The 57,671-nt window shown below is 53.3% G+C and carries 49 protein-coding genes and 2 pseudogenes (2 of these 51 only partly in view); 18 read left to right on the top strand and 33 right to left on the bottom strand.

Translation table 11 applies throughout. From position 1 onward, the window contains the following. On the top strand, window positions 1-364 hold the 3' portion of the coding sequence (gene yegD / locus O1Q74_RS08290; RefSeq protein WP_271877859.1) for a molecular chaperone. It extends 989 nt beyond the left edge of the window; 364 of the gene's 1,353 nt are visible here — the last part of the coding sequence; its start codon lies beyond the left edge, outside the window; it ends in the stop codon at window positions 362-364. Window positions 365-502: 138 nt separating this feature from the next. Here the strand turns inward: yegD and O1Q74_RS08285 are convergent, their stop codons facing one another. From O1Q74_RS08285 to pabC, 14 genes are all read right to left on the bottom strand, one after another. After that, complete coding sequence (locus O1Q74_RS08285; protein ID WP_271877858.1) at window positions 503-1,042, bottom strand: glycine zipper 2TM domain-containing protein; 540 nt, start codon at window positions 1,040-1,042, stop codon at window positions 503-505. A 467-nt stretch (window positions 1,043-1,509) separates the two neighbouring features. Continuing rightward, the gene (locus tag O1Q74_RS08280; RefSeq protein ID WP_271877857.1) at window positions 1,510-2,814 is read right to left on the bottom strand and encodes an NAD(P)/FAD-dependent oxidoreductase; all 1,305 of its coding nucleotides are present in this window, start codon (window positions 2,812-2,814) and stop codon (window positions 1,510-1,512) included. A gap of 368 nt (window positions 2,815-3,182) precedes the next feature. Continuing rightward, window positions 3,183-3,725, bottom strand: coding sequence for an alpha/beta hydrolase YcfP (gene ycfP, locus O1Q74_RS08275; RefSeq protein ID WP_015840698.1), 543 nt, complete (start codon window positions 3,723-3,725; stop codon window positions 3,183-3,185). Between the two features lie 28 nt (window positions 3,726-3,753). Then, complete coding sequence (gene nagZ / locus O1Q74_RS08270) at window positions 3,754-4,782, bottom strand: beta-N-acetylhexosaminidase (protein ID WP_271877856.1); 1,029 nt, start codon at window positions 4,780-4,782, stop codon at window positions 3,754-3,756. Window positions 4,783-4,845: 63 nt separating this feature from the next. Beyond that, on the bottom strand, window positions 4,846-5,727 hold the full coding sequence (thiK, locus tag O1Q74_RS08265; RefSeq protein WP_271877855.1) for a thiamine kinase: 882 nt from the start codon (window positions 5,725-5,727) through the stop codon (window positions 4,846-4,848). After that, complete coding sequence (gene lpoB, locus O1Q74_RS08260) at window positions 5,708-6,289, bottom strand: penicillin-binding protein activator LpoB (RefSeq protein ID WP_271877854.1); 582 nt, start codon at window positions 6,287-6,289, stop codon at window positions 5,708-5,710. The genes thiK and lpoB overlap by 20 nt, the downstream gene beginning before the upstream one ends. Window positions 6,290-6,310: 21 nt before the next feature. Continuing rightward, window positions 6,311-6,691: a YcfL family protein gene (locus tag O1Q74_RS08255; protein WP_271877853.1), complete on the bottom strand. Its 381-nt coding sequence runs from the start codon at window positions 6,689-6,691 to the stop codon at window positions 6,311-6,313. A 53-nt stretch (window positions 6,692-6,744) separates the two neighbouring features. Then, complete coding sequence (hinT, locus tag O1Q74_RS08250) at window positions 6,745-7,095, bottom strand: purine nucleoside phosphoramidase (RefSeq protein ID WP_271877852.1); 351 nt, start codon at window positions 7,093-7,095, stop codon at window positions 6,745-6,747. Between the two features lie 243 nt (window positions 7,096-7,338). Continuing rightward, window positions 7,339-8,772 (bottom strand): PTS glucose transporter subunit IIBC, encoded by a 1,434-nt coding sequence (gene ptsG, locus O1Q74_RS08245; protein ID WP_271877851.1) that lies wholly within the window; start codon window positions 8,770-8,772, stop codon window positions 7,339-7,341. A gap of 315 nt (window positions 8,773-9,087) precedes the next feature. Beyond that, on the bottom strand, window positions 9,088-9,885 hold the full coding sequence (locus O1Q74_RS08240) for a metal-dependent hydrolase (protein WP_271877850.1): 798 nt from the start codon (window positions 9,883-9,885) through the stop codon (window positions 9,088-9,090). A 19-nt stretch (window positions 9,886-9,904) separates the two neighbouring features. Beyond that, the gene (gene holB / locus O1Q74_RS08235; RefSeq protein ID WP_271877849.1) at window positions 9,905-10,915 is read right to left on the bottom strand and encodes a DNA polymerase III subunit delta'; all 1,011 of its coding nucleotides are present in this window, start codon (window positions 10,913-10,915) and stop codon (window positions 9,905-9,907) included. Beyond that, a complete protein-coding gene (gene tmk, locus O1Q74_RS08230; RefSeq protein WP_271877848.1) occupies window positions 10,915-11,574 on the bottom strand; it encodes a dTMP kinase in 660 nt (219 codons plus the stop codon). Before tmk ends, holB begins: the two co-directional genes overlap by 1 nt. Then, window positions 11,564-12,583 (bottom strand): endolytic transglycosylase MltG, encoded by a 1,020-nt coding sequence (gene mltG, locus O1Q74_RS08225; protein WP_271877847.1) that lies wholly within the window; start codon window positions 12,581-12,583, stop codon window positions 11,564-11,566. Before mltG ends, tmk begins: the two co-directional genes overlap by 11 nt. A gap of 14 nt (window positions 12,584-12,597) precedes the next feature. After that, window positions 12,598-13,395, bottom strand: a complete 798-nt coding sequence (gene pabC / locus O1Q74_RS08220; RefSeq protein WP_271877846.1) for an aminodeoxychorismate lyase — start codon at window positions 13,393-13,395, stop codon at window positions 12,598-12,600. An 88-nt stretch (window positions 13,396-13,483) separates the two neighbouring features. Here pabC and O1Q74_RS08215 point away from each other — a divergent pair. Beyond that, window positions 13,484-13,789 (top strand): annotated as a pseudogene (locus O1Q74_RS08215) (transposase); the annotation flags it as partial. A gap of 102 nt (window positions 13,790-13,891) precedes the next feature. On the opposite strand, the pseudogene O1Q74_RS08210 reads toward O1Q74_RS08215, so the two are convergent. Together O1Q74_RS08210 and O1Q74_RS08205 are read right to left on the bottom strand one after the other, a co-directional pair. Continuing rightward, window positions 13,892-14,538, bottom strand: a pseudogene (locus O1Q74_RS08210) (MFS transporter). A gap of 50 nt (window positions 14,539-14,588) precedes the next feature. Next, window positions 14,589-15,521 carry a helix-turn-helix domain-containing protein gene (locus O1Q74_RS08205; protein WP_271877845.1) on the bottom strand — a complete coding sequence of 311 codons (933 nt, stop codon included), beginning with the start codon at window positions 15,519-15,521 and terminating at the stop codon, window positions 14,589-14,591. Between the two features lie 122 nt (window positions 15,522-15,643). Here O1Q74_RS08205 and O1Q74_RS08200 point away from each other — a divergent pair, with 122 nt between their 5' ends. Continuing rightward, on the top strand, window positions 15,644-16,630 hold the full coding sequence (locus O1Q74_RS08200) for a class I SAM-dependent methyltransferase (protein WP_271877844.1): 987 nt from the start codon (window positions 15,644-15,646) through the stop codon (window positions 16,628-16,630). 164 nt (window positions 16,631-16,794) lie between these two features. Here O1Q74_RS08200 and O1Q74_RS08195 read toward each other — a convergent pair whose 3' ends face one another. The 4 genes from O1Q74_RS08195 to O1Q74_RS08180 form a co-directional block, all read right to left on the bottom strand. Further along, the gene (locus O1Q74_RS08195; protein WP_271877843.1) at window positions 16,795-18,462 is read right to left on the bottom strand and encodes a methyl-accepting chemotaxis protein; all 1,668 of its coding nucleotides are present in this window, start codon (window positions 18,460-18,462) and stop codon (window positions 16,795-16,797) included. Window positions 18,463-19,315: 853 nt separating this feature from the next. Next, entirely contained in the window at window positions 19,316-20,722 is a 1,407-nt protein-coding gene (gene ygjG / locus O1Q74_RS08190; RefSeq protein WP_271877842.1) for a putrescine aminotransferase, read from the bottom strand. A 327-nt stretch (window positions 20,723-21,049) separates the two neighbouring features. After that, the gene (patD, locus tag O1Q74_RS08185; RefSeq protein WP_271877841.1) at window positions 21,050-22,474 is read right to left on the bottom strand and encodes an aminobutyraldehyde dehydrogenase; all 1,425 of its coding nucleotides are present in this window, start codon (window positions 22,472-22,474) and stop codon (window positions 21,050-21,052) included. 120 nt (window positions 22,475-22,594) lie between these two features. Then, window positions 22,595-22,756, bottom strand: coding sequence for a hypothetical protein (locus O1Q74_RS08180; RefSeq protein WP_271877840.1), 162 nt, complete (start codon window positions 22,754-22,756; stop codon window positions 22,595-22,597). A gap of 383 nt (window positions 22,757-23,139) precedes the next feature. Between O1Q74_RS08180 and O1Q74_RS08175 the strand changes: the two genes are divergently transcribed. From O1Q74_RS08175 to O1Q74_RS08140, 8 genes are all read left to right on the top strand, one after another. Next, a complete protein-coding gene (locus O1Q74_RS08175; protein ID WP_271877839.1) occupies window positions 23,140-23,646 on the top strand; it encodes an RNA polymerase sigma factor in 507 nt (168 codons plus the stop codon). A 117-nt stretch (window positions 23,647-23,763) separates the two neighbouring features. Beyond that, window positions 23,764-24,717, top strand: coding sequence for a FecR family protein (locus O1Q74_RS08170; protein WP_271877838.1), 954 nt, complete (start codon window positions 23,764-23,766; stop codon window positions 24,715-24,717). Window positions 24,718-24,988: 271 nt separating this feature from the next. Then, complete coding sequence (locus O1Q74_RS08165) at window positions 24,989-27,685, top strand: TonB-dependent receptor (RefSeq protein WP_271877837.1); 2,697 nt, start codon at window positions 24,989-24,991, stop codon at window positions 27,683-27,685. Between the two features lie 120 nt (window positions 27,686-27,805). Beyond that, a complete protein-coding gene (locus O1Q74_RS08160; RefSeq protein WP_271877836.1) occupies window positions 27,806-28,393 on the top strand; it encodes a heme acquisition protein HasA in 588 nt (195 codons plus the stop codon). Between the two features lie 262 nt (window positions 28,394-28,655). After that, window positions 28,656-30,515, top strand: a complete 1,860-nt coding sequence (locus O1Q74_RS08155; protein WP_271877835.1) for a type I secretion system permease/ATPase — start codon at window positions 28,656-28,658, stop codon at window positions 30,513-30,515. 64 nt (window positions 30,516-30,579) lie between these two features. Next, on the top strand, window positions 30,580-31,938 hold the full coding sequence (locus O1Q74_RS08150) for an HlyD family type I secretion periplasmic adaptor subunit (RefSeq protein WP_271877834.1): 1,359 nt from the start codon (window positions 30,580-30,582) through the stop codon (window positions 31,936-31,938). A gap of 2 nt (window positions 31,939-31,940) precedes the next feature. Beyond that, entirely contained in the window at window positions 31,941-33,296 is a 1,356-nt protein-coding gene (locus tag O1Q74_RS08145; protein ID WP_271877833.1) for a TolC family outer membrane protein, read from the top strand. 731 nt (window positions 33,297-34,027) lie between these two features. After that, the gene (locus O1Q74_RS08140; protein WP_271877832.1) at window positions 34,028-35,368 is read left to right on the top strand and encodes an anaerobic C4-dicarboxylate transporter; all 1,341 of its coding nucleotides are present in this window, start codon (window positions 34,028-34,030) and stop codon (window positions 35,366-35,368) included. A gap of 81 nt (window positions 35,369-35,449) precedes the next feature. Here the strand turns inward: O1Q74_RS08140 and O1Q74_RS08135 are convergent, their stop codons facing one another. From O1Q74_RS08135 to O1Q74_RS08125, 3 genes are all read right to left on the bottom strand, one after another. Continuing rightward, a complete protein-coding gene (locus O1Q74_RS08135) occupies window positions 35,450-36,166 on the bottom strand; it encodes an aspartate/glutamate racemase family protein (protein WP_271877831.1) in 717 nt (238 codons plus the stop codon). Beyond that, window positions 36,163-37,176 carry a D-cysteine desulfhydrase gene (locus tag O1Q74_RS08130; protein ID WP_271877830.1) on the bottom strand — a complete coding sequence of 338 codons (1,014 nt, stop codon included), beginning with the start codon at window positions 37,174-37,176 and terminating at the stop codon, window positions 36,163-36,165. Before O1Q74_RS08130 ends, O1Q74_RS08135 begins: the two co-directional genes overlap by 4 nt. A 155-nt stretch (window positions 37,177-37,331) precedes the next feature. Further along, a complete protein-coding gene (locus O1Q74_RS08125) occupies window positions 37,332-38,354 on the bottom strand; it encodes a malate/lactate/ureidoglycolate dehydrogenase (protein ID WP_271877829.1) in 1,023 nt (340 codons plus the stop codon). Between the two features lie 318 nt (window positions 38,355-38,672). Between O1Q74_RS08125 and O1Q74_RS08120 the strand changes: the two genes are divergently transcribed. The 4 genes from O1Q74_RS08120 (at window position 38,673) to O1Q74_RS08105 (ending at window position 42,671) form a co-directional block, all read left to right on the top strand. Further along, window positions 38,673-39,695, top strand: coding sequence for an ABC transporter substrate-binding protein (locus tag O1Q74_RS08120; RefSeq protein ID WP_271877828.1), 1,023 nt, complete (start codon window positions 38,673-38,675; stop codon window positions 39,693-39,695). 62 nt (window positions 39,696-39,757) lie between these two features. Beyond that, a complete protein-coding gene (locus O1Q74_RS08115; RefSeq protein ID WP_271877827.1) occupies window positions 39,758-40,624 on the top strand; it encodes an ABC transporter ATP-binding protein in 867 nt (288 codons plus the stop codon). Next, window positions 40,584-41,450, top strand: coding sequence for an ABC transporter permease (locus O1Q74_RS08110; RefSeq protein ID WP_271877826.1), 867 nt, complete (start codon window positions 40,584-40,586; stop codon window positions 41,448-41,450). The genes O1Q74_RS08115 and O1Q74_RS08110 overlap by 41 nt, the downstream gene beginning before the upstream one ends. Before the next feature lie 117 nt (window positions 41,451-41,567). Then, window positions 41,568-42,671, top strand: coding sequence for an iron-containing alcohol dehydrogenase family protein (locus O1Q74_RS08105; protein ID WP_271877825.1), 1,104 nt, complete (start codon window positions 41,568-41,570; stop codon window positions 42,669-42,671). A 75-nt stretch (window positions 42,672-42,746) separates the two neighbouring features. Here the strand turns inward: O1Q74_RS08105 and gltP are convergent, their stop codons facing one another. Then, a complete protein-coding gene (gltP, locus tag O1Q74_RS08100) occupies window positions 42,747-44,063 on the bottom strand; it encodes a glutamate/aspartate:proton symporter GltP (protein ID WP_271877824.1) in 1,317 nt (438 codons plus the stop codon). A 367-nt stretch (window positions 44,064-44,430) separates the two neighbouring features. Between gltP and O1Q74_RS08095 the strand changes: the two genes are divergently transcribed. Next, window positions 44,431-44,571, top strand: a complete 141-nt coding sequence (locus O1Q74_RS08095; protein ID WP_271877823.1) for a hypothetical protein — start codon at window positions 44,431-44,433, stop codon at window positions 44,569-44,571. Here the strand turns inward: O1Q74_RS08095 and cbl are convergent. Further along, the gene (cbl, locus tag O1Q74_RS08090; RefSeq protein ID WP_015839666.1) at window positions 44,559-45,512 is read right to left on the bottom strand and encodes an HTH-type transcriptional regulator Cbl; all 954 of its coding nucleotides are present in this window, start codon (window positions 45,510-45,512) and stop codon (window positions 44,559-44,561) included. The genes O1Q74_RS08095 and cbl overlap by 13 nt on opposite strands. A gap of 361 nt (window positions 45,513-45,873) precedes the next feature. Here cbl and O1Q74_RS08085 point away from each other — a divergent pair, with 361 nt between their 5' ends. Beyond that, window positions 45,874-46,707 (top strand): AraC family transcriptional regulator, encoded by an 834-nt coding sequence (locus tag O1Q74_RS08085; protein WP_271878823.1) that lies wholly within the window; start codon window positions 45,874-45,876, stop codon window positions 46,705-46,707. A 99-nt stretch (window positions 46,708-46,806) separates the two neighbouring features. After that, window positions 46,807-47,796, top strand: a complete 990-nt coding sequence (locus O1Q74_RS08080; protein WP_271877822.1) for a DMT family transporter — start codon at window positions 46,807-46,809, stop codon at window positions 47,794-47,796. Between the two features lie 54 nt (window positions 47,797-47,850). Here the strand turns inward: O1Q74_RS08080 and O1Q74_RS08075 are convergent, their stop codons facing one another. From O1Q74_RS08075 to O1Q74_RS08040, 8 genes are all read right to left on the bottom strand, one after another. Continuing rightward, window positions 47,851-48,348: a TlpA family protein disulfide reductase gene (locus O1Q74_RS08075; RefSeq protein WP_271877821.1), complete on the bottom strand. Its 498-nt coding sequence runs from the start codon at window positions 48,346-48,348 to the stop codon at window positions 47,851-47,853. Then, the gene (locus O1Q74_RS08070) at window positions 48,335-49,051 is read right to left on the bottom strand and encodes an ABC transporter ATP-binding protein (protein WP_271877820.1); all 717 of its coding nucleotides are present in this window, start codon (window positions 49,049-49,051) and stop codon (window positions 48,335-48,337) included. The genes O1Q74_RS08075 and O1Q74_RS08070 overlap by 14 nt, the downstream gene beginning before the upstream one ends. A 4-nt stretch (window positions 49,052-49,055) precedes the next feature. Continuing rightward, window positions 49,056-50,195, bottom strand: coding sequence for an ABC transporter permease (locus O1Q74_RS08065; RefSeq protein WP_334311399.1), 1,140 nt, complete (start codon window positions 50,193-50,195; stop codon window positions 49,056-49,058). After that, window positions 50,185-51,474 (bottom strand): ABC transporter permease, encoded by a 1,290-nt coding sequence (locus O1Q74_RS08060; protein ID WP_271877819.1) that lies wholly within the window; start codon window positions 51,472-51,474, stop codon window positions 50,185-50,187. The genes O1Q74_RS08065 and O1Q74_RS08060 overlap by 11 nt, the downstream gene beginning before the upstream one ends. A 2-nt stretch (window positions 51,475-51,476) precedes the next feature. Further along, on the bottom strand, window positions 51,477-52,874 hold the full coding sequence (locus O1Q74_RS08055) for a Fe-S-containing protein (RefSeq protein ID WP_271877818.1): 1,398 nt from the start codon (window positions 52,872-52,874) through the stop codon (window positions 51,477-51,479). Between the two features lie 272 nt (window positions 52,875-53,146). After that, complete coding sequence (locus O1Q74_RS08050; RefSeq protein ID WP_180743736.1) at window positions 53,147-53,674, bottom strand: iron transporter; 528 nt, start codon at window positions 53,672-53,674, stop codon at window positions 53,147-53,149. A gap of 120 nt (window positions 53,675-53,794) precedes the next feature. After that, window positions 53,795-55,699, bottom strand: coding sequence for an FTR1 family iron permease (locus tag O1Q74_RS08045; RefSeq protein ID WP_271877817.1), 1,905 nt, complete (start codon window positions 55,697-55,699; stop codon window positions 53,795-53,797). A gap of 561 nt (window positions 55,700-56,260) precedes the next feature. Next, a protein-coding gene (locus tag O1Q74_RS08040; protein WP_271877816.1) for a methyl-accepting chemotaxis protein crosses the window boundary here: on the bottom strand, window positions 56,261-57,671 show its 3' portion. 269 nt of this gene lie beyond the right edge of the window; the window shows 1,411 of its 1,680 coding nt (coding positions 270-1,680); its start codon lies beyond the right edge, outside the window; its stop codon occupies window positions 56,261-56,263.

Raw genomic sequence — 57,671 nt, 5'->3', positions numbered from 1 at the left:
GCGCCTGAGCTACCGTCTGATCCAACTGGCGGAAGAGAGCAAAATTGCGCTGTCCAATCAGTCGGAAACGGCAGCCGATTTACACTTTATTGAATCGGGTCTGGCGACACGCATTCATGCGGATGAGCTCAACGCCGCAATCGATAATCCTCTGAGCCGCATTCAGCAGCAGGTAACGCTGGCGTTAGAAACCAGTCAGACCCGTCCAGAAGTGATCTACCTGACCGGCGGTAGCGCACGTTCTCCCCTGCTGCGTCAGGCTATTCAACAACTGCTTCCGGATATTCCTATCGCCAGCGGCAACGACTTTGGTTCCGTTACCGCCGGTCTGGCGCGCTGGGCAGAGATCATTTTTCGCGGCTAAGCCAGAGACGACTCGGACTCCGTTCTTCCTCTACGACCGTACCAGAACATATAATGAAAAAAACCGCGAGCACCTTCTTCAGGTGGCTCGCGGTTTTTAGAGGTGGTGCCAGCGCAAAAACGTGGACGTCAGGGTAAATTAGCTCTGCTGATTTAGAATCAACTGGCCGTTTCTGTCCACTGGAATTTGTGTGCCCGGGTCGCGATCCATGCGGATTTTACCCTGCTGGTCGCCGATTTTATAGGTGACATCATAGCCTAAAATTTTTTGTGATTTGTCGTACACCGTTTGGCAACGCTGTTGCTGTGACGTATACGTATCGTTTTCTTGCATGCCGCTTTGTACACGGTTACCGGCATAACCACCAGCCAACGCGCCCGCTACCGTCGCGACATCTTTACCGCGCCCGCCACCGAATTGGTGTCCCAGAACGCCACCAGCCACCGCACCCAGAACCGAGCCGGCAATCTGGTGTTCATCCTGTACCGGACGGCGATGCGTAACCGTCACATTGCGACACTCCTGACGAGGTGTTTTTACCGTTTCTTTGATTGGTGTTGCCGTTAGCACCTGTGCAAACTGAGGTTTAGAGGAGAACACATCCATACTCGCCACCGCCGCCACACCCAATGCCGCAGCCACACCAATACCTACACCCGCTAACATTGATTTGTTCACAGGATACCTCCCGAATCTATTCTCACGCATTCCCCATCTGCAATTCCGCCGTAAGATTTGCTTTACGCCGACTCGCGTTTAACGCGATAAATCCGATGGTTCCTTCTGAATATCAGCATTCAGAATTTTCGGCGTGCGTGCTACGCCATCTGTAAACAGTGGAAAGTCTGCACAATGTTTCACACTCTCGCAATAAGACTAATTAACCAAAAGTGTCAGTTTCGTAACACAAAAGCGCCATTTGGGAATTGTCTTAACTGGAATTGGTAATAGGACGATATTTTATACTGTTATAGCAGTGGCATCGTTGAGGAGTCGCAAATAGCATTACGCCCAGGATGCAGCAAGTATGGGCAGATTCGTGAAAGGGGAAGGGATAGCGCAAGGATAACAAGCCGATGATAAAAAAGAATACGGGCATGAAATCGCGTTCACGCCCGTATCAGAAAGCGGTCAGCAGCGGTGGATTAATGCAGTTTCAGACGCGGGCGAATCACCCGGTTGATCCCACCGACCAGCATCATCAGACCGGTTTTGACATAGCCATGTAGCGCAACCTGATGCATGCGATACAGGGAGATATAAACGAAACGTGCAATCCGCCCTTCGACCATCACGGAGCCACGCATCAGGTTCCCCATCAGGCTGCCAACCGTACTGAATTTAGACAGCGAGACCAGCGAACCGTGATCTTTATAAACGTAAGATTTCAGCGCTTGTCCGTTCAGCAACGCGATGATGTTGCTGTGGCAACGTGACGCCATCTGGTGGGCCGCTTGCGCGCGTGGTGGCACGAAACCGCCGCCTTCCTGCGGGCAGGAGGCACAGTCACCAATGGCGAAAATGTTGGGATCGCGCGTCGTTTGTAGCGTCGGTTCAACTACTAACTGGTTAATCCGGTTCGTTTCCAGTCCGGCAATCTCTTTCATCGCATCAGGAGCCTTGATGCCCGCCGCCCAAACCATCAGGTCGGCTTCGATAAACTCACCGTCCTTCGTATTCAGACCGCCGCTTTCTGCGCTGGTCACCATGGTTTTCGTCAGCACCCGGACACCGATGTTGGTCAGTTCCTGATGTGCTGCCGCGGAAATACGCGCCGGCAGCGCGGGTAAAATACGTTCGCCCGCTTCTACCAGCGTAACATTCAACGTTTGGTTATCCAGCCCGTCAAAGCCGTAGCTGTGTAACTGTTTCACCGCGTTATGCAGTTCCGCAGACAGTTCAACGCCCGTCGCGCCACCGCCCACAATCGCGATATTTACTCGCTCTTTTTCGTCCTGATTCGCCGTGAATTTCAGGAACAAATTCAGCATTTCGTTATGGAAACGGCGGGCCTGTTTCGGGTTATCCAGGAAGATGCAGTGATCTTTCACGCCCGGTGTGCCAAAGTCATTTGAGGCACTGCCTAACGCCACCACCAAAATGTCATACGGGATACGACGTGCCGCCACCAGCACCTCGCCTTGCTCGTCACACACTTCAGCCAGTTGGATCTGCTGCTGCTCGCGGTCGATATCCGTCAGCATGCCCAGTTGGAACTGGAAATAGTGATTACGGGCGTGCGCCAGATAGCTCAACGCATCCATATCGTCGTCCAGCGAACCCGTCGCCACTTCATGCAGCAACGGTTTCCACAGGTGGCTGTGGTTACGATCCACCAGCGTGATTTCCGCTTTTTTCTTGCGTCCTAACTTGTGGCCCAAACTCGTAGCAAGTTCAAGTCCGCCAGCTCCCCCGCCGACAATGACAATTTTTTTGGTTGGTGATGTCAAAATGACCCCCTAAAAATGTGAACCAATAGTTAATAAAGAGTAAAAAATAATATCCTTATATAACATAGGGTTCGCGTAAGTTAAGCCTGATATCTGCAGCAAGAATAGCACGCTAGGTTATTTGGTCATACCAAAATTGATATATATCAATTTACTTTGTCACCCAGGTTTTTATCAGGAAAATTCCATCTTTATTTCAGTGAATTAGCGGAAGTCGGTGTGAAGAAAAAATGCTGAATCGTGCGCAAATGCGTCGCTATACGCACTAAGGAAAGTAAATAAATCGCGTTATTCCTCCTGACAGCCCTCAAACGAAGGCATCAGAAGGAACGACCCACGGCGATTAACACATCATCGCGCAGACAGGCTTAACCCAGCGTTTTGAAGGCTTTGATCCGCTGCAAATGGGGGGAGATACTTTTGAATTTATGCGTCTGAATATCGTCCCAAACGATCTCGTAATACGCTCCCAGCATCTGCGCACTACGCTGGCTATCAAGCATTTCATCATGACGGGAGAGCATCACCATGCAGCGATCGCGGTTCTTTTCACGAAAATTCGCCACGCACTTGGTGGCGATATCCACATACTCTTCCGGACGATCGATTTTCCCGCCCATGTTTTCCTGCGGGAAAAGGTTAGGATTGACGATGACCTGTCGTATGTCACACAGGAAACCAACCCGTTCAGCCCAGAAACCGCCCAACCCCACGCCGCAGATCAGCGGACGATCGTCGTCAGAATGCTGAATCATCTTGTCCACCTGCTTTAACAGATGTTGCATGTCATGACGTGGATGCAGCGTGCTGTAGCTAATCAGCCTGACATCTTCATCAATAAACTGAAGTTGCAGAACCTTTTCATGGTTGCCGGGGCTGGTCGAGTCAAAACCGTGTAAATAGATAATCATCTTTCATCCTCACCACAGACTGGGTTGCCTATTTCTCGCCATTCTTATGCGCCTGCCAGCGCTCGCTGAGTAATGTGAGCGCCTGATTAGCCTGCTTCCAGCGTGGCGAATCCAGCAGTTCCCGACGAGAAAACGAACCCTGATGATATAAGCGCGTCAGTTGCTCTGCTTTGACCGGGGACAGGTTATCCAGCACGCTGACCGCGCCTTCCCGATGATTGCAGACCAGAATCATGTCACATCCTGCCTGCAAGGCGGCCTGCGCCCGCTCGGGGTAACTCCCCATCACCGCCGCGCCTTCCATCGAAAGGTCGTCAGAGAAAATGATGCCATCAAAACCCAGTTCGTCATGCAGCACCGTTTTGAGCCAATAGGGCGACCCACTGGCTGGGCGCGGATCGGCCTCCGTGTAAATCACATGAGCAGGCATGATGGCATCCAACTGCTGGCGCTGGATCAGTTCTTTAAAAATCAGCATGTCATGTGCGCGAATCTCCGCGAGCGGACGCGGATCGCGCGGCGTTTCTTTATGTGAATCGGCGCTGACCGCACCGTGGCCGGGGAAGTGCTTACCCGTGACCTTCATGCCTGCGCTGTGCATACCGCGAATAAAGCTCTGCGCTACCGCCAGCGCGATCTCCGGCTGTTCGTGAAACGAACGTTCGCCAATCGCCGCGCTCTGGTGGCCGATATCCAGCACCGGTGCAAAGCTAATGTCGATATCCATCGAGATCATTTCTGCCGCCATTAGCCAGCCGCCCTCTTCCGCCAGACGTTGGGCTTCTGTCGCGCTATTTAATGCCGCAAACGCCTGCGCGGCAGGCAGACGGGTAAAGCCATCACGAAAACGCTGAACGCGACCGCCTTCCTGATCGACAGAGACCACAAGACGCTCACGCGATGCCGCGCGGATTTGGCGCACAAGTTCACGCAGTTGCGCGGCATCATGAAAATTACGGGTAAACAGGATAACGCCGCCAACCAGCGGATGTTCCAGCACTTCACGATCTTCCGCATCCAGCTCATAGCTGGCGACATCTAACATTACCGGACCCACAAAAACCTCATTCTTTAACATGTACGACTGAGTAAAATAACGACGATGACAAAAGCCACACCGTCATCGGTGGCCTGATTGTAACCGATGATAGAGTGCGGGAATGTCCGCTAAAAATTCGGGGTTCTTCGTTTGCTGCCAGCGTATTTCAAACCATATCAATACCAGATAATCGACCCAGGGAAACCACTGCATCATCTGTTGCTGAAGGCGGTTCACGGAAAACCCTCGCCGATGCCGCTGGTAGCTCTGTAGAAAATGCGTTTGCGCCCCACTTTCCATCTGATTAGCTCGCACAATAAACGCCAGTTCAAAGGCAATATCGCCATCTGAGGCATATTCCCAGTCAATCAGCATCGTTCCTTGTGGCGTAATCAGCAGGTTTTCCGCATGCACATCCAGATGGAGAGGAGCCAGCGCCAGAGGGGTGGGTAATGCCGCATGCTGAAAATAATGGTGGGCGCGCAACAGCGCGGGCGTACGGCGGTGGGGATCCATCAACTGCCAGTGTTGCGCGAATAGCACTTTGAGATCGAGGGGATGGCCGCTACGCGGCAGGCAATGAAGTTGAGACAGTGTCCGCGCCACTTCACCATTAGCCAACAGCATCAGAAACTCATCAGATGTGGCGATGCGCCCCGGCACCCACTCGACAATGAGCCAACCGTTGCGCCACAGCAGCGGCCGTGGCGCAAGCCCTCTCGCGGACATCTGCCGCAACAGGGCGAACTCTCGCTGGCGATCGACGCCCATCTTCCGCTCGGTTGGCGACTGCCTGCGCGCAAGCCATTCGATGCCCGGCCCACGGATACGCCAGCTTTTATTACTCAACCCGCCAACCAGCTCAAAGCGAATATCCGCTATCTCCACGGCGGGAAAATGCTTCTGGATCGCCGCAGTCAGCTGTTGCTGAATACCCGCCTGCTTAATGCTGAACGGCGCCATTACCGGACCACACAATTTCACCGGTCTGCACCAGCATCAGTTGCATGTCGATCTGCGGCGATTTCACATCACCACTGACGTCGCTGTACAGCACATACTGCGCGCTGACATAACGTGCCAGGCCAATCGCCTTGCTGCGCGATCCTAAGCTGTCGTCAACCGACAGACCCAGCGTTTGTTTCGCAGAGGCCAACTGCTCGCGCGGTACCAGCGTAAACGCCTTACCTGACGATAACGCGCTGTACAGCGCGCCTGTCGCTTTCGCGATCGGTAAGGAACCGTTGGTGGTGTTTTTTACACTATCCACCAGCAGTATGCTGCCCGGCGTGACGCCATCGGCTTTCAGCATCTGCGCCACCAGCGGATTAATGCTGGCTTCCCAGTTTAGCGTCTGGATTTTCGGCGGTTGCGGTACAGACTCCCCCGGCGGTAGCGTTGGCGTGGTCGGCACTTGAGGCTCAACGGGCTCAATAGTCGCTGGCGGTTCAGTCGGTTCCGGTGGACGGCTGGGGCACCCTGTTAGTACCAATGCCGCCAGTATCACCCCTAGGTACTTTTTCATATTCTCTCTCTCAGCACATCATTACAAAAACAGATGAAGACGGACCTGACGCGCAGTGGGACTGCTACGCGTTGAAAACACCGTCATTTCCGTCTGTGGCGGGATTTCAATGGACTGCACGTCTTCAAACGGCAGCACGTCCAGTCCGCTGTCATCATACCAATAGAAACGGTAATGCACGGTCACCGTGTGTGAAGCATCATTGCTGACGACAGAAGAAGCACGCAGTCGACCATTTTCTGAATCCAGCGACGGATTCCCCGCCGTAATGCCCGCCGACAGCACGGGGGCATCCAATACCAGCGTTTGCCGTTCATTGATGGTCAACACCTTTGGCGTGCTACAGCCTGCCAGCAGCCCGACCATCAGACACGCGGACAGAAAAAGCATCGGGTTACGCATGATGTTCTCGCATGAGGGCTTTTCACATGATTGCCCAACCATAATCATCAAATCTAGTTCGCCAGCAAAGGCCCGAGTGCGCGACCACCAAGCAGATGCATGTGGATGTGATACACCTCCTGTCCGCCGTGTCGGTTGCAGTTAATGATCAGACGATAGCCATCCTCTGCGATACCCTCCTGCTGCGCAATCTTCGCCGCGACCGTCACCATACGTCCCAGTGCAGCTTCATGCTCAGGTGCCGTATCGTTAACGGTCGGGATCAAAACATTCGGGATAATCAGGATATGGGTTGGCGTGCGCGGCGCGATGTCGCGAAAAGCGGTGACCAGTTCATCCTGATAGACGATATCCGCAGGAATTTCCCGGCGAATAATTTTACTAAAGATGGTTTCTTCAGCCATGATCGATTTCCTTGTTAAAGCTGGCGTTAAACGACGTCGTGTAGGCAGTATGAGTGACATATTCCATTTCTTTCAACCTTCTTCGTCTATTTCTGGTGCAGGTGGTCAAAATACGACACCCAGAAAAAACCCGCTTTAGTACCTAAAGGCTCCCACGGCTTGACGCGTCTTTTATTGAACACCGATTGTTACCGACAATAAAAAAGGAGCTTTCGCCCCTTTTTGCCCCTCCCCTATAACACATCAGTGGTTACGGATGTAGTCGTCCATATCGGTTTTCAGGTTATCGGACTTGGTACCGAAAATGGCCTGAACACCGGAACCAGCTACCACGACACCCGCTGCACCCAGTTTTTTCAGGCCAGCCTGATCCACTTTAGCCACATCGCCCACGCTAACGCGCAAACGAGTGATGCAGGCATCCAGGTTAGTGATGTTGTCTTTACCACCAAATGCAGTCACCAGAGCGGCAGCCATTTCAGTGCTGTCCTGCGAGTTTTGCTCAGATGAGCTATCTTCACGGCCTGGTGTTTTCAGGTTCAGCTTGGCAATCAGAACGCGGAAGATGGTGTAGTAAATTAACGCATAGCACAAACCCACAATTGGGAACAGCCACAGCTTGCTGCCATTGCCGCTCAGCACCACGAAATCGATCAGACCGTGGGAGAAGCTTGTACCATCACGCATACCCAACAGGATACAGATTGGGAACGCCAGACCTGCCAGAATCGCATGGATGACATACAGGATCGGCGCAACAAACATGAATGAGAACTCAATTGGCTCAGTGATCCCCGTCAGGAACGAGGTCAGTGCCGCAGAGATCATAATACCGCCCACTTTCGCGCGGTTCTCTGGTTTAGCCGAATGCCAGATAGCAATAGCCGCGGCTGGCAGACCATACATTTTAAACAGGAAACCACCGGACAATTTACCTGCTTCCGGATCACCCGCAATATAACGAGGGATATCACCACGGAAAACCTGACCTGCCGCGTTGGTGAACTCACCGACTTGCATTTGGAAAGGTACGTTCCAGATATGGTGCAGACCAAACGGCACCAGAGAACGTTCAACGACCCCATAGATACCAAATGCTAACATCGGGTTCTCATTCGCCGCCCAATGTGAAAACGTCTGGATAGCGCTACCGACAGGTGGCCAGATGAAAGACAGTACCGCACCAGTAACGATCGCCGTCAGGCCGGAAATAATCGGCACGAAGCGTTTACCGGCAAAGAAGCCCAGATATTCAGGCAGTTGGATGCGGTAGAAACGGTTAAACATATACGCGGCAATCGCACCGGCAATGATCCCGCCCAGAACACCGGTATCCGCCAGGTGCTTTGCCGTAATCTCGGCGGCCGGCAGATTAAGAACCAGCGGCGCAATCGCAGCCATGGTTTTTACCATGATGCCATAAGCCACCACCGCCGCCAGTGCAGAAACACCGTCGTTATTGGTGAAGCCCAGGGCAACACCAATAGCAAAAATCAGCGGCATGTTGGCAAATACCGAATCGCCAGCCTGTGCCATGACGCTGGAGACAATTTGAGGCAACCAGCTAAAATTAGCCGAACCGACACCCAGTAGAATACCTGCAATAGGGAGTACGGATACGGGCAGCATTAGCGACTTACCTACTTTTTGCAGGTTTGCGAATGCATTCTTGAACATAATTGAGTGTGCTCCTGAGTAATAGTGCTTTTACTTCTGATACTTCATATATAAGCAAAGGCGGGGAGGATAGCCTTTGGGAATAGGGGTGTTTTAGCCCTCTTTAATTTTTACGCAGAGTAAAATAAATAGCACCCACAATGTTTGATTGCTATCACGTTTCCATAAGCCAACAGGCTAAAATCGAACAGATATTGCACTTTTTTGCGATATATCGCTAAAAAACGCGTCCCCCTGAAAAGGAAAAACCTGATCAAGGGGATTATGCAGCGCTATTAATTACGCAGATAAAAAAAAGTCGGCTATTTTCAGCCACTATTGCGCGGCGGTCAACCGAACCGGATCGATGTGAAACAGGCGGGAGAAGTTTTCTGTCGTGGCGGCAGCCAGGGTTTCCAACGATGTGCCTTTCAGCACAGCGAGATATTCCGCTACATCACGCACATACGCAGGCTGGTTTTCCTGACCCCGGAATGGAACGGGTGCTAACCAGGGGGAATCCGTTTCAATCAGCATCCGATCCAGTGGCACGTAACGCGCGACGTCACGCAATTCTTCGGCATTACGGAACGTCACGATGCCTGAAAACGAGATATAGAATCCCATATCCAGCAGGGCTTTTGCCGTCGGCAAATCTTCCGTAAAACAGTGCAGAACACCGCTGCATTTTTCCGCCTGTTCCTCACGCAGAATCGCTAACGTATCTTCACGGGCAGCGCGTGTATGCACGATGACCGGTTTGTTCAGGTCATTGCCAATACGAATATGTTCGCGAAAGGACTCCTGCTGCTGGGCTTTCGTTTCCTGTTGGTAGAAATAGTCCAGACCCGTTTCCCCCATCGCCACCACGCGGCTGGCACTGGCTAACTCACGCAGCTCGGCATAGTCATAGGGCGCTTCCTGATTAAGCGGATGCACGCCGCAGGAAAACGCCACATTATCGCGCTCGCCAATTAACTCCAACATGGCACGATAGCCAGGCAACGTCGTCGCCACCGCCAACAGGAAGCCGACATCGCGACGTTTCGCTTTCTCCAGAACATCGGAGACATCTTTATGCAATGACTGATAATCCAGACCGTCAAGATGACAGTGGGAATCCACTAACAACATGATATTTACTCGATAATAATTAAACAGAAAAAGGATGGCTGTCTCGCCTAACCAATGAGGCAAACGTGCGTTCCCCATCAAGCAAGCGTTCCGTCAGCAATAGCTCACGATTGACACCCGTGATGGTCAGCAATTTTTGTCGGCAGGCCAGCCACTGTTGCAGCTCATACTGCAAATGTACGGAAGGCTCACGCGCCAGATGCTCAACCAGTCCGAGCTGATCCTGATTCACCAAGTGCTCGCTCGCTCCCTGTTGCCACTTCATCGCATCCAGCAGTAGCGCAGTCAGCCAGTGAATGCGAACATCTGCATCGTCATGATTCAGCAGTGAAATCAGCGAAAGCTGATCCCGTGAAGTCAAGGCAGCAGAAAATGCCTGACACAGCCCAATACGCTGTTTCCATTGCTCTGGCTGTAAGAGCGCCTCGGCGGCTAGCGGCGCACCCGATTGCAATCTCAATGCCGTGCGCAACGCCTGGCTGTCATGGCGATGACGAGCATTCAGCCACAGCACGCTCTGCGTCTCATCCGGGACATCCAGAGAGTGATACAAACAACGGCTACGCAACGTCGCCAACAACCGGGCTGGCTCACGGCAACCAAACAAGAAGAAGGTATTCTGCGGCGGCTCTTCCAGCGTTTTCAGCAGCGCATTCGCCGCCGCCTCTGTCAGTTGCTCAGCAGCAACCAGCCAGATCACTTTTGCTCCGCCCTGCCGGGAATGCTGATACACTTTTTCCACAACGTCACGCACCGGATCAACGCCCAGGCTCTGCTTGCCTTTCTCTGGGCTTAACACATGCCAGTCAGGGTGCGTTCCCGCGGTCATCAGATTGCATGAGTGACAGTGCCCGCAGCTTTTCATCCCATCAGGCTGCTGGCAGATCAGCCAGCGACTCAGCGCATAAATCAGCGATTCATCGCCCATGCCCGGCAGCGCATGGAGCAACACGGCATGGTGTCCCCTGCCCGCCTGGTATTGACCAATGAGCTGTCGGTAGGATGCATTCAGCCACGGATACCAATCCATCAGTGCTGCTCCTGCGCAACAGGCGACAAGCCTTGTTGCTGTAGCCACTGCTGTAGCGCTGCCTGAATATCCGCACTGACGGCGTCAATAGACTGTGAAGCATCGATCGTCAGGATACTGTCGTCCTCCGCCGCCAGTTCCTGATAGCGGGCACGGGTACGTTCAAAGAAAGCCAGCGACTCTTGCTCAATTCGATCCAATTCTCCCCGCTGGCGCGCGCGCTGCAAACCGATAGCGGGTGATAAATCAAGATAGAGCGTCAGGTCAGGACGAAAATCACCCAGCACGGTATCGCGTAGCGAACGCAATAGCTGCTGATCGATCCCACGTCCACCGCCCTGATAAGCTTGTGAGGACAGATCGTGACGATCGCCGATAACCCATTGTCCGTTAGCCAACGCGGGTTTGATGACATTATCCACCAGTTGAACTCTGGCGGCGTACAGCATCAATACTTCCGCTTTGTCGGTAACCTTCTCATCCGTCATACCTTGCTTGATAAGCTCGCGTAGCTTCTCCGCCAGTGGCGTGCCGCCGGGCTCTCGCGTAAACACGACCTCTTTCACGCCATGTGACCGCAGCGTCTCCACCACGATATTACGCGCGGTGGTCTTTCCCGCGCCTTCCAGCCCTTCAATGACGATAAATTTACTGTTCATCCCGTTCCTTTAACGCTGAGCGGTATACCCTCACAGCACGATTATGGTCTGCAAGGTTAGTGGTAAAACTGTGTCCGCCTTTTCCATCCGCCACAAAATACAGGTATGACGTTTTGGCTGGGTGCGCAGCCGCATCTAATGAGGCTTTCCCCGGCATCGCGATTGGCGTTGGCGGCAAACCAGAAATAATATAGGTATTGTAAGGCGTCGGTGTGTCTAATGCTTTACGGGTTATCACGCCTTTATAGTCATCCCCCATGCCATAAATCACCGTGGGGTCGGTTTGCAAACGCATGCCAAGCCGTAAACGATTGATAAAAACGGAAGCGACCTGAGTACGTTCTTCATTGATGGCCGTTTCTTTTTCAATAATTGACGCCATCGTCAGCAATTCGTCTGGCGTTTTATACGGCAATCCGTCCTCGCGCCCTTTCCATACCTCATCCACCGTTTTTTTCATACGCTGATGCGCACGTTGCAGCAGCGCGCTATCGCTCGTACCCGCCGTGTATGAATAGGTATCAGGATAAAACCAGCCTTCTGGGTTCGTCTTATCGTTGACTTCCAACTGCGTGGCGATGTCCTGTTCGGTTTTATCAGCAAGCGTATGCTTGATGTAAGGTGCCTGTTGCAGCGTGGTTAACCACTCTTTCAAGCGTGAGCCTTCGACAAAACGGATGGAAAATTGTGCTTCTTTTCCGCTGGACAGTAACGCCAGCATCTCACGTACAGTCATTCCTGCTGTAAAGCGATACGTACCCGCTTTGAATTTCGCCAATTCAGGCTCAATACGCAGCAGCCACGGAAAAAATGTGCCATCGGTAATCACATGCTGCTCGAGAAGCAACGTTTCCAGTCCTTCTCTTCCCGTACCAGCAGGAAGCGTGAAAATGGTTTCCTTTTCGATAGCTAATGGAGAACCAGCAAAGCGCTGCACTTTCTGCCATGCAACCAACAACAGCAGAACAACGGCAGCGATAATCAGCAGACCAACTTTCTTTTTCTTCATAAATCAACCATCTACTAGCAGTCAGAACTCAGGAATCGATAAAGCTCTCGGGAGTGGTAACGCCAGACATGCGCCTGATTCACGGGGACAATCGGCATTAATGCATTACAAACCAGCACCTCGTCCGCATCGGACAGTGTGGTCACGGCTTCACTAACAATCTCTAGCTCAAAATCAGCCTCTGCCAGCGAGGCGATGATGTGCTGCCGGGCAACACCATCCACACCAGACTGAGAGACATCCGGCGTATAGACGTGATTTCCTTTACGCCAGAATAAATTAGCGGCACAGCATTCCACTAGCGCACCGGAGGTGTCAAGTACGAGGGCCTCATCGGCTGAAGTCTGGTCAAGATGCGCACGAATCAGCACTTGCTCAAGCCGATTCAGATGTTTTATGCCCGCCAACAGCGGGTTTTTAGCGAGCGCCACGGGGCTAAGATTCAGGCTAATACCCTGCTCGCGCCAGTCAGCATAGTGAGTGGGATAACCTACCTGCATGACGATTCGGGTTGGTTGCATACAGCCCTGAGGGCTATAACCACGCCCGCCAGCACCGCGCGTTAGCATCACTTTTACTACGCCATCCGCCCGCCCCAAGGCAGCCTGTTTCATTTCCGCCATCAGGCTTTCCCAGTCAACCATCGGGAATAACAAGCGTGTAGCAGCCTGTTGCAGGCGTGTGATATGTCGATCAAGCCAGACAACCTCGCCAGCACTGACTCTGGCGGTCGTAAAACAGCCGTCGCCATATTGCGTAGCCCGATCGAGCACCGAAAGCTGTTCCTGTAACTGGCCATTAATCCACAGCATAATAAGCTCCGCATCATTTCTCATCGTCAGCTTGCCAGTAAAGCTGCGTTGCAGACAAGCAGGTGTGTCTGATTTTATGCAGGCAAAAAAACTCAGGCCGGAAGAAACTCCGCTGTTGCACTCGACTCAGAGCTGGCAGTACCGAATGGTAAGCTATCAGGCAAAGTTAAAGACCAAAGTATGTCGCGCAAAGGGAACTGCCTGGATAATGCGGTGGTGGAGAACGTCTTTAGGACGCTGAAATCGGAGTGTTTTTACCTGAGGCCGCAGTATCGATGAACTGAAGAGGGCAATAGAGGACGATATCCATTACTGCAACAACGCAAGAATCAGTCTGAAATTAAAAGGCCTGAGTCCGATAGAGTACCGAACCCAGGCTGTGAAAGCCGCTTAATATGAACCATCCAACCTTATGGGGTCAGTCCAAAAAACGTAGGTTTCGTCAACAACCTGAAGCGCCACATGCGTGGCGCTTACTTAGTACCGTTAACTTGCGTCAATTAATTTCAGGATGCTGTTCGGTCAGCCGTTTCCTTTTCTTCTCCAGATCGGCAATTTTCTCATCAATCTCTTCTATTTTCTGTTCAATATTGTCGTACTGTTCCTGCAACAGCTCTTTGGCTTCCGTCCGATCCGACGCCGCTGGCGTTGCACCTTTCAGCGGCTGGTTAGCAGTTTCGCGCATCGACATCCCGGTAATCAGGCCGATCAGTCCAAGCACCATCAGGTAATACGCCGGCATATAAAGATTGCCGGTCGACTTTCCCCGCCAACGGAGAATCCCTGCGCCAGTTTCGCCAACAGCAGTAATACCGGTGCCCAAATACCGATCGATTCATAGGAAGGAATCAGGCCTATGCAGAATGTGCTCACCGACATAATAATAATGGTGATCGATAAGACTTTCTGGCGACCAAATTTATCGCCCATCGCCCCAAAGAATAGCCCGCCGAGTGGCCGCACCAAAAAGGGAACCGAGAATGTTGCCAGCGCGGCAATCATTTGTACGCCGGGATCAGCGCCGGGGAAAAAAACCTGTCCGAGCGCATACGCCACAAAGCCATATACACCAAAATCAAACCATTCCATCGCATTACCCAATGCGGCAGCGGTAATGGCTTTTTTAAGCCGGGCATTATCAATAACGGTAAATAATTATGACAAAGCCGTCACATTAACGTCGGAGGATATTGTTACTTACGCGGCGTAATCATTTTCGGGTTGCGGTTAAAATAGCGCGTAAATGCCAGACTGAAATTAGCCGGGTGTCGATAGCCGACTTGCCAGGCCGTCTGCGCCACCTGAAATCCCTGCTCCAGCAACTGATGCGCCCGCTCCATCCGCATCCGCAATAACATCTGACCCGGCGTCGTCGCAAAGCAGCGATGAAACCCGAGTTTAAGTCTGGATTCGCTCATCCCCGCCTGAGTTGCAATGCAGGCCAGCGTCAACGGTTCAGCCAAATGTTCACGCATCCAGCGGCATACCTGCTCCAATTGCTGCCGTTCCTGTAGATGAATAGCACCACGCCTCTCTTCCGGCTGTAGGAAGTGGCGATACTGCGCCAGCAGACTTAAGGCGTGGATATGACGATTTAGCGGATCGGCGTCGCCACACAGCGCATTCACATGCACCTGGCTGGCCGCAGAAATAGAGGTAAATACGCGCTGCTGCACCCCATCACCACTGAACAACGGTTCCGCACAGTCCGTGCCAAAATAACGCGCCGCTGCCGTTTTCCCCACCAGCAGCCGTAGCTGATCGACCTGCTGCTGAGCCTGATAATGGCGTTCACCCACGCTGGTGCCAAACGTCGTAATCGTGACATGCTGCTGACGAAACCAGACCTGCGAACCACTGCTATCGCAATAGGCGGATTCCCCTGCCAGCGCAAACGTCATGACCAGCATCGGTTGCGAATGTGGGTTCTGTGTTTCTTCCACTAAGGCACAGCGCGGACGGTACTGCGAACGTGCCAGCGACAGATCCGCATCAATACGGCTGAAATCCGACCAACACTCACCGATATTATCCGGCAGGAGACGGCGAGAGCCTGAGATACTCACCTCGCGAGTACCGCACCGCTCGTCTGCTGGTTTTTCACGTTGCCCTTGTCGCCTTTTCATCCCCTTCCCCTGCCGTTTCGCATAGGAAAAACGTCGTCTCGCATAACAATGAACATAATAACGATTCTCATTTATAGATAGCATATTCCCTATCGACTGACCATCAATGAGACGGACCGCTTATGAATCCATTAGAGACATTATGGCAGCTTGCCGCCAGCAGCGTGCAAGCCGATGCTTTACATTTGGCGTTGGAGCAGCAGATTTTTGACCGACTGGAGGCGATCACCACACCGGAACAGTTGGCGGCAGAGTTGGGTTGGCAGCCAGAGAAAACCGGATTTTTGCTCGAGATTCTGTGGAGTATGCAATTTTTGACGCGCCATCACGACGGCTATCGCACTGCCCCGGCCTGCGCTGCCGTACTCTGTCGCAGTCGTTCGCGTTTTCTGGGCGACGCCTGGCGTTTTCGCCTCACCAGTCTGCGCCAGTTTGGTCAGGGGCTTGGTGACGGCATGCGTCAGCCTCTGCCGACACAGTTGAGCGAGTTACCGCGCGAGGCAGCATGGGCCAATGCGGCAGAGCAGCAGATCGCTCAGGAGCAGCGTTCGATAACGGCAGACCTTGCCGATAGTCTGCTCTCCAGCCTGCCAGATTTCCCACACATCAGACACGTTCTCGATCTGGGCGGTGGCCCCGGTTGGGTGGCGATTACGCTGGCGCTGCGCCACGCGCAGATCTCCGGCACGGTCTATGATCTGCCGCAAACCGCCGCCGTGGCGCAGCGCAATATCGATGCCGCCGGATTGTCAACAAGGCTGTCGGCACACAGCGGCGCGTTCCCTGCCGAAAAGTATGATCTGATTTGGAGTTCTTCTTTCCTGCATTTTGTCGAAGATATTCCCACCATGCTGGTTACGCTCCACAACGCGCTAACGTCAGAAGGCACGCTGGTGCTGGCACAGGCAGAAATCGCGGACAAGGCCGATGATGCCACGCCGGTTCTGCCGTTCTACCTGCCGATGCAAATGAGTGGACGCCACGTCACGCGAGAAGGTCAACTAACGCAGTGGCTACTGGCTGCCGGCTTTACCTCTGTCGACATTCGCCGCCATCAGGCATTTCCCATGGCGCCGTTGAATGTGTTGATCGCCCGTAAACACCAATAACCGCGCATTCGCAGCTCATGCTTCCTGAATGTAAAAAGCCCCCATAATGCAAAAAGCCAGTCAGCAAAAGCTGACTGGCAAACAACACCTTCAATAACACTCTCTGTTTTATAATTCCCTATTCTCACGCTATCCCTGACGTGCTGACGACATATTTTTCATTATCAGAAACGGGTCCAGTCAGATGCACCAAGGGCTGATGCTTTGGAAGAGACTGGAAGCATCGCAACAAGCGACAGCGTCTCCGTTGCTGGCTGCTTGGGCACCGGACGTTCATAGCCGGCAATCCTGAACACCGAGACTTCTCTGACAAGTTGATCCGCTTGTTCCTTGAGACTTTGCGCTGCCGCTGCCGACTCTTCCACCAGCGCGGCATTTTGTTGTGTTGTTTGATCCATCTGACTAACCGCGATGCCGACCTGTTCAACCCCCGTCGACTGCTCGGCACTTGCGGAGCTAATCTCTGATACGGTATCGCTCAACTGGCGGATGGACATCACCACCTGCTGCATAGTTTCCCCCGCTTTGTTCACCAATACCGAACCAAGTTCGACGCGTTCAACGCTCGCAGTAATCAGGTTTTTGATCTCTTTCGCAGCTTCTGCGCTACGCTGTGCCAGATTACGCACTTCCCCCGCCACAACGGCGAATCCTCGCCCTTGTTCGCCGGCCCGGGCAGCCTCGACGGCGGCATTAAGCGCCAAAATATTCGTCTGGAACGCAATGCTGTCGATAACGTTGATAATATCCGCAATGCTGCGCGAGCTCTCATTAATAGACTTCATCGTATCCACCACGTCGTTGACAACATTCCCTCCCTGAAGCGCAACGCTACTCGCATTTTGCGCCAGCACGTTAGCCTGACGGGCATTGTCGGCATTGTTTTTTACCGTCATCCCTAATTGCGTCATGGTTGAAGAGGTTTCTTCGAGTGCACTCGCCTGTTCTTCGGTCCGTGATGACAAATCCGCGTTACCCTGAGCAATCTGCATGCTGGCTGTCGCGACACTCTCTGCATTATTTCTGACGCCAATCACCATCCGCGTCAGCGCAGCCTGCATCTCTTTCATTTCTTCCAGCAGCAGACCCGTTTCATCACGGCTATTCACATCAATTGAACCGCTCAAATCGCCCGCGCTGATACGTTTCGCAGAAGAGAGTGCAGTGGATAACGGTAGGGTAACGCTACGGGTTAATGACCAGGCGGTAAGGCATCCTAAAACGGTTGAGAAGACCGATAGCACCAGCATCCATAACAGCGCATCCGTAATATATGTTCTCGTCACTTGTTTGGCATGGTCAACAAACGAGACCTGTAGCTCAGTAAATTCACTCAGTTTGGCAAAATAAACGGCTTGAATATTTGCTATCTCACCAAATACCAATTCTGTTGCCAGCGCATCCTCATCGTTCATCGCATAGCCAATCGCTTTATTAATGCTCAGGCTATACTGTTTCCTGATATCGATAAGTTGATTAAATAACGCCCGCGCCTGTTCCGAATTGACCATACCATCAAGTTTTTTATATATTTCGCTTGCCACGTCAGTCGTTTTTGCTATGGTCGACTTCAGTTCTTGTTTTTCTTGAGTTCTATCTACAGGGAGGAGAATAATATCCCGTAGCGTACGGACGTTAGTATTCAATACGTCTTGAATATCGCGCAGCATATCGACCTTAACCATTCTATCTTCAGTGACTCCATCAAACTCAGCACCAATGTTTTTAATGAAATAATAGCTAATAGATGACAAAGTCAGTGTCAGCGCAATTAATAAGCCAAATCCCAGAAAAAGCCGATTGCCAATTTTTATATTTTTAAAAAAAATCATAGTAACACCAGAATATTACATTTTAAAAATCGTTACCCAACCACGATTGCTAACATGCTCAGCCACCGTCTGTTTAACGAAAGAACGTCACAGATGGTAACGCGAACCATTATCGCGCAGGGCACCCTGGCTTATCTAAATCTCTTATTTTCTGATGCATGTAACAGAATACTGGCATAAGAAATCCATTTGGCCATATATTGTTATATCTCACATTGCCTGTGTGTTGGTGATGCTTACTGACTGAAACGGTTTACTTGATAAAGTAATTTACCCCCCCTTTTTTATTTTTATTCCTCGTTGAACATCACATTATTTATGCATAGTTAAAAGTAAACTCTCGTTTAAAAGAAACCAAAGCGTTTAAGGAAAGCCGAAAACTTTACCCCTCATCTACCCAATCCGAGTTAGTGTTACGCTTAATTAATTTTTCACATATTAATTGTTAATGCATAGATAAAAAGAGCATCAATCCGATACTTGCTACAGTCTATAACTCTACACTATCACAATCGCAAGATCGATCGGAAATAACGATCATTAGACCATTCAATTTTCTTTATTCGATCGTTTTTTTCTATCAAAAAATAATAAAGGGAAAAATCTTATTTCCATTAATTAAACCAGACTTATAAGTTAGAATGCTAATAATCTTAATTGAGTAACAACATCCTCATTATCATTACATTCCAGAGCGCGCAATCCAGCGTAACGTGACTGAATTAATGAGATTTAAAGCACAATGATATCCCACCTGCGTATCGCATGAGGATAGAAAAAGCCAGTCAGTGAGGGCTGACTGGCTTTCGGGATGAACCTAATCGGAGGGTGCTGCGTGTTGCCGTCTCGTTTTTCACTCTACCGCATATTCCTTCATTTTATTTTCGTCAGGCATCGTGCCATTGAGCTTCTTGAGCACGTCCTTCGCTTCTTTCAGCACTCGGGCACATTGCTCGCGCGTGATGGTAAGCGGCGGCTCAATCCTGACCGATTTGGCGTTATTCAGGGTGCCCGCAACCAGAACATTACGTTGGAACAGTTCTTTCGCGAAGGCATACCCGATCTCGTTTTTCCTGAACTCGATAGCCTGCAACAACCCCATTCCTCGCGCTTCGATAATCAATTGAGGATACTCGGCCACCAACTGCTGCAAGCCCTGTAACAAAAACGCCCCCTGTATCGCCGCCTGTTCCGGCAGATTCTTCGTCAGCAACTCATTGACGGTCGCCAACGCCGCCGCGCAGGCCAGCGGGTTGCCGCCAAACGTGGTGGTGTGCAGGAACGGATTTTCAAACAGCACGGAGAAGACCTCTTCCGTCGCCACCGTGGCGCCTATCGGCATCACACCACCGCCCAGCGCCTTCGCCAGACACAGAATGTCAGGCTGCACGCCATAATGCTCACAGGCGAACATCTTGCCCGTGCGCCCCATGCCGGTTTGCACCTCATCCAGAATCAGCAATGCCCCGACCTCATCGCATAATGCTCTGACCGCAGGCAAGTAATTTTCCGCTGGTACAATCACGCCGCCTTCCCCCTGAATAGGTTCAAGGATGATGGCAGCAACATCATCGCCGGTCTTCTGGCATTGCTGAACCTGCTTGCGCATGGCGCTGATATCGCCAAAAGGAACATGATGGAAACCGGGTAACAGCGGCATGAAAGGACGACGAAACGCAGGTTTGGCAGTGGCGGAAAGTGCCCCTAGCGACTTCCCGTGGAACGCGCCGGTCGCCGCGATAAAGGTATATTTGCCGCGCGGCGACTGGTAGGCCTTCGCCAGCTTCAACGCCGCTTCAACCGATTCCGTTCCGCTATTGCAGAAGAAGCTGTATTTCAGGTTACCCGGCGTCAGCGCCGCCAGCGTTTTTGCCAACAGCCCCCGCAGCGGATCGAGCAACTCCTGGCTGTGCAACGGTTGTCTGGCAAGCTGGCGTTCAACGGCGGCAATAACGTTGGGGTTGCGATGCCCGACGTTAAAAATGCCGTAACCGCCGAGGCAGTCCAGATATTCATTCCCTTGGGTATCAATCAGCGTATTTGGGCCACTGGCGCGCCATTCGACTGCGCCGTAATCGCCGCCGGTAGTGACAGATTTTCTGTACTCCAGAAAACCCGGGTTGACGTATTCACGGAAACAACTCAAAACTTCTCGATTCAGTGCCGCCATGTCATCGTGGGATAGCGTGTCACTATGAATCCAATGCAGTGCCTGCTGAGTACACTCTAGCGGGGTAAGGTGGGCGTTTGATCTGGACAAAATGCGCTCCTTGAAAACGGACATCACGTGATGCCAATTTAATTAATGCACATAACACGCCAGTCGCCCGCCCCAAATCATAATAAAATACAAAAACGCGATCTAAACCAAAAATACAGCATATAATTTGAAATAATTTTTAATATTCAAAATTAATAACCAATCCGAATAGTAAATGTCAGAGTGAAGGTAAGTGGAAAATCTCATGATGCCCCGCGTGTGCCCAGCATGCCCTCTTTTGGGGCACGCCGAGGCTGGACAAACTCGCTATTTCAGCACCTGACGTCTTTTTCAAGACAAGCGGCTCCTGAGACGGAGTGCGTCATCTCAATGACGGATCATGATATGGCGCACGATGGTGTAATCCTCCAGACCGTACATCGACATATCCTTGCCGTAGCCCGATAGCTTTTGCCCGCCGTGTGGCATTTCGCTGACCAGCATGAAGTGGGTGTTCACCCAGGTACAGCCATATTGAAGGCACGCGGCCAGACGGTGCGCCCGCCCGATATCGCGCGTCCAGACCGACGAGGCCAACCCGTAATGCGAGGCATTGGCCCAGCCAATCACCTGTGCCTCGTCATCGAATGGCGTAATGGAGATCACCGGGCCAAACACCTCTTTCTGGACGATTTCGTCTTCCTGCTTCGCCCCCGCCAGCACCGTGGGCTGGAAGTAGAATCCCTGCCCTTTCACCCGCTCGCCCCCCGTCACCACCGTAATATGTGGCAGCGCTTTGGCGCGTTCTACAAAGCCGATAACGCGCTCAAGCTGCGGCTCGGTAATCAATGGCCCCAGCTCGGTCGTTTCATCATGTGGATCGCCTATTTTCAGCGTCGCTACCGCTTTTCCTAATGCTTCTACGACCTCATCGTAGATCCCTCGCTGCACATACAGCCGACAGGCCGCGGTACAGTCCTGCCCCGCATTGTAGAAACCAAAGCTGCGGATTCCGTCAACGACCTGATCGATATTCGCATCGTCAAAGACAATCACTGGCGCTTTGCCGCCCAACTCCATATGCGTCCGTTTTACGCTCGCGGCGGTATGCGACAAAATATGCGCACCGGTCGCAATTGAACCGGTCAGCGACACCATATTCACTTTCTTATGTCCTGTCAGCGCATCGCCGATATCCGCCCCGCGCCCAAACACGATATTCACCACGCCCGCAGGCAGGATCTCCGCCAGCAGATGAGCCAGATAGAAGGTAGTCAGTGGAGTTTGCTCCGCCGGTTTCAACACCACGCAGTTTCCTGCCGCTAGCGCGGGAGCCAGCTTCCACGACGCCATCATCAGTGGGTAGTTCCACGGGGCGATGGAGGCGACAACACCAACCGGATCGCGCCGGATCATGGAGGTATGCCCTTCGAGATACTCTCCCGCCGCCGAACCGCTCAGGCAGCGCGCCGCACCGGCAAAAAAACGAAACACATCGGCGACCGCGGGCACTTCATCATTCAGCGCCGCATGATAGGGTTTACCGCAGTTCAGCGATTCAAGTTTGGCAAATTCCTCAGCGTGTTCTTCAATGGCATCGGCAATCTGTAGCAGCAGTGTCGCACGCGTTTTCGGCGTGGTCTGCCCCCAGTGTGCAAAGGCAGACTCTGCGGCCAGAACCGCTGCATCAACCTGGTGCAGATCGGCCTGCGCAATGGCGGCAATTTGCTCTCCCGTCGCGGGATTGAATACTGGCAACGCTTCACCTTTCCCTGCTACCAGCTTGCCTTCTATCAGTAATTTGTTGTGCATACATTTTCCTTACAGAGAGAAAACCGTCGTGTTTTTCACCACTATCTGCAAAATGTCTGTGCAAGAAACCTGCCACGTTGCGTCTACCTGCCGATCCGTTCTGCAACCGGCGGCCTTACGCTAAGGCGCGTTACCCGACTCTTTCTTCGTCTGCGTAGCGGCCTGTCTGGCTTCCTCCGCCAACGCCTCAATTTCTTCTTCCGTCAGTTGATCTGACGCCTCATGCACCTTTGCCAGCCCTTCACTGACCGTCACCTCTTTGGGATCGTCCTTCGTCGCCATCGTCATTCCTCTCAATGAAATAGTACGTCAACAAAGATAAGTGTAGTCGACGGCGAAAATCCGCCAATCTGAAGAAGATTTAACTCTGCTTTCCGGTTCGTCATATGTGATAATAATTATCAATTACATTAAATTTGTACCCTAAATAATTCGAGTTGCGTGAAGGCGGCAAGAGAGGGAATCCCGATGAGCTTACATAAGTAAGTGATTCGGGTGACTGAACGCGGCCAACGCACAAGCAGCTTGAAGTATGACGGGTATATTATTCAGGGCCTTACCCCGTCGATATCAACGGACAAGATCGCTATGGAGAGCGCAATGACAAGGGAAAGGGGTTCTGTTGCCGCAAAGGCGGCGGGAAGGTCACCTGACGGGACGTTGGCATGTCAGAGTCTGAACTCAGAATGCTGTTCAAGCACTACGCGGAACGGTTAGAACGCTATCTCAATCATAAACTGCGTGACCCTCAGGCAGCGGCAGATCTGGTGCAAGAGAGTTTTTTACGGTTGGCGCAACGACTGGAACAGCAGGATGATGTAGACGATAAAAAAGCGTATCTCTATAAGACAGCAAATAATTTGCTGCTCGACCATGTCCGTCACCAGCAGCGCTGGCAGATGGCGACGTCTGTTGACGACGTGGAAGCGACGCTGGAATACCTGCCGGATGCCGCGCCTCAGCTCGATCAAATGGCCATCGCTCAACAGGAGCTGGAACGTCTGGCGAACGTACTGGCAACGCTGCCAGAGCGCACGCAGCTGATATTTCATCTGCACCGGTTTGAACACATGACGCAGGCGCAAATTGCTGAGCAGTTGGAGGTTTCTCTCAGTACCGTTGAGAAACACCTTGCCATGACGCTTGCGATGATGACGAGTCGCTCCTCGTGAAAGCGGTCATTATCATGAAAAACATCGACCACCATGAAATAATCACAAATTATTTACGGGTTTATTGCCGTCAGACGTCTACTTATTTAGAGACCCTACCTACTCCAGGCCTACAACATGAACGATTATCCCCCTGAAATCCATCAGCAGGCAGCACGGTGGGCCATACGTTTGGCCGAAGCGCCGCTGGACGATGAACAGGAGCTAACATTCCAGCGCTGGCTGACACAGGATCCGCGCCATCGCCACGCACTGGAACAAGCAGGGAGGCTCTGGCACGGGCTCGGATCGCTCAGCGCCGAACAGCAGCAGATGCTGCAACCACAGCCGCCAGCAACATTGCCCAGCCGACGCGTCAATCGCGCGACACAGTGGAAAATAGCCGCGTTATTGCTGCTGGGTTTCAGTATCGGCACAACGTGGCTTTCCGACGGCATCCTCATGCTGCGCTCGGATTATCGTGCAGACCATCAGGTTAAACAGGTTACGCTACCGGACGGCAGTCAGGTCGATATGGATGCAGGCAGCGCCATTGCGCTCGCTTATACACCACAAGAGCGGCGCGTCACGCTGCTGCAAGGCTCCGCCTGGTTCACCGTCGCCCCAACAACCGCACAGGAAAAACGGCCTTTTCTGGTTGATGCCGCCTCAGGCACCACACAGGCGCTGGGCACACAGTTCATCGTGCAGAATGCCTCACAGACCACGACCGTCGGCGTGGTGGAACACAGTGTTCAGGTCACGGTAAACGGGCAAACACTGCGGCTTGATGAACAACAGGCCGCGCGCTATACCGAACAAGGGATGACGCGTCTTCCAGGTTGGAATAGCCGCGAGCGCGGCGACTGGCGACGCGGCCTGCTGATCTTTGATCAACAACCGCTGGCTATCGTGATCGCCCGTATCAATCAGTATCGAACGGGTACGATCGTCATTCCCAGTTCAACACTACGTCAGCGTCAGGTCAGCGGCATTTTTTCACTGAGCGAGCTGGATGGCGCATTGCAAACCATCACCAGCGAACTGGGTGCCAAAACGGTTTCACTGCCCGGCGTCACCGTTCTGTACTGATCCCTCTCTCCCCTTGTCTTACCCTCCTGTCTTAACCCCCTGCCACGCCGCTCAGGCGTGGTGATCGTCACCCCCACTTCCTTTACGTTCACAAGTCCGCAACGCGCCGTAGAAAAAATTTAAATATTTTTTTACGGGTTCTGTCTTCTCAGCCGTCTTCATATTTAGGTAATGATTTTTATTATCATTTTCATTAAGAAAAACAGGGTTAATTATCCCTTTGTTTATTAATGCTTATTGGTAATTTAACGAATGGCAGACCAGGCGAAAAATGTTTAAAAGAACACAACAGCAAGACAGCCGCTTGTTACAACGTAATCCACTTTCTCTTGCCGTCGGCATCGCACTGTCGCTGCCTGCTTCATTCCACTATGCACAAGCAGAAACCCAGACTGCCAACGTTCAGGAAGCGGCTCGCCACAGCGTCGCTTTTTCCATCAGCCCACAGCCGCTAAGCAGCGCGCTGCTCCGCTTTGCCGAACAGGCTGGGCTACAGGTCTTTTTTGCCGACGTCAAACTGGAAAATATGCAAGCCACTGCCCTTCAGGGTCGTTTCGCACCCGATCAAGGACTGCGTCAGTTGATCGGTGCCAACCCGATCGATTTCCAAATCGGCAGCAATGGCGTCATTACTCTGCGCCCTCGTTCAGTCAACGTCGATACGGTAAAAATAGATGACGTGATGACAGTACGGGCGTTTACCGTCGCTAATCCGGGTGACTGGATCTACGAACAACCACGCGCCATCAGCGTCATCTCACGCGAGCAGATGGACAACCGCCCTGCCCGCCACGCCGCCGATATGCTGGAGCAGTCCGCTGGCGTTTACTCCAGCGTCAGCCAGCAAGATCCCGCCCTCTCGGTGAATATTCGTGGCATACAGGATTATGGCCGCGTCAATATGAACATTGACGGTATGCGGCAGAACTTCCAGAAAAGCGGTCACGGGCAACGTAACGGCCAAATGTATATTGATTCAGAACTGCTCTCTCACGCCACGATTGAGAAAGGTGCCACAAGCGGCATGGGCGGTGCAGGCGCGTTCGGAGGTATCGCCACGTTTAATACCGTCAGCGCCAGTGATTTTCTGGTGCCGGGTAAAGAACTGGGCGGAAAATTGCACGCCAGCACGGGCGACAATGGAACGCATTTTATCGGCAGCGGGATTCTCGCACTCGGTAACGAAAGCGGTGATATTTTAGTCGGAGCCAGCGAACGTCATCTGGGCGATTACTGGCCGGGCAATAAAGGCAAAATCGGCGATATTCGCACCGCATCGGGAAGCGATGAGAACACGCTTCGCGCCAGCGATTCGCTGAAACATAGCAAAGTGACTGACTCAGGCCACACGATGCGTTCCCGGCTGGCTAAAGTAGGCTGGAATCTTCCCGCCAACCAACGTATCCAGTTCAGTTATTTGCAGACGCAGACAGACACGCCCAATCCCAGCATGTTAACGAACACCACGTTTCCCGAACTGGGTTGGAAAAAAAGCGGGTTTAGCAACATCATGTCGCGTAGCAGCGCACTGGATTACCACCTGAACCCGGACGATCGCGATTGGCTTGATTTTAGCGCCAAACTTTATTACGTCGACACGACAGATAAATCAGACACTTACAGTACGACTATCATCGATAATAGCTATTGGACGCGCAGCCGCATGCGCACTTACGGCGTGCAAGCACAGAATACCTCGCGCTTCAGTTTACCAACTCGGCATGAGCTAAGCGCCAACTACGGCCTTGACGTTTTCTACGACAAGGCCAGCAGTGAATCCACGCGTGAGTCGATGGCGGGCGTCACGCCAGATGGCAATCGTTCCCTCGCCAGCCTGTTTGCCAACCTGACTTACGACTATGATGATTTCCTGACGTTAGAAGGCGGCCTACGTTATGACCGCTATCGCCTGCGCGGTACAACGGGCATGGAGATCACCGAGTTCCCGTATACGGTGAATAGCCCCTGCACGGCAAATCGTCTAACACTCTGCCCGACCGTCAGAAACACTCACCTCTGGAAGGTGGATAGCGAAACCGGCAAGCTTTCTCCCACCGTGGCTATTGCCGTTAAACCCGGAATAACGTGGCTGGAGCTCTTCAGCAATTATGGGAAATCATGGCGTCCACCCGCTATTACCGAAACGTTGACCACCGGCAGCGCACACCCCACATCAACGCAATATCCCAACCCTTATTTGGCACCGGAACGGTCAACTGCGTGGGAAACGGGGTTCAATATTAAGGCCAGCGAACTGCTGACAGAATCCGATCGTCTGGTTGCCAAGGTGGCATATTTCGATACCAAGATAAGCAACTACATCAATATGGAGATCGGGCGAGTTAAACCTGGTGTCTGCACTGGCGCAGGTTCCGGTAACGCCGCCTATGTCAATAATCTGGCAAAAACCCGCTTCCGCGGCATTGAGTATCAATTGAATTACGACACGGGCAGATTTTATGCCGACCTGACTTACACCCGAATGATTGGCAAAAATGACTTTTGCTCAAACACGGCTTGGCTTGGTGGCGTCGTCATACGCGAAGGCGGACGAAATAATTACTACGCCACCCCCTACGATGACGTGAACACCTACGTGCAATGCAACTACGGCACCGTTTTTAGCTCGTCATCCTATATGCCGAGCGATCGGGGAAGTCTCACGATTGGCACCAGAGCGTTCGATCGTAAATTAGATGCCGGCGCGGTGATTCGCTACAACCGAGGCTATCAGGATCGTTCAGCGGTCAATCAGGCGGGAGGAACCGGCAATTTCTACGTCGCCGACTGGCCCAAATATACCCTATTCGATCTCTACGCCAGCTATCAAATCACGAATAATTTAAAGGTCAGCGGGGCGATAGAAAACGTCACTAATCGTGCGTACATCGTTAGCTATGGTGATTCTATTTCATACACGCTGGGGAGAGGAAGAACCATCCAGGGCGGAATGGAATATCGCTTCTAAGCATTCTTCGCAGGGGCTGCCTGCGTGTGAATCAACCGCGAGTCATCACGATGCGCGGTTTGTCAGAGGAGGCACAAAACGCCTCCGTTTATCAGATAGAGTATTAATGAGGAATAAAACATGAGTTTAAGTATTCAGTATGACACCGAGTTTTCCAGTTATTCTATCTCCCAGTATCTGACCGAGTGGTCCTCTCTATTCGGCGATGCTAACCACACCAACGATAACGTTACCGACAGCAACTCGGGAGGTTTCTACGGTGGCACCTCCTGGAATAACGGGACACAATACTCTCTGGTCAGCCCGAATAACGATACCTCCGCCTTCGTTGCCGAAGGCAATCTGGCGTATCAATTCTCTAACCACGTTCTGCACGGCCAACTGGATTCACTGACCTTCGGCGACGGTCTGAGCGGCGGCACCGGCACCGCATACGCCATTCAAGAACCTCAGGTCACCTTTAGCGGCCTGGATCTCTCCAGCATCGTGGATAGTGGCCGTGAAGGCGTGGTGCATCAGGTCGTCTACGGTCTGATGAGCGGACAGGTTCAGCCACTGCTGGATGCGCTGACCAATGCCGGTATCGATATTAACGCCAGCCTGGATAGCCTGAGCTTCGCCACGGCGACCTCCGATGCTGCGCTTTCTGCGGATACCGTGGTTGACGTCGTTGGCGTCGCCGAAACCGCCGATCTGCTGGCGGCATAAGAAAACGGCTAAAAGATGACGCTTTTAGCCGTTTGAGTGAACACCGTCGCGGTACGGAGAGAGTAGAGATACCCCTGAATATTTCGCGTTGCACGGATGCAGCGTGAAATATGACGGGCACGGCACCGCGGCGGTCTATTGAGTGTAATAACCGTTGGCAAACCGCGTCAATAGCGGTACGGCTAACCGTTTTCCCCCTCTTCCACCTTGTGGGGACACCACGGTGAGAACGATGGCGACTTTATTGAAGAAGGAACCTCCCATGCCCGCATCCCATCCGGCTTCATCAGGCAGGGAAATTATTGACGCGCTGGCCGCCTACCGTCAGGGATTTTGGGGAATTGGCCTGTTCAGCGCCGTCATCAATCTGCTGATGCTGGCGCCAGCGATTTATATGCTTCAGGTTTATGATCGCGTATTACCTTCCAGCAGCACCATGACGCTGGCAATGCTGACGATCATTATGCTGGGTCTGTTCTTACTGATGGGATTACTGGAATGGATACGCAGCGCAGTGGTGATCCGCCTCGGTACACAGATGGACATGCGCCTGAATCAGCGTATCTACAATGCGGCGTTTGAAAGCAATCTCAGGAACGGCACGGCGGGAGCAGGGCAAGCCTTAAACGATCTTACCGCCCTGCGCCAGTTCGCTACTGGAAACGCGCTGTTCGCCTTCTTTGATGCGCCGTGGTTTCCCGTTTATCTGCTGGTGATCTTCTTACTTCACCCCTGGCTCGGCGTGATGGCGCTGGCGGGGGCGATCATACTGATTGTGCTGGCCTGGCTGAATCAAAAACTTACGCGCGAACCCTTGGCCTTAGCCGCACAAAACACCGTTCAGGCGACGCAACAGGCTAACGCTAACCTGCGCAACGCCGATGCCATCGAAGCCATGGGAATGCTGCCCGCCATGCGCGAACGCTGGCTGACGCAGCACAAATCTTTTCTCTATTATCAGAATGTTGCCAGCGAAAAGAGCGCCAACATTACCTCACTGACGAAAAGTACCCGACTGGCGCTTCAATCGCTGATGTTGGGGCTGGGCGCGTTGCTGGCCGTCAACGGGGATATCACGCCCGGCATGATGATCGCCGGATCCATTCTGGTAAGCCGCGTGCTCAGCCCAATCGATCAGATCATTGGCGTCTGGAAGCAGTGGATGCAGGCGCGTCTTGCCTGGCAACGGGTCAATCTCCTGCTCGATGCGCATCCGGCGCGTGCCGCTGGCATGGCGCTGCCCCCCCCGGAAGGTAAACTTCAGGTGGAACAGCTCAGCGCTAACGCCCCCAACACGCGTACCCCCATACTCGCCAATATCACGTTTGAACTGGCTCCCGGCGATGTGCTCGGCGTGCTGGGCCCTTCTGGTTCAGGTAAATCCACCCTCGCCCGCCTGCTGGTTGCCGCCATGCCCGCTCTCGGCGGTAAAGTCAGGCTGGACGGCGCAGACATGCATCAGTGGGACAAAGGTGATTTGGGTCGCTTCATCGGCTATCTGCCGCAGGATGTACAGCTTTTCAGCGGGACGATTGCCGAAAACATCGCGCGTTTTGCTCAGCCGGACGCAGAGAAGATCGTTGCCGCTGCCATCACAGCAGGCGTGCACGAGATGATTCTACGGCTGCCGCAAGGCTACGATACACCACTGGGCGAAGGCGGTGCCGGGCTGTCTGGTGGACAGAAGCAGCGGGTTGCCCTCGCCAGAGCCATTTACAACCAGCCACGCCTGATTGTGATGGACGAGCCTAATGCCAGCCTGGATGACGACGGCGAGAAAGCCTTATTGGCCGCAATTGCCGCTCAGCAGGAGGCCAAAAGCACGCAGGTGCTGATCACACATAAGCCCGCCCTACTGTCCTGCGCCACTAAGCTGTTAGTCCTGCGCGCAGGGCAGATTCAGTATTTCGGCGCAACGGAGCAGGTACTGAAAGAGCTACAGCGCGCCAAGCCCGCCAATGCTTCTCTGACCAAACCGATGACGAAACCCACCAGCCCTAAACCTACATCGGTTAATACCGCTGACGCCGCAAATGCCTTTGCTCCAAAAGAGCCCGGTTCCGCCGGATTGAGCATGGTGTACAGCACGCCGACGCCGCGCCGTGCCGCACCGGATAAATGAGGCATAGCGCATTGATAACGAACGCCTGCCGTCAGAAAAGCATCATGGAAAGAAGAGGATAATCATGTCCGCGTTACGCGAAGTCACATCACAGCCAACCGCTCCTCTCCCTCAGGTGGAGGATAACGTTGCGGCGATGCCGTTACATACCGATGCCGGGCGCTATTTGAAGCACGGCCTCTGGCTGGTGCTTATCGGCTTTGGTGGCCTGCTGCTGTGGGCCGGCATGGCACCGTTGGATAAAGGCGTCGCCGTATCTGGTCGGGTCATTGTCGCAGACAACCGCAAAGCGGTGCAGCCCGTCAGTAGCGGACGCATCGCCTCGCTCAGCGTGCGAGATGGTGACCACGTGCAGGCCGGACAAATTCTTGCCACGCTGGATCAGACACCCGCTCAGGCACAGCGCGACAATCTCGTCACTCAGCTTCAGGAAGCACACGCGGGCGAAACGCGCCTGCTGGCGGAACGTGACGATCTCAGTACGATCCCTTTCCCTGCTTCCACAGAACCACACAACACCGTCACGCAGCAGATCCAGATCGCCCAGCAGCAGCTCTTCATCAGCCGTCGCGCCGCACTGCAACAGGAACGCGCGGCGATGCAGGCTGCCATCATCGGGGCAAAGGCGCAGTCGCAGGGTTCACAGGCACTGCTGGCTAGCAGCCAAACGCAATTTCAGATTATCAGCGAGCAGCTACGCGGGCTGCGTCCGCTGGCGCAGGAAGGCTATATCGCCCGTAACCGCCTGCTGGACGTCGAGCGGCAGGCTGCCCAGTTGGCAGGCGCAATTGCTCAGGAACGGAATAATCAGGTGCAGCTTCAGCAGCAGGTCGTCGAACTGGAGCAAAAGATCCAACAGCGCCAGAACGAATATCAGAAAGAGGTACGCGCCCAGCTCGCCGATACCCAGCGTTCCATTCAGGATCTCACCCAGCGACTGAAAACAGCGGAGTATGAACTTCAGCACACGCATATTCGCGCGCCCGCCAGCGGTACAGTCGTCGGGCTGGCGCTGCATACCGAAGGCGGCGTGGTCAATAGTGGGCAGATGTTGATGGAGATTGTTCCTGATGGGCAACCGCTATTGATTGACGCGCAGCTGCCTATCGAGCTGGTAGACAGAGTCAATAACGGGCTGCCGGTCGAGTTGCTGTTTTCTGCGTTCAACCAAAGCACCACACCGCGTATTTCTGGCGTTGTCGCACTCATCGGTGCCGACCAACTCGTCGAGCAGCAGACCGGAAAACCCTATTACGCCCTGCGTATTCACGTCGATGAACAGGGTAAGCAACAGCTTGCCGGGCTAGACGTACGCCCCGGTATGCCGGTGCAAGCCTTTATTCGTACCGGTGAACGCTCCCTGCTCAACTACCTGTTCAAACCGCTTTCCGATCGCCTGCATCTGGCACTAACCGAGGAGTAATCATGCTGCGCCATTCATCCGTTTATCGCGTGGCGATCCGCTCCAGCTATGCCGTTTCCCTTGTTTTCACGCTGCTCTACAGCACACCGAGTCAGGCATTAGGGTTAATGGAAGCCTGGCAACATGCGTTAACGCACGACCCCGCTTTTCAGGCCGCTGTACATGCGCGTAATGCCGATAGCGAAGAGAAAAACATCGGGCGCGCCGGGCTGTTGCCGAAAGTCACCTATGATTACAGCCAGTCCCGTAACGATTCCACAGTGACGACAGGTGGCCAGCACTCAGAACGGGATTACACCAGTCGGGCTTCCAGCTTTTCTCTGCAACAACCGCTGATCGACTACGCGGCGTGGTCACGCTATCAGCAGGGTGAAGCCAGCGCCGTGCTGGCAGACGAACAGCTACGCGATGCCAGCCAGCAGTTATTGGTACGTCTGTTCCAGGCTTACGCCAACGTGCTATTTAGCCGCGAGCAGATTGCGCTGGTTCAGGCACAGCAGCGCGCTTATCGCGAGCAATATCAGCTGAATCAACGCCTCTTCCAGCAGGGAGAAGGCACGCGCACCGATATGCTGGAAACCGAAGCGCGCGTCAATCTGACCGAAGCGCAGCTCATCGAAGCGCAGGACAATCTGGATATCAGCCTGCGTGAACTGGAAACGCTGCTGGGGATGCCCGTTGGTGTGGATCAGCTTGCAGCGCTAACGCCACGCTTTACGCCGCAGCCGCTTCAGCCTGCGGGCTATCAGCACTGGCAAGCGCTGGCGCTGCGTCACAACGCGCAGCTACTGGCGCTCAACCAGTCGCTAGCCGTGGCGAAGTACGGCATTGAGCGTAACCGGGCAGGTCATCTGCCGCAGGTCACGCTGGTCGCCAGCACGCGCAATACACAGTCAGACACCGAAAACAGCTACAACCAAAAATACGATACGCGATCGATTGGCATCCGCGTCAGCGTACCGATTTTTGCCGGCGGCGGCGTCTCTGCCGCGACGCGTCAGGCACAGGAGCGCTATCAGCAGACGGCGTTGGAGAAAGACGAACAGACGGCGACAATCCAGACGGAACTGCGCCGCCAGTTTAATCTGGTCACCAGCAGTCAGGCGAAAATCCGCGCCTATGAACTAGCGGAAAAGTCGGCGCTGGCGCTGGTTACCGCCACCCAGAAAAGCGTTCAGGGCGGAGAGCGCGTGAATCTTGACGTGCTGAACGCCGAACAGCAGCTCTATGGTGCACGGCGCGATCTGACTGAAGCGCGTTATACCTGGCTGACGGCGTGGCTACAACTGCGCTACTACGCCGGAACGCTTGACGAACAGACGTTGCATCAGTTAGCGACCTATTTCGTACACCGCTAACGACGTGAATTCAGAACACAACATTGGAGATAACGCGAATGTGCGGCCATATCCGATTAGAAAGGAAAATAAGCCGCCTCCAGATATTATAAAATATTTATAAAGATTTTATATTAATAACCAATCACACTATAAAAGCTGTCTTGCTTCGCATTCGATGTGAAAATCGCTGTAAATCCGTCAGCTATATTTCTGGTGTAAATAGCGGTAGCGCGACAGTCATTTTTATTTACCGACAATCTCTCGACGACCTGGCGTTGACTTCATTGTCAAAAAGGGATTCATGTTATCATTTTTAAACCTAATCATTTAAAAACAACACAATAGCAAAAAATACCTCATTAGAGGTAGATGAAATGACATTAAAGTATAATTTTTTACGGCAATCGTTAACGAAAATAAAAAATAAAATAAAAAAGACACAACAAAATAAGAACAATAATTTAATCACTTTTAAAAACACCTCGCTATTCATTAACAATTTCGCCAACTGACGCATAAAATAATCTTTAATAAATTAAAGTCACACTTAAATAACTAAAGAAACCAAAAAATCTCCATTATTGCGAGCGAGATCTTTTATTTTCAGTAAAGCAGGCAAAGATAAAATTTAATAGATTTAGATCAAGAAAATAAATAACAACCCGTCCATATAGTACCCACAGTAAAAACTCACTTATTTTAATTCTAACTAATTAGTTCATCTTATAAAGCAATGCAATGGGGCTACTATGGACTTCATCATTCAATTAGTCATTGTCCTGATCTGCCTTTTTTACGGGGCAAGAAAAGGCGGGATCGCGCTGGGTTTATTAGGCGGGATTGGACTTGTTATTCTGGTCTTTATTTTTAAACTGCAACCGGGTAAACCTCCCGTCGATGTCATGCTGGTCATCATTGCCGTGGTGGCCGCGTCGGCAACGCTTCAGGCATCGGGTGGGCTGGATGTCATGCTGCAAATCGCGGAACGTATGCTACGGCGTAACCCGAAATACGTGTCGATTATCGCACCGTTCGTCACCTGTATTCTGACGATCCTGTGTGGTACCGGCCACGTGGTGTATACCATTCTGCCGATTATTTATGATGTCGCCATCAAGAATAATATCCGCCCAGAAAGGCCGATGGCCGCCAGTTCCATTGGTGCCCAGATGGGGATTATCGCCAGCCCAGTGTCTGTTGCGGTGGTGTCGCTGGTCGCCATGTTGGCGAATTTCACCTTCCAGGGTAAACATCTGGGATTCCTCGACCTGCTGTCTATTACCATCCCTTCTACCCTGTTGGGTATTCTGGCAATTGGGATTTTCAGTTGGTTCCGCGGTAAGGAATTGGACAAGGATGAGGATTTTCAGAAATTCATCGCCGACCCAGAAAACAAACAGTATGTGTATGGTGATACCGCCACCCTGCTGGACAGAAAACTGCCACGCAGCAACTGGGTCGCTATGTGGATCTTTCTGGCAACCATCGCGGCGGTAGCGATTCTGGGTGCCGTTGAAGGGCTACGTCCGGCCTTTGGCGGGAAGCCGTTGTCGATGGTGCTGGTCATTCAGATGTTTATGCTGCTGTCTGGTGCCATCATCATTATTGCGACCAAAACCAATCCGTCATCCATCTCGAAGAATGAGGTGTTCCGTTCAGGGATGATCGCCATCGTCGCGGTATATGGTATTGCCTGGATGGCGGAAACCATGTTTGGCGCGCATCTGGAAGAGATCAAAGCGACGCTGGGTTCATTGGTGAAAGTGTATCCCTGGGCTTACGCCATTATCCTGCTGATTGTCTCGAAGTTCGTAAACTCGCAGGCGGCAGCGCTGGCGGCGATTGTTCCGGTTGCGCTGGCTATCGGCGTGGATCCCGCGTACATCGTGGCATCCGCACCCGCCTGTTATGGTTACTACATTCTGCCAACCTACCCAAGCGATCTGGCTGCTATCCAGTTTGACCGCTCCGGCACCACCAAGATTGGCCGCTTCGTTATCAACCACAGCTTCATCCTGCCGGGACTCATTGGCGTAACCACCTCCTGTATCTTTGGCTGGGTATTCGCCGCCATGTACGGCTTCCTGTAATCAGCCGAAAAGTCGCTCAGCAATGGGCGGCTTTCATGCGATAGTCGCTACACCCTACTAGCAGCCGCTGACAGGGTGTTTTCATTTCTGTTGCCAGATGCGCACGCAGGCCTGTGCCAGCGCGCGTGTTGGATCGATACTGATGTCACGCCAGCGTGACGACACCACCTCCAGCGCCGGAGGCACTTCCGTACAGGCCAGCACCAGACACTCTGCTCCTCGCACCACCAGCTGTTCAGCAAGCTGATCCAGTAAGCGTCCACCCTGTCGTAGCTCGCCACGTTTTACCGCATAGCACCCTGGAACAAACAGCGTCGTCATCTCCTGCTCATTCGGCACCACGGTTTCAGCCTCTAACTGCGCGGCAAAACGCTGCTGATACCACCCGGCGTTGAGCGTCCCGTGTGTCGCTATCAGACCCATCTTGTGCGGCGTTTGCTTCATCTCCAAAGACTGTGCAATGGCGTGCAGCGTGGTGTCGGCAATATGCACCAGCGGCGCATGGCTTGCCTCAGCCAGCGCGTCAAACCAATGATGCGCCGTATTGCACGGCACCACGATATGGCTGACTGATAGACAATTAAGCTGCCGGATAGCATGCAACAGCGTCGGCAACGGTGATTCACCCGTTCCTGCCAGCGCCTGTTGACGATCGGGAATCTGTGGCACATTCCAGACCACCACTGGCACATGATCTTGATCGCGGCTGGCGGGCGTTTCTTCAATGATTTTATGCAGCAAATCGACCGTTGCCAGCGGCCCCATGCCGCCCAGCACGCCAATCAGCGGTGTACTCATTGTGCCGCCGTCTGTTCGAACAGTTGACGATAGCCAAACAGCCCCGCCGAACCGCCAGTATGAATAAAGACGATGTTTTCATCGGCGCGAAAATGCCCCTGGCGAATCAGGTCGATCAGCCCTGCCATACCTTTGCCGGAATAGACCGGATCGAGCAAAATCCCTTCCAGTTGCGCCAGTAGTCTGAGCGCTTCCAGCGTGCCTTCGGTTGGAATACCGTAGCCTTTGCCGACATAGTCGCTGTTCACCTGCACTGCGCTGCGCGCCAGCTCACCCGGAATCCCCAACAGCTGCCAGGTGCGCTGCGCCAACGCGTAAACATTCTCTTCCTGCTTCTCTTTTGGCGCTCTGACGCTGATGCCTAACAGGGGAATCTGGCTGTGCGTCGCAACCAGTCCGGTAACCAACCCCGCCTGTGTTCCCGTGCTGCCTGTCGCATGAATGATATGATCGATGCGCAGGCGCTGCTGGCTGGACTGAAACAGCAATTCTTCTGCGCAGGCGACATAGCCCAGTGCACCTACCGGACTGGAACCACCACCGGGGATAACATAAGGTTTAAACCCTTCTTTACGCAGCGACGCCGCCAGCGTTTCCATCGCCTGCTGCATGTCTGTACCGGCAGGCAGGTGATCGACTATTTCACCACCAAGCAAGTTATCCAGCAGCACGTTACCGGAGCGCTGATAATCTTCACCGTAATCTTCCACACGCTTTTCCAGCAGCACTTTGGTTTTTAGCCCCAGCTTTGTCGCCGCCGCGATGGTTTGCCGAACATGGTTAGACTGTGTCGCCCCCTGCGTGATGATGACATCCGCCCCCTGCTGCTGCGCATCGGCAAGCAGGAACTCCAGCTTGCGGGTTTTATTCCCGCCCGTCGCCAGCCCTGTAGCGTCGTCGCGCTTGATATAGATTGTCGGCCCCCCCAGATAGGCAGACAGGTTCGGCAACGCCTCCAACGGCGTCGGAAAATGCCCCAGTGACAAACGGGGGAATCGGGCAAGGTGCATAATAATCTCCTGGAATACGAATGACAGGTTGAGATGACGACGTGCGGTTTGTATAAACGTGATTTCAACGTATTAAGCCGAGTGCGCCAAATACATGTCCCTCATTGGGATAAATAAAATCAGTTAAATAAATTAAAAAATAATTAATTCAGCACTCAGGCGACGTTATTCTTTAAATAAGAAAGTTGCCCCCAGCTGACATCATCGACAAAAATGCCGTTCTCCAGCCTCTGACGATAGGTTTGTTTTTCTTTATCGCCCGGCAGTAATAACGCATCGTCATCACGGGATTGGCGAACCCACGCCAATAAGGCCGGGATTTCCTGTTGATAGGTTGCTGCTCCGCCTAATTTCTGCGGATCGATTAGAATGGACAGCATACTGTTAATAATCTGCTTGCCCTCACCTTTCGCCGTACGTTCGGTTTTACCCCCCGTTAACGCCGCGCCAAGCAGAGAACAGACGAGCGAGAGCCCAGAGCCTTTATGTTCACCAAACGGCAGCAGTGCCCCCAGAGGCTGCTCCATCAGCCAGCGGGGATCCACCGTCGGGTTACCTTCGTTATCAACGATACAGCCGGGCGCTACCGATTTGCCCTCGTTCCACGCGATACGGGCCTTGTTACCCGCAATGACACTGGTGGCAAAATCCAGAATCACCGGGTCGTCATGCTCAACCGGAATGCCGGCACAGAACGGATTTGTCCCAAAACGCACCTGCTGTCCCTGCCACGGCAGCACCACCGGTTTGGTATACACGTTGGCAAAATGCAGTGACACCAGCCCGACCTCTGCGGCCTGTTCCGCCCATGCGCCGATGCGCCCCAGATGGTGAGCATTAGCTAAACTGACCACCGCCAGGCCATGCGTTTGCGCACGTGCAATGCCTTCTGTCACAGCCTGTTTTGCTACCACCTGTCCGAAGCCCTGCTGGCCGTCAAACGAGATCAGCGGGCCGAAATCCAGCGTTTTTTCCGCCTGCGCATGAGGCGACAATCCGCCCTCTCGAATCGCCTCGAGATAGCGCGGCAGCATGCTTACGCCGTGGGAATCATGTCCTTTCAGGCTGGATTCGACGAGGTTGTCCGCCACAATTGCTGCAATTGATGCGTCCACGTCATTATCCGTCAACCGGTTGCGTAAATAATCGCGTAAATAATGATGCGTAAAAACAGGCATACGTTTTCTCTATATTAGATCGCCACTTTTATTGGCTTTCACTATAACGTGATGGTTTTTATTCATAACTGAAAAATAAGACTATCCATAGTCGATATTTATCTAAAGCCGTTATTTACTTGATTTCTCGCATTCACTGCCATTTAAATCATATTCATTCTAACTTATTCCAAAAAACACTTTATCCACGACGTCACAAGAAAATAGGATGCCTTCGTTACTCAATTATTCGTGACGCGTTATTTACTGAAATAATAATTTGTCATTCCTCTTATTTTATTGCCAGTTCCTATTACTATTAATAATGAGAAAACGATAATGAACCATACAATACCCGCGAAAAAATCGACGCGTTTCGCGCGTCTTGCCGCCATGATTGGCCTGACCTTAACGGCATTTGGTGCCAGTGCGGAAGGCAGCATCAGCATTGCGCAGCAGTTTGGCATTGGTTACCTGATTCTGGATGTGGTGCGCGACCAAAATCTGATAGAGAAGCACGGCAAGCAGCAAGGTCTGGATATCAAGGTAGACTGGCGCACGCTTTCGGGGGCGACAGCAATCAACGAAGCGCTGCTGTCTGGCGCATTGGATGTCGCCTCCGCTGGCGTTCCGCCGATGCTGACCGTATGGGATCGCACTCAGGGGCGTCAGAATGTGAAAGCCATCGCCTCACTCGGTTCCATGCCCAACTATTTGCTTAGCAATAACCCGGCGGTGAAAACTATTCGCGACCTGAGCGATAAAGACCGTATCGCCGTGCCTGCCGCAGGCGTCGGCTTCCAGTCGCGCACGCTGCAAATAGAAACCGCGAAGCTCTACGGCGCGGAGGATTTCAAACGCTTCGACAAGATTTCCGTCAGCCTGCCCCATCCCGATGCCAGCGCGGCACTGATTGCCGGCGGTTCTGAAATCAACGCCCACTTCTCCAGCCCACCGTTCCAATATCAGGCGCTGGAACATGCCAATGTGCACAAAATTCTGAGCTCTTATGACGTGTTGGGCGGTCAGGCAACGTTCAACGTGCTCTATACCACGCAGAAATTCCATGATGAGAATCCGAAAACCTACCGCGCCTTCTATGAAGCCCTGAAGGAAGCCTCGCAGATCATCAAAGCTGATAAAGCCGCAGCGGCTGAAACCTATATTCGGGTCGAGAAATCGAAGCTGGATCCTGAACTGGTGAAACGCATCGTCGCCGATCCCGAGATCGACTTCACGATTACTCCAGAGCGCACCTATGTTTATGCCGAAAAGCTGCAACAGCTTGGCGTGCTGAAAAACAAACCCACCTCCTGGAAAGACTATTTCTTTGCTGAAATCCACGACCAGCCGGGCAGCTAAGTTAAGCGGCCAGACTCTGGCTCATTCGACGATATCCCTCGTCGCTACGCAGGAGAATAAGCATGACACACGACTCCCCGGATACAGTCACCCAACCGCTGTTGCAGGTTGACGGCGTCGGGTTGGAATACCGGACGCGGCGCAGTCTGGTACGCGCCACTCATGATGTAAGTTTTGACGTCTTTCCCGCCGAGCGCTTTGTGCTATTAGGGCCTTCCGGCTGCGGGAAATCCAGCCTGCTCAAATCTATCGGCGGCTTTCTGTCACCGATAGACGGCGAAATCCGCCTTGACGGCCAGCCCGTCACACGTCCTGGCCCGGATCGCATCATGGTCTTTCAGGAATTTGACCAGTTACCACCGTGGAAAACCGTGCTGGAAAATACGCTGTTTCCGCTGGTTGCCAGCCGTCAGGCGACGCGCGCCGAGGCAGAAGAACGCGCCCGCTATTTTCTCAATAAGGTTGGGCTGGCGAAATTTGCCGATGCCTATCCGCACACCTTATCCGGCGGAATGAAGCAGCGTGTCGCCATCGCACGGGCGCTCACCATGCAGCCAAAAGTGCTGCTGATGGATGAGCCGTTCGCCGCGCTGGATGCGCTGACTCGCCGCAAAATGCAGGAAGAGCTGCTGGCGCTGTGGGAAGAGGTGCGCTTCACGCTGCTGTTCGTCACTCACTCGATTGAAGAGGCGCTCATCGTCGGCAACCGGATTTTACTGCTCTCACCACATCCAGGTCGCGTTCGGGCGGAAATCAACTGCCATCAGTTTGCGCTGAACGATCAGGGCAGCGAAGCCTTTCAAGCCACCGCACAGCGTATTCATCATCTTCTTTTTCCAACGGATGTCGATGCGCCTTCACCCGTTATCTCCACACAAGGTCAACGTTATGAGCATCCAACCCCCCGTGCGGCCCGAGTATCAGCGTGAACTGGCACCGCTGAAAGATTTTACCCTTACTCAGCCTCTGCCGCTGACAACACGCCTGTGGAACCAGACCTGGCTGCGCAAATTGGTGCTGCTGGCTGGGCTGCTTATTCTGTGGGAGTTCGCCGCACGCTGGCAAAACAACGATCTGATGCTGCCCGGTTTCCTGCAAACTTTTCAGGCTTTTCGCAGCGATATCGCCAGCGGCGAACTGCCGCATAAGATGGTGGTTTCACTCGGTACGCTGTTGAAAGGCTATGTCATCGGCAGCCTGCTGGCCTTGGCGCTCAGCGCGTTGGCGGTTTCCACTCGTTTTGGGCGAGACCTCTTGGGCACATTAACCTCCATGTTCAACCCGCTGCCCGCGATTGCATTATTGCCGCTGGCGCTGCTGTGGTTTGGTCTGGGAGAGAAGAGTCTGGTATTTGTTCTCATTCACTCTGTGATGTGGCCGATGGCGCTGAATACCTATTCTGGCTTTCTCGGCGTCTCGGAAACGCTGCGTATGGCGGGTCGTAACTACGGCCTGACTGGCTTTCGCTACATCAATGCCATTCTGATTCCTGCCGCGCTGCCGTCGATCATCTCCGGGCTGAAGATCGGCTGGGCCTTTGCCTGGCGCACCCTGATCGCCGCTGAGCTGGTCTTCGGTGCATCCAGCGGCAATGGCGGTTTGGGGTGGTACATCTTCCAGAACCGTAACGAGCTTTACACCGACCGCGTTTTCGCCGGTCTGGCTTCCGTCATCATTATCGGGCTGCTGGTCGAAGGGCTGGTATTTTCCACTATCGAACGCGTCACGGTGAAACGCTGGGGAATGCAGCGCTAGACCTCATTCTGGTTATGCGGAATCTGCCCATTCATAGCCAGAATTATTCTTTTGCGGCGTTCTCTATCGCTGTTACAACTGATTTATCTTTTCCCACAGAGATGAGAGATCGCGACCATGATTGCAATACACGCGCCACAAACCTATCTGAATCGTGATGGCGTCATTCGTTCTGTCGGCGAATATGCAGCCCCTTACGCCAGCACAATACTGATTATTACCAGTCCACAGGCATGGAAAACGACGGCGGATGCTGTCGAACGCAGCCTCAATGAGCACGGCTTGCGCTACCAGGTCGAATTTTTGCCGGGTGATTGCACCAAACCCGCGATCGAGGCGCTGACCGCACAGGCACGCGCCTTCAACGCAGAACTGATTTTAGGCATTGGCGGCGGGCGTGTGCTGGATGTCGCCAAAGCCGTCGGCGACATTGTGGGACAGTTGCCCGTCATCGCCGTACCCACCATTGCCGCTACCTGCGCCGCCTGGTCACCGATCAGCGTGATATACAGCGACAGCGGTGCGCACAACGGCCCCTTTCCGCTGACGCGCTTACCGGTGTGGGTACTGGTGGACAGCGAGATCATCGCTCACAGCCCTTCGCGTTATCTCAAAGCCGGTATCGTGGATGCGCTGGCGAAGTGGTATGAATTCCAACCTTATTTGCGCCACGGCGATGACGGGCTGGCATTAGCGCTTAAAGCACAGGCGGCGAAACTGGCTGTGGAAACATTTAATACGTATGGCGAACAGGCTATCGCGGATAACGAGCAAGGTCTGATCACGCCGGCGCTGCGCCGTGTGATCGATGCCGTTATCGCGCTGGTAGGGGTCGCGAACAGTATGAAAGATGAGGTGCCGCGTATCGGCGTCGCACATGCTATTCACAACAGCATGACGCGCCTGCCGGAACTGCACGACTGGCTGCATGGTGAGAAAGTAGGTTTTGGTCTGGCCGTACAGGCTTTTCTGGAACACGATAACGATGCCGACCGCGAAGAACTCTTCGCCCAACTGCGTCGCTACGGCAGTCCGATAACGCTAAGCGCTCTCGGTCTGAACGAACGCCCACAGCTAGTGGAAAACATCGCGCAGCACGTGAAAATTGCACCGAAAATTGCCTCACGGCTGCCTTTCGCCACAGATGCCGAACGAATCCAACAGGCGCTGTGGCGCACACAAACGTTAGAAGCGGGTGTGATAAATAGCCACGCGGCCTAGTTGATAATCACCCTTCAAAATGGAAACGGGTGCATCGAATAAACGATGCACCCGTTTCTCTTTTTCTTTCCGGGACTATCCCTGCTGGGCAGGCTGCGTACTGATTCCCTTTATTTCGCGCTCGTAGGCCTGCGCTTTTTTCTCATCAAACTGGTGTTCCCACTTGGCGATGACCAGCACCGCCAGCGCATTTCCCACTACGTTCAGCGCGGTACGCGCCATATCGAGGATACGGTCAACGCCCGCAATGAACGCCAGACCTTCCAGTGGAATACCAACGCTGCCCAACGTAGCCAGCAGCACGACAAATGACACGCCCGGTACGCCAGCAATGCCTTTGGACGTCAGCATCAGCGTCAGCACCAGCACGATTTCCTGCCCAATCGACAGCTCAATACCGTACAGTTGCGCGATGAAGATCGCCGCAATACTCTGGTACAGCGTAGAACCATCAAGGTTAAAGGAGTAACCGGTCGGCACCACGAAGCTGGTAATCGACTTCGGCGCGCCATAGGCCTCCATCTTTTCAATGATGCGCGGCAACACGGTTTCAGAGCTGGCGGTGGAGTACGCGAGAATCAGCTCATCTTTCAGTATGCGGATCAGCATCGTAACACGCAGCTTACACAACCGCGCGACGATGCCGAGCACCACCAGCGCGAAGAAGAAAATCGCGGCATACACCAGCATCACCAGCTTGGCTAACGGCCACAGCGACGCAAAACCGAAGTTGGCAACCGTGACGGAAATCAGCGCAAACACCCCAACCGGTGCGTAGCGCATAATCATGTGGGTCACCTTGAACATCGTTTCCGACACGCCGCGGAAGACGTTCAGCAGCGGGTCACGATGCTCTTTCGGCAACGAAGAAAGCCCCAGACCAAACAGCACGGAGAAGAAAATAATCGGCAGCATGTCACCATGAGTCATCGCCGCGAAGATATTCGGCGGGATCAGCGACAGTACCGTCCCCACCAAACTGTGCGAGCCGCTCTGCACCTGCTCGGTGGTCTTTTGATACTGCGAGATATCCACGGCGGTCAGCGTCGACATGTCGATACCGTGACCCGGCTGGAAGATATTCGCCAGCGTGATACCCAGGATAATCGCCACCGTGGTGATGATTTCAAAATAGAGGATGGTTTTAAAGCCGATTCGTCCGAGCTTTTTGGCATCCCCTACGCCCGCAATCCCGACAATCAACGTGGCGATCACAATCGGGACAACGATCATTTTAATCAGGCGGATAAAGATGTCGCCGGCAGGACTAAGAATATTGCTAATGAGCCACTGGCGGCTTTCTTGCTGTTCATGCAGCACGGCACCGAGTGCAATACCCAGTACCAACGCGATAAGGATTTGCCAGGCAAGGCTGATTTTTTGTGTTTTCATCGTCATTTTCCGTTTTAAACTCCCCGCCATGACGAACATGGCGCTAGCGCGACTCCGGCGCACTGCGAACCGAAAAAATCAACGTGGAGGTAACTGACTATTGAGAAAGATGTCTGATGAATTACCCCGTCATACGTCAAGCTGCATGCGCACTATTCAAAACGCACACGTTTTGTCCTGCCACTCGGACTATTTAGGGTAAACTTTCTATTGCGATACAAAAATCGTTAACATAATTATTCAATAAAAACGCACAAGTATTTGTATCACTTAACAAAAATTCAGACATAAGTTGTTGTTATGTCTGGAATACTACTATTGCAGCACGATCAGATCAAGCAGATTGTCGGCACGATAAGCCATATTTATGCTGAATCGAACACAGAAAATGGCGGACGCCGCGGTACAAAAAATCGCAACGACATCGAAAGGGAAAACCCTGCCCAGTCAGAAAAAACGCTGGCTGGGCATCGGGTTAGGAAACGATGCTGTTACTCAGATTTGGTAATCAATCACCGCTTCATCGTTATCCGAGAACACCTTATCTTTAATCTCATCCAGTGACAGTTCCGTGTTACACAGCTGAATAAATTTCCAGGCATAGTTACGCTGTAACTGACCCTTTTTTAACCCCAGCCAGACGGTATTCGCTTCAAACAAATGCTCGGCATTTAACCGCACCAACCCGGTATCGCGCGCGGGATCGTACGACATATCGGCCACAATCCCGACGCCGAGCCCCAGCTCAACATAGGTTTTAATCACATCCGAATCCTGCGCGCTCAACGTAATATCCGGCGACATCCCCACCGCCTGAAACGCACGATCCAAACGCGAGCGACCGGTAATTCCCTGACGATAGGTAATCAACGGCTCCGCATTGAGCATCTCTAGCGTAATAACCCGTTCCTGCGTCAGCGGGTGATCCTCCGGCACAATGACCGAATGGTGCCAACGATAATAGGAGAACGCTGCCAGCGAGGGATCGTTAATCAATTGCTCACTGGCAATACCGATATCCGCTTCACCGGAATGGAGCATCGCCACGATCTCATCCGGCGTGCCCTGATTCAGCACCAGACGCACCTGCGGATACAGCGAACGGAAGGCTTTAATCACCGGCGGCAGGCTGTAGCGCGCCTGCGTATGCGTGGTCGCGATGACCAACTGGCCGGTATCGTTATTGGTGAAAACATTCGCCAGCCGCCGGATATTGCTGGCGTCATTCAGAATGCGCTCCGCCACGACCAGCAGCTCTTTTCCCGGTTCGGTCATACCTAACAGACGTTTGCCACGTCGGATGAAGATTTCAATCCCCAGCTCTTCTTCCAGCTCGCGGATATGTCGGCTCACGCCGGATTGAGAGGTAAACAGCGTATTCGCCACCTCGGTCAGGTTGTAATTGCACCGTGCTGATTCACGAATAATCTTCAGTTGCTGAAAGTTCACCTTTCACTCCCTTGTCCTTTATTACAGATAGCAATATTGATGCAAGTAATGAGAGCCAGAACAAATAAGCAAATGGAGTTGATTATATTTTTTTATACTAACGGTATGTCTACCGCACTATCTTACCTAACAAGGAATAGACATAAATTTTAAAATCAAACAGTTAGATGAAGTCGTTTTTGTCACTCGCGTGCCATCAATCAACCATTTCGCTATGATTTATGCCTTTCTGATCTATTTATCCCCGCGTTTTTATTCCCTGTTTTCACACTTTCCGTACCTGCTAAATAAGACGCACCACTTCAAGCTGATGTGCTATCGCTGCTATGATGGAAATCAGAATGAGAGACAAGGTGACAGCATGCAGGGCGTACCGGAACAGTTTACCGATGAAAGAGACTATGCCCAGTTCCGGCATTTGCCGACGCTGCCCGGCATTGAGCTTTACCACGCGCATATCTGCCGTTATGCCTTTGAGCCGCACACGCATGAGGCGTTTGGCATTGGCACCATTGACGACGGCGCAGAGCAATTCCGCTATCGTGGCGCCAAGCATATTGCGCCTGTCGATTCACTCGTGTTGATGAACCCTGATGAACTACACACGGGGGAATCCGCGACGGAAGACGGCTGGCGCTATCGTATGATCTACATCCCACCCGATGTGCTGGAGAACGTCTCCGGTGAGAAAGGCTGGTGGTTTACCGATGTCGTGCGCCACGATCCCGCAACGGCACGTCAGTTGGCGATGACGCTGGCCGCGATGTGGCAGACAACCGACCCGTTAGCGAGTGAAAGCCTGCTGCTGTCGTTGATTGAACTTTTCCGACCACACGCGCACATCGCGCAACGCCAGATGATTGAACCGCTGCACCGCTTTGATGTAGTGAAAGCCTATCTGCGGGAAAACTTCGCTCATCCCGTTACCTTAAAAGATCTGGCGGCGCTGGTGTCCCTGAGTCCGTACCATTTCCTGCGCCAGTTCAAAGCCCAGTTTCACGTCACACCGCACCAAATGCTGATGGCGATTCGCCTATATGAAGCCAAACAGATGCTGACGCGTGGTATGCCGGCTGCCCATGTCGCCATCGCCGTCGGGCTAACCGATCAGGCACATCTGACCCGCACCTTCGCTCAGCGCTATGGCGTCACGCCCATTCGCTACCAAAAGCAGGTGTATCCGGTTAGGCGCTAACCTCCACCCTCGGATAATAAACAGCAATATCCTACAATAATTTGCCGCCGACTCTCCCTAGACTGGCGCGATGCACTATTGTGAACAAACGGGTTTATTATGTTAATCGGTGTTTTATTTGCGCTTGCCGCCGGGCTCATGTGGGGGCTAATTTTCGTTGGGCCGTTGATCGTACCAGACTACTCTGCTGCCTTGCAGTCCACCGGACGCTATCTGGCCTTTGGACTGATTGCCTTACCGCTGGCGTGGCTCGATCGCCGTCGTCTGCGCCAGTTAACCCGCCGCGACTGGCTGGAAGCCACGAAGCTCACGGTTATCGGTAATCTGCTGTACTACTTCCTGCTCACCAGCGCCATCCAGCGTACTGGTGCGCCGATTTCGACGATGATTATCGGCACCCTTCCCGTGGTGATTTCCGTTACCGCCAACGTGTTGTACAGCAAGCATGATGGCCGCGTGGCCTGGCGTCGACTACTACCCTCGCTGCTGATGATTGCGGCCGGTCTGATCTGTGTCAACATTGCGGAACTGAAAGGAACGACCGTTGAATTCGATTTATGGCGTTATGCCAGCGGCATTGCGATGGCATTTTGCGCGGTCATTTGCTGGACCTGGTATCCGCTGCGCAACGCCCGCTGGCTGCGCGACCACAAAGGCAATACGCCAACCACCTGGGCCACGGCGCAAGGGCTGGTCACGCTACCGCTGGCGCTGTTGGGTTATCTGCTGGTGTGCGTCCATCTGGCGCTAACGGACAGTACCTTTACGCAGCCGTTCGGCCCGCGACCTGAAGTTTTTATTCCGCTGATGATTGCGATTGGGCTGTTTTGCTCATGGATCGGTACGCTGTGCTGGAATGAAGCCAGCCAGCGCCTGCCGACGGTGCTGGTAGGGCCGCTGATTGTGTTTGAAACGCTGGCGGGGCTGACTTATGCCTTCATCATCCGACAATCCTGGCCGCCGCTGTTGACGCTCTGTGGCATCACCTGCCTGATTGTCGGGGTGATTTACGCCATGCGGGTGAAACCGGAACCTGTCGTTGTGAAAAAATCAACAGTGGTAGCAGTCCCGGTTTCACGGGCAGAGTAAAGGCACACCGTGGCTATCGTGAAAAAACGGTGTGAAAATCGGGGCAGCCGGTCTTTATGTCCGGCTTGCCAGCTTCTGAAACAGCGCAGTGAGTTGTGCTTCATCCCTCGCGCCCTGATGCAGATCGGTTACCTTGCCGCTGGCATCAATAATAAATGAGGTCGGCGTACCGCTAACCTGATAGCGCTCTTTGGTAATGCCCAACTGATCGCGCACCACCGGATAGGTCACATTATGGTGCGCCAGCATTGAGGTGATATCCACACCGTCAGGATCGGTATTAACCGCAACCACCACGACTTTATCGCCATACTCTTGGCTCAGCTTCTCCAACGCGCCCATTTCCACCATGCAGCCGCCGCAGCCCGATGACCAGAAATTCAGGTACACGCTTTTCCCCTGCCAGCGCGACAGATCCACCTGCTGGCCGGCTAAATCGTAGGCCGCCAGAGCCGGTGCCTGTGCCCCGACGCTCACCTGTTCTTCCTTGCAACCAGTCAGCGCCATTGCCCCCAGCAGACAGAGTGCGGTAATTCCGTTACGCCATTTCATGATGATTCACCTCTTCACCAAAATACTTGCCGTGTTGCAGGCGGATAATACGGTCAGCAAACCGCCCCAGCTCAGGATTGTGCGTCACCATCACGATAGTGCGCCCCTGCCGATGCAGATCTTGCAGCAGATCCAGCACCCGCCGTTCGTTCTCTTCATCCAGATTTCCCGTCGGTTCATCGGCGAAAATCACGGGAGGTTCGTTCACCAACGCGCGGGCGATACACACGCGCTGCTGTTCACCGCCGGAAAGCTGGCTCGGTAAGTGATTCACTCGATGCGCCAGACCAACCTGCTCCAGCACGCGCTGCGCCGCCGCTTCATCCACCACGCTGTGGTAATGCTGCGCCAGCATCACGTTCTCCAACGCGGTCAAAAACGGAATCAGGTGGAACTGCTGAAAGACCAACCCAATCTTGTCGGCACGAAACCGGCGTCGTCCTTCCTCGTCGAGCGCCGCAGCGTCCACACCATCCAGCAATACCTGCCCTTCGCTCACCGTATCCAGACAGGTGAGAATATTCATCAGCGTGGTTTTACCCGAACCGGACGCGCCCATGATGGCGACAAACTCACCGCGCCCAATACGGATATTGATGTTTTCCAACGCGGTAACCTGACCAAAGCGTTTATAGAGCTGGCGAGTTTCAATCACCGCCTCCGCTGCCTGCGCCCTTTCTTGCACGTTCACCTCTACAGACATCGACCTACTCTCCTTTCAAGACTTTGGCCGGCTCGACATAAATCGCTCGCCGTGTGGGAACCACCGCCGCCACAGCAGCAACCAGCAAAGATAGCCCCAGCGTGAGCGGGAACACGGGCAAACGCAGGGAAATGGTCGCGTTGAATACCGCCATCCCCAACACCTGTGCCAGCAGATACCCCAGAATCGAGCCGCATACCACGGCCGCCAGCGCGATAATGCCGGTTTCCGCCAGCATCTGCCGGATGATATCTCGCCCGCTCGCGCCCAGCGCCTTCTGTAGCGCAAATTCGCGCGCACGTTCGCCGACAATCGCCATCAGCGTGGTATTCACGCAAAGGGAAGACAGCACGAGGATCACCACCGATACCAGCCCCATCAACCCTTTGATTTTATTCAGCACCTGGCCTTCCGATGCCGACACTTTCAGAATCGGGCGAATCTCCAACTGCGGATATTGCTGTTGGAGTTGGGCGGCGAAGCGATCCACCTGCCCCAGATCGTTACTGACACTCAACAGGGCATTACTGATCGCGCCTTCTTTATCCAGCCACTTTTGCGCCAGCTCCAGATTCACGATCAGCATGTTGTCCGTCGCATCGCCGGATTCCACGATACCCTTGATCTGCAACCGCTGTTTCCCGCCATCCCCCACCAGCGTGATGCTGTCGCCGACCTTGACGTTCAGTCGCTCCGCCAGCTTCACCCCGATCATCGCATTGCGGTCATCGAAACTCACGCCAATCCAGTTACCCGTGACCTGCCAGTACGGTGCCAACTGTCTCAGCGATTCAAACCACACGCCCATCAGCACCACTTTTTCCAGCTCCGTACGTGCCATGCCGTACAGATAAGGGCTGGATGCATTAATCAACCCAGCGGGTGCGTTGTCGATAATCGGCTGAAACGTACTCTGTGGAATCGTATTGCCCCGCGCCGGACCGATGTAAAAATTCGCGCCGAAGGTACGCAGTTCCTGACTCATTTTGGCGTTGATATCAAAATAGACGGCGGACATCGCCGTCACAATCGCTGCCCCAACCATCAGCGCCGCAAACACCACACTGACGCGCTGCATACGCAACCGCAGCGCGCGGAATACCAGCCGCCAGAACATGCTGTTCATCCAGCCGTTAGCGCCCATACAACACCTCCACCGGATATAGCCCGGCAATCCGGCGCGCCGGGAACCACGTCCCGATGATGGCAATCAACACCGAGATCACCAGTACGCAGGGAATCACGATCCACGCGAAGCTCAACGGTACGCCGAACAGCATCAGGCCAATCGCTTTCGCCAGCCCCCAGCCGGCGACGCAGCCCGCAATCCCACCAAGCAACCCGCTCAGCGCCGCTTCGAGATAAAACAGCAGCATGATCTGCCACTGGCGGGCACCCAGCGCTTTCATCAGCCCGATCTCTTTGGCACGTTCCATAATCGTGCTGGTCATCAGCGAGGCGATTCCCATCGCAGAAGCGACCAGCGCGGCAAACGTCACCACCGCCAGAAGCAGTTGGATCTTGTCGATCACCACGCCTTCCGAGGCAGCAACCTGCCAGATAGGACGCACCACCGAGCCGGAAATCGCTTCTTCCAACTGGTGCGCTATTGAAGAGACATACGCGGTACAGTACCAGAGGTCATATTCTTCGGCATTCAGCGCTTCCAGATTTTCCCGCGCCCGACGCGACAGTTCGTTTTCCGGCACGGTGAGCGCCGATACGCGAATCGCCTGAATTTTACCCGTTAGCCCCAGCAGCGATTGCACCGTTGCCAACGGCATGACCAGACGGCTTTCTTCATCACCACCGCTGCTCAGAATGCCGCTCACCTCTACCGTTGCATCCCCTTTTGCGCCGTGCAGCGCGAGTTTATCCCCGACTTTCCAGCCCATTTGCGCCGCCAGCTGTTTTCCCACCAGCGCCTGTGCCACATGTTCCGCCGTCATCGGTTCCTGTGGCCATTGCCCCGCCACCTGCCAGTAAGGGCTAACGGTCATTTGCCCTGTGCGATAGTCTTCCTCATCCGGCACCGCGACAGGCTGAGAAAAGAAGGTGCCCAGCACGGCAATCGGCTGACCATTGATTTCAACATCACCGCTCAACAGCGGCGCAAAACCGACAATGTTATTGCGCCAGAAAATATCTTTAATGTTCGGCAACTCGGCTTCATCAAGGAAATCCTGTCCTTCCAGCGGATTACTGCGTTCGCCAAACAGCGCTGGCAGCGCCGCTTGCCCTGCTGGCTCAATCAAAATATTCGCGCCGTAGGACTTCAGCTCACGCGCCATTTTGTCGCCGATGTCGATGGATACCGCCAGCAGCGCGGAGATCAACCCCGCCGCCAAAAACACGGTCAGCACCGCCAGCGATTTACGCCGGATATTTCTGCGCCAGGACTGACGTAACAGTCGCCACAGCATGATTATTCCCCCTCAGCCTGCTCGTCAGCCGTCGCTTTGGCGGTGGCGAATTTTGCGGGACTTTCGCGGAAGCGGTTATAGTTGGCCTCCGACGAGAAGAAGTACGTTTTACCGCCGTAGCGATATTTATGTTCCGCGTTCACGTTGGTCAGTTTGGAACCATCAACCGGATCGATGACGTCCATCGACACCACCGTCGAGAAGTAATTCGTGCCTGCCGCCAGTGATGCTCGTCCAATCACCAGTTCATTATCGTCGTTGCTCCACCCTTCAATCGGCACCGGATTACAGCCCCCCGCCTTACCGATAGAAGGAATGAAAATATGCACGCCGCAGGCGACACAAATCACCTGATTACCTTCCATCACATAGCCCTGATCGCCGCACAGCAGGCAGGCATCAAACACCACGCCTAAGCGCAAACGATCGGGATAGCGGTTAATGATGAAAAAGCGTACAGCCTTGCCGTCATCGGCAATCCATACAAAACGATGTAGCTTGCCATCACGCACCTGTTCAATCGGAATATGTACTTTACCATCCGCCGCCAGCGTCACCGGCTGAGCTTCCGACAGACGAGGCGGCTGTGATGCAACTTTGTCCCAATAGAGCTGTGCCACCACCACCACCAGCAGCGCCGCGACGGTTGACAGCAGCGTACGACGCACCGTGAGATAGCCCGCGGTGGCTTTACGCTTTTCAATCGCTTCATGCTCAACCAGCATCTGGCGACGCGCATGCAGCAGCGGCCAAACCAGTCCGGCAGCCAACACCGCCATAAACAACGCGCTGAGGTAATTGAGTAAATACGCGCTGTTAGTCACGTGCGCCACATAACTCAGGCGTGGCTTGGTCAGCCCCAGCACCTGTAATTTCATCAACAGCAGCAGTAGGTTGCCGCTTATCGGCAGCAGCAGAAGTACAACCAGCAGCGTAAGAAGCGGCCAGCGCAGTAAGCGAATGCGGCGCACGATCATGCCGCACAGCGCGGCACAGAACACCAGCCAGCCAAACGCCAGCACCACGGCGCTAAAATTCAGTAGCAGATCGGTATTCACCACATGGGTGGTCGTCAGCGCGGTCAGATTGGGATCGCTGCCCCAATGCACCGCCGCTCCCGCCACCAGCAGCGCCTGCCACAGGTAGCCAAGACGCGGGTGGGAAAAACACTGACAGACCAGAAACAGGATCAAGGCAAGAGCCTGAAGCGCCGTAAAGCCCAGCAGAAACGCCTGTCCGTTAGGAAAATGCACGCCAATAAACGTACCGGCGAACAGCGCCAGCAGCGTGATCCAGCCCAGCGGCCTGATTGTCGGCGTAGAACGATGGCTCCAGTTCAACCCCAGCAAGAGCGCTATCGGCAGGAAGGATTGGAGGGTCGTGATAAAGAAATAACTCATATTCTCGTCATACTTCAAGTTGCATGTGCGTTGGCTGCGCTACTCGGCGCACTCACGTGTGCCTCGCCCCCTTGGGGCCGCTGCAAGCAGCGTTCAAACCTGCCTCTGGCAGATTTGTCAGTCGCCCGAATCACTGACCAGAAGTGCATTAGCTGAGCGTGATGCCGGGTGGCATCAGTGCCCTGACCGAAAGATCACCGCCTCTACAGGATCAATAACATCCCCGCAGAGGCGTGAACATGACCGCGACAGAACATCGCGGACAGAAGACCTTATTCTAAGCCGACGTATTTAAAGTCAAAGCTGACATCAAACGGTTTCCACCAGCGGCCGACACCCGTTTCGCCATCGGTGTGACGGTGCATACCGGCTTTTGATGGCGGTTCGATGTGGTAGGTCACTTTGTAGTTGCCCACGCCCATCATTTTGATGTTCGCACCGTAGTGCGGGCCATCGCTGGCAACCATTGGCATGAAGGTGCCTTCCTGCTTCGCACCGGTATCGGTGTTGGTCAGGGTGTACGCAATGGTCAGGAACGGCATCCACTCACCCGCGCCGAAACCATTCTTGTTACCTTCAGCAGCGTGAATATCGGCTTCCAGATGGATATCCGCTTTCGCAGCAGGCAGCCCCATTCCACGTGGTTCCATGTCGATAGGCTGCAGATAAACGGCAGCAATTTCCATTTCGTTCATGGAAACCGGCTCACCCGCTGGATATTCTTTAAACGCCAGCGCGGCAGGCGCGGTGAAAATACCGGCAATAACGGCACCCGCGATCAGACTTTTTTGCATATTCATCAAACCCATCCTCATCTCAGTCGTCCCTACTCACTTAATTCGCTAAGCGATTGGGGTTGTTATGGTTATTTTCTGCTCTTATTGCTTTCAGTATTACATTACCGTCGGATGCTTTCTTTATCAGACGGCAGACGCTCTACGTTGCATCACCCACAGGGCGATTAACGCCGCGACAACCAGTACACCCTGTGGAATCAGCGTTTCCACATAAGGATAAATGCCCAGCCAACTGATCTCCGGTACGCCGGTCAACAGCGTCGGCTCAAATAGTTTTCCTTCGATCAGTTCCAACACGCCCTTACCCGCAAACACAAACGCCATCAGGTACATAAAGCAGCCGGTAAACATAAAGAACGGCTTCAGCGGCAGTTTGACGATGGTGTAACGCATCAGGAGATAAGCGATAAACAGAATCACACAGCCGATGGCAAACCCGGCCAGAATAGAGAGGTGCCCTGCCATATTGCTGGCATCGCCGACCAGCGCGTAATAGAACAGTACGGTTTCCGCGCCTTCGCGGTACACCGCCAGAAAGCTGGTCAGCCACAGGCCGATCATGGAACCGCTGCTCAGCGAATGGGACAGCTTGCCTTCCAGATAGGCCTTCCAGTGTCGCGCCTCAACTTTGGACAACAGCCAGTAGCTCATGAAGAACAGCATCACCACGGCGATCAGCATCGTAATGCCTTCCAGCAACTCACGGCTGGCACCGGAATTAGTGAACACAAGCTGGAAGATGACAGCGGTAATCACGCTACACAGCAGCGCGACATAAACCGACTGGCGAATCAGCGGCAGTTTGTCCTGCTGATTGTTTTTCACCAGATAGGCCACGATCGCCGCCACAATCAGCAAGGCTTCCAGACCTTCGCGCACAATAATCAGCAAACTGTAGATCAACAGACTCCAGTGCGTTTCATCACCATCGCCCAGCATGGTGACCGCCTTCGCCAATTCCTGTTGCAACGCATCGGCTTGCCCTTGCAGTTGCTCAACTGGCTGCCTGGCGTTCATCAGGCTTACCAGACGAGTGAAATACCCTTCCAGCGTAGATTTGAACGCCGCATCACGAGAACCAATTTTGTTCTCCATGCCGGTGGCTTCAAACAGATCGAAATAGGTGTCCTGCACTGCCATGATGGCGGGTTTGACCTGGCCCTGACGGTACTGCGCAATCGCGGCAGCAATGGCCTGATTGATATCATCAGAAATTTTCGCCCAGTTGGCATCCGGTACGGCACTCGTATCGGCATTCGCGGCAGGCGTTGCCGTCGCCTGCTGGCTGTCGCGCGTAGTCGGCAATCCCGGTAAGACATCTTCGATGTCCTGTAACAGCGTAGTCACCCGATAGGCGACGTCCGTCAGTTGATCGGGCTGACCAGCTAGCGTAATCAGTGCGGAGAATTGTTGATTAATGGAAGCAGCCTGCTGCGCCGAGCGATTCTGCCTGACCGACATCTCCATTTCAGAGTTTTTAAACCCCTGATAGTGCGCCTGCTGCACGCTCTGGCTGGCCTTTTTGTAATCACCAGCCTGATATTCAGTCACGGCCTGCGCGAGCTGGTCATCGATGATTTTAAAACTCTGCTGCCAGTACGGTGCGATGTCGGTGTTGTCATAGGCACCGTGCTGCTCCTGTGCAACCAGCTTGTGCCCTTCCGACAACACGGGCAGCACGGCATCCAGCTCGCCTTTCAGCCATGATATCTTTGCCTGTACCTCGGCCTGCGGCTTTCCTTCGCCAATCATGCGGCGAATTTCACCGAATGTGGCTTCCAGTTGATAGCTTTTTTGTGCGGAAATGTTGATGCGGATAGGACCTTCGAGGTTTTCAAACACCTCGAAATAGGCCATCTGAACTTCGGTGCGGGCATCATCCGGCTTGTGCTGCTCATAGAGCTGCGCCGTTTTATCCAGCCGGGTTTCGATATCCTGAATAAATGAAGCGTAATCGGTCGCGGCAACTGCCGCTGAACAACTAAACAGCCAACACAACAACAGAAGCGTTTTTTGCCAGATAGACATAAGCGAGTGATGAAGCACAAATGATATTTATTCTTATTATCACTTTGAAGTCACGATCTGTCTTGATTTACGTCACGAAAATATCAGCAATAAAGACTTTAGTTTGTAACAAATAATTTCAACACTGCCTTGATGCCCAAAAAACCATCACCTTCTCATAATCCCAGAATAATACGGTTTTTTTGATCGCAAAAACCGCAAAACACTCCATAAAAAATAAAGCAATAAATATGCCAAAAACAGTAAAAAACCACCTTCCCGCTAGAGACCCCCATCTTAAAATAGCATTTCTTTACACTAACAAAGTCAAGTTTACAGAGAGAAATGCCATTTTCCCTCTGTAATCCAAAGCATTACATGCGTCACGAGTCGCGCTTTTCACCACCCTGTTCGGGCGGTTAACCATAGCATTCAAATAAACCTGGCATTCGGGCGATAACCAGAGACCAACAGAACCCGACGGCGTCTTTCCGCCCGGTTCATCGCCAGCCTCATGGCTTATCTCGTCTTCAGCATCTGCCCGAGCGGCCACGCTCTGTCACGTATGTAACCCGTAGCGGATCAAAATTTTTCCCATCCTTCACCGTTGCGGCCATGTGCCGACAGCAGCGGCGTGGTGCTCTGTCCGACAGCGCGATGAACAGGGGCGGCGACCGCTGGACGGGAAAAAGACGTTGCCGGATCGCAATCTGAATCCAGATCGAACACATCCACCACAGCAGACAGCTCGCTGGTTTGTTCATCCAGGCGGGCGGCCGCGGCGGCCGACTGCATCACCAACGACGCATTTTGCTGCGTGACGCTGTCCATTTCGTGCACTGCCTGGCTAATCTGCGTAATACCGCGTGTTTGTTCATCCGTTGCTGCGGCAATTTCACCAATCAGATCGTTAAAATGCGAAATGGAAGAAATAATTGCCGTCATCGCTTCACCGGACTGCCGAACCTGCCCTGCCCCGGTTTCAACCCGCGAAACCGATTCCGCAATCAGCGCTTCAATCTCTTTCGCCGCCTGCGCACTACGCTGCGCCAGTGTACGCACTTCACCCGCCACGACGGCAAACCCTCGACCTTGTTCACCCGCACGTGCTGCTTCAACCGCTGCGTTCAGCGCCAAAATATTAGTCTGGAATGCAATGCTATTAATCACCGAGGTGATGTCGGAAATTTGCCGGGAACTGGCACTGATCCCTTCCATCGTCGTCATTACGTTGGTGCTGATATTTCCGCCTTTTTTTGCCATATCCGCCGCATCCTGCGCCAACTTACGTGCCTGATGTACGTGATCGGTGGTTTGACGCACCGTCGAACTAATCTCTTCCATACTGGCAGCCGTCTGCTGCAATGCCGCCGCCTGCTGCTCCGTGCGGCTGGAAAGATCATCATTGCCGTCCTTAATGTTCGACGTCCCGTTGTTAATTTCTGTCGTACTCTGCCGGATGACGGTCACTGTATCGCGCAAGCTTTTCTGCAACTTCTTAATGTCCGGAATCAATCGCCCCGCACAGTTTCGGCCAAATTCCGCCAGCTCACAGCCTAAGCGCCCTGCGGTCAACTGCGACAGGTGCGATTTCAGTACGGCAATCGGTATCACCAGATAGTTTCTCAGATAATACTCGGTGAAAATCAGCACAATAACCCCAATCAACATAACCACAATAAGTGCATTACGGTTTTTATCATTGTGTTCATTCACACTGGGAATCAATGACGAGGCGGTAATCCCGTCCGAATAACGTTTGATATCGTCCCCAAATGTCAGACTGATGGGAGGGTAAACGGATCGGAAAATCTGCCGGAATGCTTCAGGATCGTTGCGTTGCAACGCTGAATTCATCGGATCGATAGAAGAGGATATCAGGGTATTCCAAGTCCGTTTTACTGCATCAACCGTTGCCGGTTCGACACCAATGTGTTCCCCCGATTGGAATTTCTCCAGCGAATCCTTGGTATTTTTGATTGCAACCTGTGCC

Source organism: Pectobacterium sp. A5351, from assembly GCF_028335745.1.
GTDB lineage: Bacteria > Pseudomonadota > Gammaproteobacteria > Enterobacterales > Enterobacteriaceae > Pectobacterium.
Note: the sequence above shows the minus strand (reverse complement) of the source record. Positions and strands in the feature narration are given on the sequence as shown.

Excerpts from the sequence above, each read along its gene's own strand:
- ycfP (WP_015840698.1), bottom strand. The coding sequence starts at position 3,725 with ATGATTATCTATTTACACGGTTTTGACTCGACCAGCCCCGGCAACCAT.
- thiK (WP_271877855.1), bottom strand. The coding sequence starts at position 5,727 with ATGGCGCCGTTCAGCATTAAGCAGGCGGGTATTCAGCAACAGCTGACT.
- lpoB (WP_271877854.1), bottom strand. The coding sequence starts at position 6,289 with ATGAAAAAGTACCTAGGGGTGATACTGGCGGCATTGGTACTAACAGGG.
- O1Q74_RS08255 (WP_271877853.1), bottom strand. The coding sequence starts at position 6,691 with ATGCGTAACCCGATGCTTTTTCTGTCCGCGTGTCTGATGGTCGGGCTG.
- hinT (WP_271877852.1), bottom strand. The coding sequence starts at position 7,095 with ATGGCTGAAGAAACCATCTTTAGTAAAATTATTCGCCGGGAAATTCCT.
- ptsG (WP_271877851.1), bottom strand. The coding sequence starts at position 8,772 with ATGTTCAAGAATGCATTCGCAAACCTGCAAAAAGTAGGTAAGTCGCTA.
- O1Q74_RS08240 (WP_271877850.1), bottom strand. The coding sequence starts at position 9,885 with ATGTTGTTAGTGGATTCCCACTGTCATCTTGACGGTCTGGATTATCAG.
- holB (WP_271877849.1), bottom strand. The coding sequence starts at position 10,915 with ATGGATTGGTATCCGTGGCTGAATGCATCCTACCGACAGCTCATTGGT.
- tmk (WP_271877848.1), bottom strand. The coding sequence starts at position 11,574 with ATGAACAGTAAATTTATCGTCATTGAAGGGCTGGAAGGCGCGGGAAAG.
- mltG (WP_271877847.1), bottom strand. The coding sequence starts at position 12,583 with ATGAAGAAAAAGAAAGTTGGTCTGCTGATTATCGCTGCCGTTGTTCTG.
- pabC (WP_271877846.1), bottom strand. The coding sequence starts at position 13,395 with ATGCTGTGGATTAATGGCCAGTTACAGGAACAGCTTTCGGTGCTCGAT.
- O1Q74_RS08205 (WP_271877845.1), bottom strand. The coding sequence starts at position 15,521 with ATGAAAAGGCGACAAGGGCAACGTGAAAAACCAGCAGACGAGCGGTGC.
- O1Q74_RS08200 (WP_271877844.1), top strand. The coding sequence starts at position 15,644 with ATGAATCCATTAGAGACATTATGGCAGCTTGCCGCCAGCAGCGTGCAA.
- O1Q74_RS08195 (WP_271877843.1), bottom strand. The coding sequence starts at position 18,462 with ATGATTTTTTTTAAAAATATAAAAATTGGCAATCGGCTTTTTCTGGGA.
- patD (WP_271877841.1), bottom strand. The coding sequence starts at position 22,474 with ATGCACAACAAATTACTGATAGAAGGCAAGCTGGTAGCAGGGAAAGGT.
- O1Q74_RS08180 (WP_271877840.1), bottom strand. The coding sequence starts at position 22,756 with ATGGCGACGAAGGACGATCCCAAAGAGGTGACGGTCAGTGAAGGGCTG.
- O1Q74_RS08175 (WP_271877839.1), top strand. The coding sequence starts at position 23,140 with ATGTCAGAGTCTGAACTCAGAATGCTGTTCAAGCACTACGCGGAACGG.
- O1Q74_RS08170 (WP_271877838.1), top strand. The coding sequence starts at position 23,764 with ATGAACGATTATCCCCCTGAAATCCATCAGCAGGCAGCACGGTGGGCC.
- O1Q74_RS08165 (WP_271877837.1), top strand. The coding sequence starts at position 24,989 with ATGTTTAAAAGAACACAACAGCAAGACAGCCGCTTGTTACAACGTAAT.
- O1Q74_RS08160 (WP_271877836.1), top strand. The coding sequence starts at position 27,806 with ATGAGTTTAAGTATTCAGTATGACACCGAGTTTTCCAGTTATTCTATC.
- O1Q74_RS08155 (WP_271877835.1), top strand. The coding sequence starts at position 28,656 with ATGCCCGCATCCCATCCGGCTTCATCAGGCAGGGAAATTATTGACGCG.
- O1Q74_RS08150 (WP_271877834.1), top strand. The coding sequence starts at position 30,580 with ATGTCCGCGTTACGCGAAGTCACATCACAGCCAACCGCTCCTCTCCCT.
- O1Q74_RS08145 (WP_271877833.1), top strand. The coding sequence starts at position 31,941 with ATGCTGCGCCATTCATCCGTTTATCGCGTGGCGATCCGCTCCAGCTAT.
- O1Q74_RS08140 (WP_271877832.1), top strand. The coding sequence starts at position 34,028 with ATGGACTTCATCATTCAATTAGTCATTGTCCTGATCTGCCTTTTTTAC.
- O1Q74_RS08135 (WP_271877831.1), bottom strand. The coding sequence starts at position 36,166 with ATGAGTACACCGCTGATTGGCGTGCTGGGCGGCATGGGGCCGCTGGCA.
- O1Q74_RS08130 (WP_271877830.1), bottom strand. The coding sequence starts at position 37,176 with ATGCACCTTGCCCGATTCCCCCGTTTGTCACTGGGGCATTTTCCGACG.
- O1Q74_RS08125 (WP_271877829.1), bottom strand. The coding sequence starts at position 38,354 with ATGCCTGTTTTTACGCATCATTATTTACGCGATTATTTACGCAACCGG.
- O1Q74_RS08120 (WP_271877828.1), top strand. The coding sequence starts at position 38,673 with ATGAACCATACAATACCCGCGAAAAAATCGACGCGTTTCGCGCGTCTT.
- O1Q74_RS08115 (WP_271877827.1), top strand. The coding sequence starts at position 39,758 with ATGACACACGACTCCCCGGATACAGTCACCCAACCGCTGTTGCAGGTT.
- O1Q74_RS08110 (WP_271877826.1), top strand. The coding sequence starts at position 40,584 with ATGAGCATCCAACCCCCCGTGCGGCCCGAGTATCAGCGTGAACTGGCA.
- O1Q74_RS08105 (WP_271877825.1), top strand. The coding sequence starts at position 41,568 with ATGATTGCAATACACGCGCCACAAACCTATCTGAATCGTGATGGCGTC.
- gltP (WP_271877824.1), bottom strand. The coding sequence starts at position 44,063 with ATGAAAACACAAAAAATCAGCCTTGCCTGGCAAATCCTTATCGCGTTG.
- O1Q74_RS08095 (WP_271877823.1), top strand. The coding sequence starts at position 44,431 with ATGCTGAATCGAACACAGAAAATGGCGGACGCCGCGGTACAAAAAATC.
- O1Q74_RS08085 (WP_271878823.1), top strand. The coding sequence starts at position 45,874 with ATGCAGGGCGTACCGGAACAGTTTACCGATGAAAGAGACTATGCCCAG.
- O1Q74_RS08080 (WP_271877822.1), top strand. The coding sequence starts at position 46,807 with ATGTTAATCGGTGTTTTATTTGCGCTTGCCGCCGGGCTCATGTGGGGG.
- O1Q74_RS08075 (WP_271877821.1), bottom strand. The coding sequence starts at position 48,348 with ATGAAATGGCGTAACGGAATTACCGCACTCTGTCTGCTGGGGGCAATG.
- O1Q74_RS08070 (WP_271877820.1), bottom strand. The coding sequence starts at position 49,051 with ATGTCTGTAGAGGTGAACGTGCAAGAAAGGGCGCAGGCAGCGGAGGCG.
- O1Q74_RS08065 (WP_334311399.1), bottom strand. The coding sequence starts at position 50,195 with ATGGGCGCTAACGGCTGGATGAACAGCATGTTCTGGCGGCTGGTATTC.
- O1Q74_RS08060 (WP_271877819.1), bottom strand. The coding sequence starts at position 51,474 with ATGCTGTGGCGACTGTTACGTCAGTCCTGGCGCAGAAATATCCGGCGT.
- O1Q74_RS08055 (WP_271877818.1), bottom strand. The coding sequence starts at position 52,874 with ATGAGTTATTTCTTTATCACGACCCTCCAATCCTTCCTGCCGATAGCG.
- O1Q74_RS08050 (WP_180743736.1), bottom strand. The coding sequence starts at position 53,674 with ATGAATATGCAAAAAAGTCTGATCGCGGGTGCCGTTATTGCCGGTATT.
- O1Q74_RS08045 (WP_271877817.1), bottom strand. The coding sequence starts at position 55,699 with ATGTCTATCTGGCAAAAAACGCTTCTGTTGTTGTGTTGGCTGTTTAGT.